The 54,961-nt window shown below is 62.7% G+C and carries 57 protein-coding genes and 1 pseudogene (2 of these 58 only partly in view); 25 read left to right on the top strand and 33 right to left on the bottom strand.

Annotation, left to right across the window (positions count from 1 at the left end):
- The 7 genes in view from ACZ5J0_RS00580 to ACZ5J0_RS00550 are tightly spaced (at most 28 nt apart) and all read right to left on the bottom strand, a layout consistent with a single transcriptional unit that may run on beyond the window.
- On the bottom strand, positions 1-434 hold the 5' portion of the coding sequence (locus ACZ5J0_RS00580) for an SDR family oxidoreductase (RefSeq protein WP_464093930.1). Its footprint begins 262 nt before the window's first position; 434 of the gene's 696 nt are visible here — the first part of the coding sequence; its start codon is at positions 432-434; its stop codon lies beyond the left edge, outside the window.
- Between the two features lie 28 nt (positions 435-462).
- Positions 463-1,890, bottom strand: coding sequence for a PfkB family carbohydrate kinase (locus tag ACZ5J0_RS00575; RefSeq protein WP_464093929.1), 1,428 nt, complete (start codon positions 1,888-1,890; stop codon positions 463-465).
- On the bottom strand, positions 1,887-2,573 hold the full coding sequence (locus tag ACZ5J0_RS00570; RefSeq protein ID WP_464094757.1) for a D-sedoheptulose-7-phosphate isomerase: 687 nt from the start codon (positions 2,571-2,573) through the stop codon (positions 1,887-1,889). The genes ACZ5J0_RS00575 and ACZ5J0_RS00570 overlap by 4 nt, the downstream gene beginning before the upstream one ends.
- 14 nt (positions 2,574-2,587) lie before the next feature.
- Positions 2,588-3,856 carry a glycosyltransferase gene (locus tag ACZ5J0_RS00565; protein ID WP_250820424.1) on the bottom strand — a complete coding sequence of 423 codons (1,269 nt, stop codon included), beginning with the start codon at positions 3,854-3,856 and terminating at the stop codon, positions 2,588-2,590.
- Positions 3,853-4,866: a glycosyltransferase gene (locus ACZ5J0_RS00560; RefSeq protein ID WP_142937205.1), complete on the bottom strand. Its 1,014-nt coding sequence runs from the start codon at positions 4,864-4,866 to the stop codon at positions 3,853-3,855. Before ACZ5J0_RS00560 ends, ACZ5J0_RS00565 begins: the two co-directional genes overlap by 4 nt.
- Positions 4,863-5,951, bottom strand: a complete 1,089-nt coding sequence (locus ACZ5J0_RS00555; RefSeq protein ID WP_464093928.1) for a glycosyltransferase family 9 protein — start codon at positions 5,949-5,951, stop codon at positions 4,863-4,865. The genes ACZ5J0_RS00560 and ACZ5J0_RS00555 overlap by 4 nt, the downstream gene beginning before the upstream one ends.
- Complete coding sequence (locus ACZ5J0_RS00550; protein ID WP_464093927.1) at positions 5,948-6,550, bottom strand: D-glycero-alpha-D-manno-heptose-1,7-bisphosphate 7-phosphatase; 603 nt, start codon at positions 6,548-6,550, stop codon at positions 5,948-5,950. Before ACZ5J0_RS00550 ends, ACZ5J0_RS00555 begins: the two co-directional genes overlap by 4 nt.
- 86 nt (positions 6,551-6,636) lie before the next feature.
- Between ACZ5J0_RS00550 and ACZ5J0_RS00545 the strand changes: the two genes are divergently transcribed.
- Positions 6,637-7,599, top strand: a complete 963-nt coding sequence (locus ACZ5J0_RS00545) for a glycosyltransferase family 9 protein (protein WP_464093926.1) — start codon at positions 6,637-6,639, stop codon at positions 7,597-7,599.
- Between the two features lie 42 nt (positions 7,600-7,641).
- Here the strand turns inward: ACZ5J0_RS00545 and ACZ5J0_RS00540 are convergent, their stop codons facing one another.
- Positions 7,642-8,418 (bottom strand): sigma-70 family RNA polymerase sigma factor, encoded by a 777-nt coding sequence (locus ACZ5J0_RS00540; protein WP_223941395.1) that lies wholly within the window; start codon positions 8,416-8,418, stop codon positions 7,642-7,644.
- A 141-nt stretch (positions 8,419-8,559) separates the two neighbouring features.
- Between ACZ5J0_RS00540 and ACZ5J0_RS00535 the strand changes: the two genes are divergently transcribed.
- Complete coding sequence (locus ACZ5J0_RS00535; protein WP_223941394.1) at positions 8,560-9,300, top strand: GAF and ANTAR domain-containing protein; 741 nt, start codon at positions 8,560-8,562, stop codon at positions 9,298-9,300.
- Between the two features lie 30 nt (positions 9,301-9,330).
- Here ACZ5J0_RS00535 and ACZ5J0_RS00530 read toward each other — a convergent pair whose 3' ends face one another.
- The 3 genes from ACZ5J0_RS00530 to ACZ5J0_RS00520 form a co-directional block, all read right to left on the bottom strand.
- The gene (locus tag ACZ5J0_RS00530) at positions 9,331-9,726 is read right to left on the bottom strand and encodes a DUF1761 domain-containing protein (RefSeq protein ID WP_464093925.1); all 396 of its coding nucleotides are present in this window, start codon (positions 9,724-9,726) and stop codon (positions 9,331-9,333) included.
- Between the two features lie 80 nt (positions 9,727-9,806).
- Positions 9,807-10,688 (bottom strand): DUF6597 domain-containing transcriptional factor, encoded by an 882-nt coding sequence (locus ACZ5J0_RS00525; protein WP_464093924.1) that lies wholly within the window; start codon positions 10,686-10,688, stop codon positions 9,807-9,809.
- Between the two features lie 128 nt (positions 10,689-10,816).
- Positions 10,817-11,662, bottom strand: coding sequence for an HAD family hydrolase (locus ACZ5J0_RS00520; RefSeq protein WP_464093923.1), 846 nt, complete (start codon positions 11,660-11,662; stop codon positions 10,817-10,819).
- 219 nt (positions 11,663-11,881) lie between these two features.
- On the opposite strand from ACZ5J0_RS00520, the gene ACZ5J0_RS00515 reads away from it, so the two are divergent.
- A complete protein-coding gene (locus ACZ5J0_RS00515; protein ID WP_464093922.1) occupies positions 11,882-12,910 on the top strand; it encodes a hypothetical protein in 1,029 nt (342 codons plus the stop codon).
- A gap of 29 nt (positions 12,911-12,939) precedes the next feature.
- Here the strand turns inward: ACZ5J0_RS00515 and serS are convergent, their stop codons facing one another.
- On the bottom strand, positions 12,940-14,220 hold the full coding sequence (gene serS, locus ACZ5J0_RS00510) for a serine--tRNA ligase (RefSeq protein WP_166842675.1): 1,281 nt from the start codon (positions 14,218-14,220) through the stop codon (positions 12,940-12,942).
- A 112-nt stretch (positions 14,221-14,332) separates the two neighbouring features.
- Here serS and ACZ5J0_RS00505 point away from each other — a divergent pair, with 112 nt between their 5' ends.
- On the top strand, positions 14,333-15,394 hold the full coding sequence (locus ACZ5J0_RS00505) for a diacylglycerol/lipid kinase family protein (protein ID WP_464093921.1): 1,062 nt from the start codon (positions 14,333-14,335) through the stop codon (positions 15,392-15,394).
- On the opposite strand, the gene ACZ5J0_RS00500 is transcribed toward ACZ5J0_RS00505, so the two are convergent.
- The 3 genes from ACZ5J0_RS00500 to ACZ5J0_RS00490 form a co-directional block, all read right to left on the bottom strand.
- Positions 15,391-15,621, bottom strand: coding sequence for a hypothetical protein (locus tag ACZ5J0_RS00500; RefSeq protein WP_142937217.1), 231 nt, complete (start codon positions 15,619-15,621; stop codon positions 15,391-15,393). The genes ACZ5J0_RS00505 and ACZ5J0_RS00500 overlap by 4 nt on opposite strands.
- A gap of 105 nt (positions 15,622-15,726) precedes the next feature.
- Positions 15,727-16,659, bottom strand: coding sequence for a prephenate dehydratase (pheA, locus tag ACZ5J0_RS00495; RefSeq protein WP_464093920.1), 933 nt, complete (start codon positions 16,657-16,659; stop codon positions 15,727-15,729).
- A 32-nt stretch (positions 16,660-16,691) separates the two neighbouring features.
- Complete coding sequence (locus ACZ5J0_RS00490) at positions 16,692-17,018, bottom strand: rhodanese-like domain-containing protein (protein ID WP_142937219.1); 327 nt, start codon at positions 17,016-17,018, stop codon at positions 16,692-16,694.
- A 175-nt stretch (positions 17,019-17,193) separates the two neighbouring features.
- Between ACZ5J0_RS00490 and ACZ5J0_RS00485 the strand changes: the two genes are divergently transcribed.
- The 3 genes from ACZ5J0_RS00485 to ACZ5J0_RS00475 are packed head-to-tail and all read left to right on the top strand — an operon-like array spanning position 17,194 to position 20,920.
- The gene (locus ACZ5J0_RS00485) at positions 17,194-17,937 is read left to right on the top strand and encodes a Type 1 glutamine amidotransferase-like domain-containing protein (protein ID WP_142937220.1); all 744 of its coding nucleotides are present in this window, start codon (positions 17,194-17,196) and stop codon (positions 17,935-17,937) included.
- A 7-nt stretch (positions 17,938-17,944) separates the two neighbouring features.
- Positions 17,945-19,366, top strand: coding sequence for an amidase (locus tag ACZ5J0_RS00480; protein WP_374206984.1), 1,422 nt, complete (start codon positions 17,945-17,947; stop codon positions 19,364-19,366).
- Between the two features lie 54 nt (positions 19,367-19,420).
- Positions 19,421-20,920, top strand: coding sequence for a peptide MFS transporter (locus ACZ5J0_RS00475; protein ID WP_166842670.1), 1,500 nt, complete (start codon positions 19,421-19,423; stop codon positions 20,918-20,920).
- A 92-nt stretch (positions 20,921-21,012) separates the two neighbouring features.
- Here the strand turns inward: ACZ5J0_RS00475 and ACZ5J0_RS00470 are convergent, their stop codons facing one another.
- Positions 21,013-21,654, bottom strand: coding sequence for a DUF4190 domain-containing protein (locus ACZ5J0_RS00470; RefSeq protein ID WP_464093919.1), 642 nt, complete (start codon positions 21,652-21,654; stop codon positions 21,013-21,015).
- A 220-nt stretch (positions 21,655-21,874) separates the two neighbouring features.
- On the opposite strand from ACZ5J0_RS00470, the gene ACZ5J0_RS00465 reads away from it, so the two are divergent.
- Together ACZ5J0_RS00465 and pgm are read left to right on the top strand one after the other, a co-directional pair.
- Complete coding sequence (locus ACZ5J0_RS00465) at positions 21,875-22,630, top strand: SDR family NAD(P)-dependent oxidoreductase (protein ID WP_464093918.1); 756 nt, start codon at positions 21,875-21,877, stop codon at positions 22,628-22,630.
- Positions 22,631-22,903: 273 nt separating this feature from the next.
- Positions 22,904-24,565 carry a phosphoglucomutase (alpha-D-glucose-1,6-bisphosphate-dependent) gene (gene pgm / locus ACZ5J0_RS00460; protein WP_464093917.1) on the top strand — a complete coding sequence of 554 codons (1,662 nt, stop codon included), beginning with the start codon at positions 22,904-22,906 and terminating at the stop codon, positions 24,563-24,565.
- Positions 24,566-24,749: 184 nt separating this feature from the next.
- On the opposite strand, the gene ACZ5J0_RS00455 is transcribed toward pgm, so the two are convergent.
- A complete protein-coding gene (locus ACZ5J0_RS00455; protein ID WP_223941387.1) occupies positions 24,750-25,355 on the bottom strand; it encodes a malonic semialdehyde reductase in 606 nt (201 codons plus the stop codon).
- A 203-nt stretch (positions 25,356-25,558) separates the two neighbouring features.
- Between ACZ5J0_RS00455 and opgC the strand changes: the two genes are divergently transcribed.
- Positions 25,559-28,069, top strand: a complete 2,511-nt coding sequence (opgC, locus tag ACZ5J0_RS00450) for an OpgC domain-containing protein (RefSeq protein WP_464093916.1) — start codon at positions 25,559-25,561, stop codon at positions 28,067-28,069.
- 85 nt (positions 28,070-28,154) lie between these two features.
- Positions 28,155-29,510, top strand: coding sequence for a uracil-xanthine permease family protein (locus ACZ5J0_RS00445; RefSeq protein WP_142937227.1), 1,356 nt, complete (start codon positions 28,155-28,157; stop codon positions 29,508-29,510).
- 47 nt (positions 29,511-29,557) lie between these two features.
- On the opposite strand, the gene ACZ5J0_RS00440 is transcribed toward ACZ5J0_RS00445, so the two are convergent.
- Complete coding sequence (locus ACZ5J0_RS00440) at positions 29,558-30,958, bottom strand: lysozyme (protein WP_464097222.1); 1,401 nt, start codon at positions 30,956-30,958, stop codon at positions 29,558-29,560.
- Positions 30,873-31,496: a nucleotidyltransferase domain-containing protein gene (locus tag ACZ5J0_RS00435; protein ID WP_464097211.1), complete on the bottom strand. Its 624-nt coding sequence runs from the start codon at positions 31,494-31,496 to the stop codon at positions 30,873-30,875. Before ACZ5J0_RS00435 ends, ACZ5J0_RS00440 begins: the two co-directional genes overlap by 86 nt.
- A 558-nt stretch (positions 31,497-32,054) precedes the next feature.
- On the opposite strand from ACZ5J0_RS00435, the gene ACZ5J0_RS00430 reads away from it, so the two are divergent.
- The 6 genes and pseudogenes from ACZ5J0_RS00430 to ACZ5J0_RS00405 all read left to right on the top strand — a co-directional run.
- Entirely contained in the window at positions 32,055-33,371 is a 1,317-nt protein-coding gene (locus tag ACZ5J0_RS00430) for an ABC transporter substrate-binding protein (protein ID WP_142937230.1), read from the top strand.
- A 63-nt stretch (positions 33,372-33,434) separates the two neighbouring features.
- Positions 33,435-34,535, top strand: a complete 1,101-nt coding sequence (locus ACZ5J0_RS00425) for a carbohydrate ABC transporter permease (RefSeq protein ID WP_166842664.1) — start codon at positions 33,435-33,437, stop codon at positions 34,533-34,535.
- Complete coding sequence (locus ACZ5J0_RS00420) at positions 34,532-35,431, top strand: carbohydrate ABC transporter permease (protein ID WP_464093914.1); 900 nt, start codon at positions 34,532-34,534, stop codon at positions 35,429-35,431. The genes ACZ5J0_RS00425 and ACZ5J0_RS00420 overlap by 4 nt, the downstream gene beginning before the upstream one ends.
- Entirely contained in the window at positions 35,431-36,888 is a 1,458-nt protein-coding gene (locus ACZ5J0_RS00415) for a GH1 family beta-glucosidase (protein WP_464093913.1), read from the top strand. The genes ACZ5J0_RS00420 and ACZ5J0_RS00415 overlap by 1 nt, the downstream gene beginning before the upstream one ends.
- A 45-nt stretch (positions 36,889-36,933) precedes the next feature.
- Complete coding sequence (locus ACZ5J0_RS00410; protein WP_142937322.1) at positions 36,934-37,953, top strand: LacI family DNA-binding transcriptional regulator; 1,020 nt, start codon at positions 36,934-36,936, stop codon at positions 37,951-37,953.
- Positions 37,954-37,977: 24 nt separating this feature from the next.
- Positions 37,978-38,721 (top strand): annotated as a pseudogene (locus ACZ5J0_RS00405) (Gfo/Idh/MocA family protein); the annotation flags it as partial.
- A gap of 214 nt (positions 38,722-38,935) precedes the next feature.
- On the opposite strand, the gene ACZ5J0_RS00400 reads toward ACZ5J0_RS00405, so the two are convergent.
- Both ACZ5J0_RS00400 and ACZ5J0_RS00395 read right to left on the bottom strand, forming a co-directional pair.
- Positions 38,936-39,223, bottom strand: coding sequence for a helix-turn-helix domain-containing protein (locus tag ACZ5J0_RS00400; RefSeq protein ID WP_308196359.1), 288 nt, complete (start codon positions 39,221-39,223; stop codon positions 38,936-38,938).
- Positions 39,223-39,714, bottom strand: a complete 492-nt coding sequence (locus ACZ5J0_RS00395) for a DUF2975 domain-containing protein (protein WP_166842660.1) — start codon at positions 39,712-39,714, stop codon at positions 39,223-39,225. Before ACZ5J0_RS00395 ends, ACZ5J0_RS00400 begins: the two co-directional genes overlap by 1 nt.
- 189 nt (positions 39,715-39,903) lie before the next feature.
- On the opposite strand from ACZ5J0_RS00395, the gene ACZ5J0_RS00390 reads away from it, so the two are divergent.
- Positions 39,904-40,470 carry a type 1 glutamine amidotransferase domain-containing protein gene (locus ACZ5J0_RS00390; protein ID WP_024818924.1) on the top strand — a complete coding sequence of 189 codons (567 nt, stop codon included), beginning with the start codon at positions 39,904-39,906 and terminating at the stop codon, positions 40,468-40,470.
- A gap of 100 nt (positions 40,471-40,570) precedes the next feature.
- On the opposite strand, the gene ACZ5J0_RS00385 is transcribed toward ACZ5J0_RS00390, so the two are convergent.
- Together ACZ5J0_RS00385 and ACZ5J0_RS00380 are read right to left on the bottom strand one after the other, a co-directional pair.
- On the bottom strand, positions 40,571-40,819 hold the full coding sequence (locus tag ACZ5J0_RS00385; RefSeq protein ID WP_464093912.1) for a hypothetical protein: 249 nt from the start codon (positions 40,817-40,819) through the stop codon (positions 40,571-40,573).
- Between the two features lie 146 nt (positions 40,820-40,965).
- Complete coding sequence (locus ACZ5J0_RS00380) at positions 40,966-41,097, bottom strand: hypothetical protein (protein ID WP_464093911.1); 132 nt, start codon at positions 41,095-41,097, stop codon at positions 40,966-40,968.
- On the opposite strand from ACZ5J0_RS00380, the gene ACZ5J0_RS00375 reads away from it, so the two are divergent.
- Both ACZ5J0_RS00375 and ACZ5J0_RS00370 read left to right on the top strand, forming a co-directional pair.
- Positions 41,091-41,510, top strand: a complete 420-nt coding sequence (locus tag ACZ5J0_RS00375) for a DUF6984 family protein (protein WP_208097087.1) — start codon at positions 41,091-41,093, stop codon at positions 41,508-41,510. The two genes, ACZ5J0_RS00380 and ACZ5J0_RS00375, sit on opposite strands and share 7 nt — an antisense overlap.
- 179 nt (positions 41,511-41,689) lie before the next feature.
- Positions 41,690-42,646 carry a hypothetical protein gene (locus tag ACZ5J0_RS00370; protein ID WP_464093910.1) on the top strand — a complete coding sequence of 319 codons (957 nt, stop codon included), beginning with the start codon at positions 41,690-41,692 and terminating at the stop codon, positions 42,644-42,646.
- 291 nt (positions 42,647-42,937) lie between these two features.
- On the opposite strand, the gene ACZ5J0_RS00365 is transcribed toward ACZ5J0_RS00370, so the two are convergent.
- Positions 42,938-44,047, bottom strand: a complete 1,110-nt coding sequence (locus ACZ5J0_RS00365; protein WP_243753371.1) for an FG-GAP repeat domain-containing protein — start codon at positions 44,045-44,047, stop codon at positions 42,938-42,940.
- Between the two features lie 955 nt (positions 44,048-45,002).
- Here ACZ5J0_RS00365 and ACZ5J0_RS00360 point away from each other — a divergent pair.
- On the top strand, positions 45,003-45,329 hold the full coding sequence (locus ACZ5J0_RS00360; RefSeq protein ID WP_464093909.1) for a hypothetical protein: 327 nt from the start codon (positions 45,003-45,005) through the stop codon (positions 45,327-45,329).
- Between the two features lie 38 nt (positions 45,330-45,367).
- Positions 45,368-45,919: a dihydrofolate reductase family protein gene (locus tag ACZ5J0_RS00355; protein ID WP_464093908.1), complete on the top strand. Its 552-nt coding sequence runs from the start codon at positions 45,368-45,370 to the stop codon at positions 45,917-45,919.
- A 47-nt stretch (positions 45,920-45,966) separates the two neighbouring features.
- On the opposite strand, the gene ACZ5J0_RS00350 is transcribed toward ACZ5J0_RS00355, so the two are convergent.
- Complete coding sequence (locus ACZ5J0_RS00350) at positions 45,967-46,920, bottom strand: ArsR/SmtB family transcription factor (protein WP_464093907.1); 954 nt, start codon at positions 46,918-46,920, stop codon at positions 45,967-45,969.
- A gap of 56 nt (positions 46,921-46,976) precedes the next feature.
- On the opposite strand from ACZ5J0_RS00350, the gene ACZ5J0_RS00345 reads away from it, so the two are divergent.
- On the top strand, positions 46,977-48,236 hold the full coding sequence (locus ACZ5J0_RS00345) for an MFS transporter (RefSeq protein WP_464093906.1): 1,260 nt from the start codon (positions 46,977-46,979) through the stop codon (positions 48,234-48,236).
- A 73-nt stretch (positions 48,237-48,309) separates the two neighbouring features.
- Here the strand turns inward: ACZ5J0_RS00345 and ACZ5J0_RS00340 are convergent, their stop codons facing one another.
- Together ACZ5J0_RS00340 and ACZ5J0_RS00335 are read right to left on the bottom strand one after the other, a co-directional pair.
- A complete protein-coding gene (locus tag ACZ5J0_RS00340) occupies positions 48,310-48,609 on the bottom strand; it encodes a hypothetical protein (protein WP_142937242.1) in 300 nt (99 codons plus the stop codon).
- Positions 48,610-49,347: 738 nt separating this feature from the next.
- Entirely contained in the window at positions 49,348-49,791 is a 444-nt protein-coding gene (locus ACZ5J0_RS00335) for a YdeI/OmpD-associated family protein (RefSeq protein ID WP_142937243.1), read from the bottom strand.
- 90 nt (positions 49,792-49,881) lie between these two features.
- On the opposite strand from ACZ5J0_RS00335, the gene ACZ5J0_RS00330 reads away from it, so the two are divergent.
- A complete protein-coding gene (locus ACZ5J0_RS00330; RefSeq protein WP_105691148.1) occupies positions 49,882-50,124 on the top strand; it encodes a DUF2630 family protein in 243 nt (80 codons plus the stop codon).
- Here the strand turns inward: ACZ5J0_RS00330 and ACZ5J0_RS00325 are convergent, their stop codons facing one another.
- The 4 genes from ACZ5J0_RS00325 to ACZ5J0_RS00310 form a co-directional block, all read right to left on the bottom strand.
- On the bottom strand, positions 50,125-51,267 hold the full coding sequence (locus tag ACZ5J0_RS00325) for a glycerate kinase (protein ID WP_250820402.1): 1,143 nt from the start codon (positions 51,265-51,267) through the stop codon (positions 50,125-50,127).
- Positions 51,268-51,455: 188 nt separating this feature from the next.
- On the bottom strand, positions 51,456-52,418 hold the full coding sequence (locus tag ACZ5J0_RS00320) for a D-2-hydroxyacid dehydrogenase family protein (RefSeq protein WP_165450147.1): 963 nt from the start codon (positions 52,416-52,418) through the stop codon (positions 51,456-51,458).
- A 52-nt stretch (positions 52,419-52,470) separates the two neighbouring features.
- A complete protein-coding gene (locus tag ACZ5J0_RS00315) occupies positions 52,471-53,268 on the bottom strand; it encodes a glycerophosphodiester phosphodiesterase (RefSeq protein WP_464093905.1) in 798 nt (265 codons plus the stop codon).
- Between the two features lie 13 nt (positions 53,269-53,281).
- Positions 53,282-53,551: a hypothetical protein gene (locus tag ACZ5J0_RS00310; RefSeq protein WP_464093904.1), complete on the bottom strand. Its 270-nt coding sequence runs from the start codon at positions 53,549-53,551 to the stop codon at positions 53,282-53,284.
- A 144-nt stretch (positions 53,552-53,695) separates the two neighbouring features.
- On the opposite strand from ACZ5J0_RS00310, the gene ACZ5J0_RS00305 reads away from it, so the two are divergent.
- On the top strand, positions 53,696-54,562 hold the full coding sequence (locus tag ACZ5J0_RS00305; RefSeq protein ID WP_464093903.1) for an SDR family oxidoreductase: 867 nt from the start codon (positions 53,696-53,698) through the stop codon (positions 54,560-54,562).
- 9 nt (positions 54,563-54,571) lie between these two features.
- On the opposite strand, the gene ACZ5J0_RS00300 is transcribed toward ACZ5J0_RS00305, so the two are convergent.
- On the bottom strand, positions 54,572-54,781 hold the full coding sequence (locus ACZ5J0_RS00300; RefSeq protein WP_464093902.1) for a histone-like nucleoid-structuring protein Lsr2: 210 nt from the start codon (positions 54,779-54,781) through the stop codon (positions 54,572-54,574).
- A 93-nt stretch (positions 54,782-54,874) separates the two neighbouring features.
- Positions 54,875-54,961 carry the 3' portion of an HAD family hydrolase gene (locus ACZ5J0_RS00295; protein ID WP_464093901.1) on the bottom strand. 726 nt of this gene lie beyond the right edge of the window, so only the last 87 of its 813 coding nucleotides appear in the window; its start codon lies beyond the right edge, outside the window; the stop codon is at positions 54,875-54,877.

The following is a 54,961-nucleotide window of genomic DNA, read 5'->3' as shown; positions in this document are numbered from 1 at the left end:
GCGCAGTATGCCGTGGCATCAGGCAGCGCCCGGAGCCCGAGTGTGGAGGCGATGGTGATGGCCCGGCCCCGGGATCCCTTGAGGTACGGCAAAGCTGCCCGGATGACGGACACTGTGCCTAGGAGGTTCACTCCGATGACCTTCTCCCACTCATCTGCCGGAACGTCGCCCAACTTGCCGCAGCGATCAATGCCTGCGGCAGTGACCACCCCGTCCAGGCCGCCCAGGGTTTCGGCGGCCTCCTTGACGGCAGCTTCCACTGCTTCGCGGTTGGAGACGTCCACTTCCAAGGCTTTGGCGCCGGAGACGTTGCTGACGTCGCGGTCGAAGACGAAGGGTGTGCCGCCGGCGTCGCGGATGGCTTCCACGATCGCAGCGCCAAGTCCGGAGCCGCCTCCAGTGACGATGACGCGGCCGGGTGTTTGCGTGTTCATGCGGTTCCTCTCGGTGATGGTTGATTGGTCAGCTGACCTTGGCAAGCGCTGCAGCCAAGCCGCTGGTGGAGCGTGCCGGGTGGAAGGGCACTGTCACGCAGCGCCCTCCCCAGTCCGCCACCAGGCGGGCTTCCGGCAATTCTTCGGAGGTGTAATCGCCACCCTTGACCCAGATATCGGGCCGGATGTCGCTGAGGCAGGCTTCGGGGGTGTCCTCGCCGAAGACCACCACGGCGTCAACGCATTCGAGTGCCAGCAGCAACTCCGCCCGATCTTCCACGCTCACGATCGGACGGTGCGCGCCCTTAAGCCGCCGGACCGATTCATCGGAATTCAGGCACACGATGAGGCAATCGCCCATGCTGCGCGCGGCAGCCAGCGTCCGGGCGTGGCCGGCGTGGAGGAGGTCGAAGCAGCCCCCCGTGGCCACCACCGTGCCTCCTCTGCTCCGCACGGCCCGGGCCAGTTGGACGCCATCCGGATGCAGGTCACCCCCGTCCACCACTTCAAGACCCTTAAGTTCGACGACGGGACTCGATTGGTTCCCGGAAGTTGACGCCGCCGCGTCGGTCACCACCGCCAGCGATGCCACACCGCCCGCGGCGAGAAATGTTGATGCGTCCTCCACCGCCCTGGTCACCGCCTGATCGAGGTCGAGCCCCATCCCCAAGTGGACGGCGAGGCTTCCGGCCAGCCGGTCGCCGGCTCCGCAAGGATCACTGACAGTGGTCCTGGGTGCGGGGATGCCCTGCGCCGCGCCATCGGCGGAGAGCAGGAACGCCCCGTCTGCACCCTTGGTCACCAGAACGGCGCCACTTCCCCACTTTTGGAGCAGGTATTGGCCAGCTTCTTCGGCACCGGTACGGGACGGGTCCAAGCCTCCCGCTTTGGCGGAGGTCAACGCTTCGGCAAGGTTGGGCGTCACGACGGCGACCCCCTCCACGGGTTGGGAACCGGCAGGATGCGGGTCCCACACCACAGGGACGCGCTTGGCAGCATCTGTGAGGGCGGAACGAATCTCGGCGTTGGCGGCGATTCCTCGGCCGTAGTCGGCCACCACAATGGCATCCGCCGAGGCAATGGCATGGAGCATTTCTTCCGTACAGGCCGGGACGGGAGCCGGCGCGCATCCTTCGTCGAACCGGACCATCGGATGCGTCCCGATCCTCACGCGCGTCTTGGTGGGCGTCGGGGCGAGCGGGGCTCCGGCGAGCACAGACACGCCGGTCAGTGCTCGCCTGAGGTGGCTGGCGCCGTCGTCGTTCCCCAAGGCGGTGACCAGCGCGACGTCGTGGACGTCGCGCGCGAGCACGGTAGCCACCAGACCCGCGCCACCTGCACGACGCCGGATGTCGGCCACGTCCACCACCGGCACCGGCGCGTCGGGGCTGAGCCGCGTGGCGGTCCCGTTGATGTCGACGTCGAGGAGGACATCCCCAACCACGGTGATCCTCAAGGCTGCCGCCCTCCGAAGGAGTTCAATGCCGAGCCGGCCCGTCGGGCTACCTCGGCATCAAAGGCCCGGCACACGGCATGGATGGCGATGAGGTGTCCTTCCTGGGCATTCGCGGCAATAGCGTCCACGGTGATGGCCTGATCGCTGGCATCGGCGAGCGGGTTGGGGCCGGTGCCCGTGAGTGCCCAGGTGGTGATGCCGCGTTCCCGTGCTGCACGGACGGCTTTGAGCAGGTTGGGGCTGCGGCCACTGGTGGAGAGCAGGATAAGAACATCCCCGGCGCGGCCGTGGGCCCTGACTTGGCGGGCGAAGACTTCCTCAAAGCCGTAGTCGTTGGAGAGTGCAGTGACGGCGGAGGACTCTGCGTGGAGCGAGATCGCGGAAAAGGGCGCGCGCTCCTCGTCGAACCGGCCCACCAGCTCGGCGGTGAGGTGTTGCGCCTCAGCAGCTGAACCGCCGTTGCCAGCCGCCAGCAACCGTTGCCCGGATAGCAGCCTCATGGCGAGTTCGGTGCCCCACTCGGATAAGCGTCCCGACTGCGAGCGCAGGGATTCCAGAGCGGGCAGGACGTTGTCCAGGTGTTTGGTGACCTCGGCGATGTGGTTGGAATTGCTGGCGTCCGGGGACCACCGGGCAGGCACGTTATCCGGGAGTGCCGACGGGAGGGTGGATTCTTGGGCCATAAGGCCTTTGATAGTCACAGTGCCGTTCCTTCCAATGGTTCCAAGCGTTCGCCGGCTTGCCGGGACAGTCCTGCCGCCAGAACGGATCGGTAGGCTTTCTCGGTGTCTGCGGCGATGCGTTCCCAGGAGTAGCGGGAACGGGCCCGCCGAGCACCGGCACGGCCCATGTCGGCGCGAAGATCAGGATCTGCCAGCAGCTTTCCCAGCGCCTCGGCCAAGGCTTCGGGGTCACGGGGCGGGACATGCAGTCCGGTCTTCTGATCCACCACGGTTTCCCGCAGCCCGCCCACAGCTGCTGCCACCACAGGCACGCCGCAAGCCATGGCTTCAAGGGGCACGATGCCGAACGGCTCATACCAAGGAGCGCAGACCACGGCGTCGGCGCTGCGGAAAATTCCGGGCATCGCATCCCGCGGGACCTGGCCACGCATGCTCACTTTGTCCTCGACGCCAAGTTCCTTCGCCAAGGTATGGAGGCGCTGGGCTTCTGGGTCTTCTTCAAGCGTCAGGGCGTCACCGGAACCGCCCACAATCAGCAGTTCCACGTCGTTGAAGCCCGCCTCTGCCAGCAGCGGCAGGGATTGGATGATCAAGTCCACGCCTTTGCGTTGCACCAGGCGTCCCACGCTGAGGATGCGATGCGTGCGGGACTTGGTTTCGGCGTCGGACGTTCCCGGGAACAACGTGAGATCCACACCGCAGGGTGCGACTGAAATTTTGGACCGGCTGATGCCAAGGGCCTTGAGTTCGAAGACCTCATCGGGGCACGTGGCGATGACCCAGTCCGCGGTGCGTCCTACCCACGGTTCCAGCCATTCCCGGGCCGGCGGGCTGGTGTCCGCGGCCCCTTGGTGGCGGCGTTTCACCGATCCGAGGGCATGGAAAGTCTGCACCACTGGTACGGGATCCGCTGCTTGTGCCCGGCGGGATGCTTGGATGGCAGCGAGTCCGGACATCCAGAAGTGAGCATGCAGCACGTCCGGCAGGTGGCCGGCCCAGTCTGCGCAGATCCCGTCCGCCAGCTCTCCCATGTACGGCAGGAGATCGTCTTTGGGAATGCGCCGGGCCGGACCGGCATCCACGTGAACAACGCTGAGTCCCGGCCCAACCTGCACCTTTGCAGGTAGATCGGGGTCATCGCGCCGCGTGTACACCGTGACCTGATGTCCGCGGTCTGCCAGCGCTGAAGACAACGCCGCCACGTGGACGTTTTGCCCTCCGGCGTCAACGCCTCCCAAGGCGGCCAACGGACTGGCGTGTTCGGAGACCATGGAGATTTTCATGGGTGCGTCCTCTCTGTGTGGTGGCGGCGGGCGCCTTGGGGGAGGTCAGCCAGGAGTTGGTCCCAGGCGCCAAGAAACGTGTCCAGCCCATAGCGTTGCAGCGCGGCCTCGCGGGCCACCATGCCCATGGCGTAGGCGTCGTCGGGGTCATCCAGCAGCCGCCGGGCGAACCTCTGGAGATCGCCGACGTCGTTGGAAACCAAGCCTGCACCGCGCGGAATGGCGCGGCTCGCCTCGGTGGTGGCTAGTGCCAGGACGGGCATGCCAAGGTGCATGGCTTCCAGCAGCGCCAACCCGAGCGAGGTCCAGCGCAGGGGATGAAGGTACAGGCGGCAGCGGGCAAGTTCCTGGTGGAGTTTCGGGGCCGGGACGTCACCGGCGATGCGTAGCCTTTCCTCGCTGAGGCCGAATCCCTTGAGGTTCAGTGCTTCGGGCAGGGCCTCTGTCCCCATGCCGAAGACCCGCAGCGGCCCCACACCGGCAAAGCCCGGGAGCAGGTCCGTTCCCGTGACCCGCCCACGCCGGACAGGCTCGTTAACCACCACGCCCATCTCTTCCTGCTCCCCCGTGTACAGGTGTCCGGGGTCCGGGATGCCGTGCTCAATTACCGTGGTGGTTGCCGTTCCCGTGTCCCAAAAGAGTTGATTGAAATGGGTCACGTGGACCACGGGAATGGCGCCCTGGTCCGCCAAGGGGTGCAGGGTGAATGGGACGTCGCCCTTGGGGGTGTTGTGTTCCAGGTACACGGCCGGGAGGTCAACGCCGGGGCTGCGGCCAAGAGTTCGGGCAACTGCTGCGATTTCTTCCGGCCGCTGAAGGACAACAGCGTCCACACTGCCAGGGTCCAGGGTTTCCAAGTCCACTTCCTGCGCGGCGGCAGGCCACTGACGGCCGCCTCGCCCCAAACCCCACGCGCCGCCGTCGGACGTTTTCGGGAGCAGGTACTCATGCCGGCCGCGGACGAATGCCTCCATCCACCCGCCGTGGACGTGCCACACCAGGATCCTCATGGCTTCCACACCTTTCGTCGGGTGGACAGAGATGACACGCCACCCAGGAGCCGTTCAACAGCTTCCACAACCTGTTCCGGGGTCACTGAGCTCAAACAGGGATGCCCGGCGACAGGGCAAACACGGGCACGGGAGTTCTTGCAGGGCGCCTCCTGGTCGCCCAGCAGTTCCAGCGGGACGCCGTACGGTGCCCATCGGATGGCTGGAACCACCGGGGCGAACAGGCACACTACCGGCGTTCCCACCGCTGCCGCCAGATGGGCGGGACCGGTATTGCCGGTGACTACGACGGCGGCTCCCGCCAGTACCGCTGCGAGCGTCCGGAGGTTGGTTCCACCGCCGAGGTTCCGGGCAGCGGGGCCGGCCACCGTTGCCGTGAGCGAAGTTTCGTCCGGGCCTCCTGTCACCACCACCCGGTGCCCGTACGCCTCCAAAAGTTCCACAGCTGCTGCATGGTGAAGTGCGGGCCATGCCCTTGCCGGTGCGGCAGATCCCGGATGGACCACAATGTACCGGCCCTCATCAGCCAGCTCATCAGCCACACCTTCAGGGTCCTCGCAGGTGGTGATGCGAAGCTTCCCATCATCCCCGTTGGGCAGCACATACCCGCCGGCCTCTGCGATGGTGAGCGCCCGGATCGCTTCCGGTTGATCCTCCGGGAAATCCTCGCCAGGTTTGAGCCGGACATCCAGGAGCGAGCCCGCGTAGTCCGTTGATGCACCCGTGATTTTTTTGACGCCGGCCAGGCGAAGGAGCATCGCCAGCGGAAGCGGGGACTGGTGGAAGGAGGTAAGAATGACCGCTTCCTGAATCCGCGAACTGCGGACAAACTCGATCAAGCCCCGGGTCATCTCATCCGTGACAGGCGGCGCGGGATTCACAATCCACGGGCACGCCCACGTGTGCACTTGGGTGACTCCTGGCAGTAGCTCCGCTGCGCTCGATCCTTCGGGACCGCAGAGCAGAACCACGTCATTGGGTCGGCTGCCATCGGGGCGGCTTCCGTTCGCCACGGCCCGCAGGGCAGGTCCGGAAAGGAGGACATCGCCCATACTGTCCAGCCGGGCTACCAGGACGCGGCTCATACAGGGGCATCCTGCTCGTCCAAGGTCCGGGCTATAGTCCGGTCCGGAGTCCCGGTCAGAGTCCGGTCCGGTGCCTCCGTCAGCAGGAGCTCCACCGCATGGCCCAGGTCCTCCGCAACGCGGTGGGCCGCCTCAATCTCTTCGCGTCGCGTGACTTCCGTTGGCACCAACACAGCCTTGACACCGGCAGCAGCAGCCGCCTCCATGTCAGCACCAATGTCGCCAACGAAGGCCGCCTCCTCCGGGCTGATACCCAGGGTGTGGCAGGCTTCCAGGATCATTCCCGGCCGGGGCTTGCGGCAGGCGCAACCGTCCTCTGGTCCGTGCGGACAGAACTCCCACACGTCGAACGGTCCCAGTAACTGATCCACCCGGTGGTTGACGGAGTGCACCTGCTCCACGGTCAACAGCCCACGCGCCACGCCCGACTGGTTGGTTACCACTCCCGTGGCCAGCCCTGCCTGGCGTACTTTTTGCAATGCTTCACGGGCACCATCCATGGGTCGCACCAGCTGCGGATCGCCGTTATATGGCACGTCAACAACCAGTGTTCCGTCGCGGTCAAACAGGACCGCCTTCAACGTTACGGTTCCTCCCATACCCGCAACGTTCCCCGGTTCTCCCGGCGCTAAACAATGCGGCCCCGAGAAGTTTCCTGCAGCTAGACTCCTAGCGGGAGGCCTCCTTGGACACAGTTTTGGACAGTGACGAGAACAACCATCAGCCGCTACTGCTTGCCTTGCGCGCCCTGAAATTGGGGGACCTACTGGTTGCCGTCCCGGCACTGCGGGGCTTGCGCCGGGCGTTCCCCGAGCACCGGATCTTGTACGCCGCGCCTGCATGGATTGCCGAGGCTTTGGAGTTGGTGGGCGGCATTCACCTCCTGCCAACCCCAGGGCTCGATGACCCCCTGACAGTTCCCCGGGGCGCTGTGGACATCGCCGTGAACCTGCACGGAAACGGCGCTGAAAGCCGTTTGCGGATTGACGAACTCCAAGCCAACCGGGTGGTGGCGCATGCTTCACACGGCACTGAAGGGCCTGAATGGATCACCGGCATACCGGAGCGCGAGCGCTGGACGAGGCTGCTCAACTGGCACGGTATCGACGCCGATCCCCTGGACTATCGGCTGAACCGTCCCGCGATTTCGTCGCCGCGTCCCGGCGCCACCGTTGTGCACGTGGGGGCGGCCTATGGCAGCAGGCTGTGGCCGGTGGAACGGTTCGCTGAGGTTGCTGTGGAACTTGCCGCGGGCGGGCACGAGGTAGTTCTCACAGGAGGCACGTCAGAGCGCGGGCGCGCTGAGGAGACCGCAGCGTTGGCCAACCTCAAAGGAGTAAATCTCGACGACGGATTGCTGGCCGGGCGGCAAGGTCTCGCCGAATTTGCGGCCACCATCGCCGAGGCCCGCCTCGTGATCTCAGCAGATACCGGCGCGGCGCATCTCGCGTCCGCGTATGAGCGCCCCTCGGTAGTGCTGTTCGGCCCGGCGCCCGCCGAAGAGTGGGGGCCGCCGCCCGGACCGCACGTGGTGCTGACCGCCGTCGAACTCCGCCGTGGTGATGTGTTTTCAGCGGATCCCGATCCGGCGCTTTTGGCCGTCAGTGTCCGCGACGTTGTGAACGCAGTGGAGGGGCTGCGCTGTTAGAAACCCGCTTCCGGCGGTAACCCGGGTTGTCATTCCAGGCTTTTAGGGCGCCGTCCCGTCCTGCAGTTGGGCTTCTTCGTCCAACAGTTGTGTTTGGAGGGACACCAGGATTTTGGAGAGCTTGCGCGACACCTGCATCTGCGACATTCCCAACCCCTCCGCGATGGTGGACTGCGTTTCCTCCCGGTAATAGCGTCGGTACAGCAAGTGCCGGTCCTCAGCGCTCAGGCCGCGGATGGCGTTGCGCAGAGCCAGCACGTCCTCCAGCCGATCCGTGGGGCAGCCGAACGCTGAAAGCGATCCTTGGAGACCATCACGCCCCTCGGACGCGGGCACGTCGAGGGAATCCGGGCGCTTGCTGGTGCCGGCCATGAGTGCTTCGCGGGCCTGGCACGGCTCCAACTGCAAATCTTCGGCCACCTCCTCCGGAGAGGGGGTGCGTTGGAGTGTTTGGGTCAATTCCTCCGTCCGGGCCAGCACTTGGCGCCGGACATCCTGGATGATCCGTGGTGGGCGGACCACCCAGCAATGGTCGCGGAGGTAGCGTTTTACCTCACCCGCGATGGTAGGTGCGGCGTAGGCGGGAAAACTGACCCCTTTTGCCTCGTCATAGCCGCGCGCCGCCTTGATGAGGCCCATGTACGCCACCTGCCTGACGTCGTCGAGGTCGTGAGTGTGGGCGGAATATCTGGCGGCTATGGACTTTGCCAGATTGAGGTGGTCCAGGACCAGGCTGTCCTGAAAGCTCTGGCGGATTCTGCCTTCCGGCGCTTGGGTGGGGGGACGTGTGGGGACGCCAAAGGGTGGGATCTGTCGCATGGGGCTTCAATCCTCGGACCTGCTGGTTAGGGTGAGCCCACGGCAAGACTCCTTAAAAAGAGAAGCACACTTACTATTAGCTTTCAACGGGTTCTCGGGGTTAGTCTCGAAAGGTAGCCAAATCAGGGATTGGAGTTCCGCATGGAAGAACCTCAGCTCGCCGAGCCGACTACAGTCGTGGCCGATATCCAAGACCTGCTGCTCGATACCCCTGACGTTGAAGCCTTCCTGGAGGAGCTGGCCAGGCACTCGGCCGGCATGTTCAGCACCCCCGGAAACGAGGTCTACTGCGGCATCACGCTCATGCGACACCGCTCCGCCGGGACGGTGGCCAGCAGCGGTGAGCGCGCCCGGATGCTGGATGAACTGCAGTACAACTTCGACGACGGGCCGTGCTTGCGTGCCTGCCGTGAAATCACCCAAGTGCACATACCTGATTTCGCCAAAGACAACACCTGGCCGGAGTACAACAAGATCGTCACTGAACACGGCATCCGGTCCGTCTTGGCAGTGCCATTCCCCCTCAGTGATGACACTGCAAGGGCTGGCCTCAACCTCTACTCCGAACACCCCAATGCCTTCGACCAAGCCGCCGTGCAGCGCGCCAACGACTACGTGCAGCAGGCGTCCAAGGGCCTGCGCCTGGCTGTCCTGATCGCCGAGCACAGCCAGACAGCCAACAACCTCCGGGCAGCCATGGAATCCCGTACCGTGATCGACGTGGCAACAGGGATCATCATCGCGCAGAACCGCTGTACCCAGGAGGAAGCGATTGAACTCATCAAGAAAGCCTCCAGCAACCGGAACGTCAAGCTCCGGGTAGTTGCGCAGGCCATTGTTGAATCGGCGGGCGGCGGGACCGTTCAGACTTACTTCAAGTAACGCTGCTGCTTTGAGGCGCCACCCCAGCTCCTAGCGCTGCATCGCGCCTATGATGGCGCCCATGGCGGTGAACGTGACTACGTTGTAGCTGGCATTGATAGCGAACAGAGTCAGGCTTCGGCGTTCGAACAGGTAGTTCACGCCGAGCGCTGTTGCTACCCATCCCAGTCCAGCGGCCAGGCCGGCGAAGGTTCCGAATGCGAGCCCACCACGGCCAATGAACGCGGCCAGGAAAACAGCCATCACCACGGCAAGAAGGAACGAGCCCACAAAGACGCGAACCGTTCCGGACTTCAGCTGCTCATCGCTGACACCGGCCGCCTTTTGCCATGGCTTGGCGAACAGCAGCGAGTACCAGAGTCCGCCGACCACGAACGTCGCCAGCGCAGCCAACAGCACGGCGAGCCAATTGATCTGAAGGTCCATCGCTGTCCTCTCAAGAGCGGGTAGATCCTGAGATGACTGTAAGTGCTTCAGCCCGCGGGGTCTTGTAAAAAAACCGCAGGCTAGCTGGTGACTTCCTCCAGCGGGACGAACGTGGCGTACTCCGCACCATAGCTCTGCACCACCTGCAGGTACTCCGTTGGCGTGTACCCACTGAAGCGCCTGAAGGACCGGATCAGGTGCGGCTGATCGTAATAGTCGGCCAAATGAAGAAGCTCGCGGCCCGGCACAGAGCCCTTCGGCAGGGCCGCCGCTTGGTTCACCATCCTGTTGAAGCGGCATACATCCGAATACGCTTTTGCCGTGGCTCCGCAGTCCCGCATCATGATCCGCTCCAGCGTGGACGGGCTGACACCCAGATCCTTGGCCAGCACGCCGATCGCTACGTCCTCCTGCGCCAGGATTTCTGTAGCTTTCTCCACCCTGGGATCCGCCCGGTAGCTGGGCCTTAGCCGTTGGTGGAGGAAGGTGCTCAGGGCCCCGAACGCCTGCTCGGGTTCCGCGTCGGTGAGGTGCGTGCGTAGTTCCGAAAAACCCGGGAATACAGTCTCGGCGTCCACCACACGGTTCTGGAACAACGACGGCGGTTGGCTGGTGAACGCTGCCAGGCCGTAGGGGGTCAGGCGGGCACCAACGTTGAAGAGCTGGGCAGGGTTCTCGCTGATCAGGTAGCTGCGTTGAAGGCCCGCGTAGAAACCCGTGGACACTTCAGTTGAGCCGGCTTCCGTCCGGGTGGTGCCTGTGCCGGCTTCCTGGGCGTTGGCGGCAATGCCGGTTTCCGGCGGGCTGATGAGCCTGTAAGGGTCGGAGAGGTTCAGGATCAGGTGCGCAGACGGCCCGGGGAGGATCTTCTCGTACCTTGCCTGCGGCTCAGCGCGGAGAAACCACAGCCCGGTGACGAACGGCTGGAGCCCGGGAGATGGTGGGCACTCTTCATAGAACACAGGCCCAGTCTAGGCAGCTCAACGCCTCGGAGCCCGCCTTTGTTCGCAACCCCCGCCGCTCAGCGGTGAGGGTTGCGAACCGGAGGTGTGTTGGCCACAGCGGTTCGCCCGGCTAAGACGAGCGGCAGTTACAGGAGGCTGCGCAAAACCTGTGCCGCGCCGTCGTCGAGCACTGAAGCGGTGACCTCATCCGCGACGGCAATGACCTCGTCAGGTGCCTGGCCCATGGCAACGCCGCGGCCGGCCCACGTGAGCATCTCGATGTCGTTGCGGCCATCGCCCACGGCAACCGTGTTGGCCTGGTCCGTTCCGAGCTTGTGGCGCAGAACCTCCAAGGCACTGGCCTTTGTGACGCCCTCGGCTGCGATGTCCAGCCAGGCGGTCCATCCCACCGAGTACGTCACGCCGGAAAGTCCGATGTGCCTGATGGCCTCATTGAACTCATCCGAGGTGTTCTCGCTGCTGAAGACCACTACGCGGACTGCCGTGGCATCCAACATGGTCTGGAAGTCGACGCCGATGGACTCCACACCGAAACTGGCATCCTGGAAGCGCTCCGTGGAGAGAAAATTTCCGTCCTCATCCTCCAGGGCGTACTTGGCGTTGGGCAGCCGTTCCCGCAAGGCCTTCAGAGCCGGAGCGGGGTCGAACGTTGCCTTATGGATGATCTCGTAACCCTTCTCCAACGACGGATCAAGGCGGAGGGTCACACCACCGTTACAGCACACGGCGTAGCCTCGCTCGAGGCCGATCTTCTGGATGATGGGAAGCGTCGCATTGAGCGAGCGGCCGGTGGCAATCATGACGTCGTGGCCGCTTGCAACCACAGCCTGGGCGGCGGAGCAAACTCCCTCCGACATGTGGCCGTCGTGGTCCACGAGTGTGCCGTCCACGTCCAATGCCACCATGTACTTGTTGTTGATATTTGGCTGGTCATCGATGCCAGCAACTGGAGTATCAGTCAAAATAGTCATGCTTACAGTAGAGCAGACACCCCGGACACTGAACTAGGACCGGCGCCACAGCTGCGCGTTAACGCACGGTGAATACCTGTTCCGAGTTTCACCCTCTACCGGACAATTCACCCCCGCATCCGCCGGTGAATTGTCCACATAACGGTGAACAACCGAACCCTTTCCACATAGCCCTACTGAGCGGGAGTCACGTGAATCCCTGTGCAGCAACAGTGGTCCATGGACTATCAGAACGAATTCATAGTGGCTGCCCGGCACCGGCTCGAATCAGGATCCGCACGGCAGCTCAGCAGACGGTACAAGAAGGGTGAGCTTGTCCGGGTACGCCAGGGCGTATACGTGGACAAACAGCATTGGCTGGGGCTCAAACCCTGGGATCGATACGCTGCAACCGCACGGGCCGTGGCAGCGGAGAACCCTTCCGCGGAGTTTTGCTTCGAGACAGCCGCGTTACTCTGGGGACTGCAGATGGTCGGCGTTCCATCGCACATCCACCTTGCCAACGCCTCGCGCGGGCATGCCGGCGCTCGAAAGCCGAGCACCAGCGCAGCCACCCTGGATTCCTCGGGAACCAGCGGTCTGGAGCGGATCCGGGGATATGGCATCTACCGGCACTACTATTCAACCGACACCGTGTACCTGCGCGGGTTGCGACTCACAGGACTGGCGCGAACGGCCGTTGATGTCCTGGCCAGGGGTTCGTTCACCAAGGGCGTCACCTTGGCCGATCACGCGATCAGTGCAGCAAGGTTTCCGTCGCTTTTCATGAGCAAAGCGGCACTTAGCGCGGCAGCCGAGGGCCTTGCTTCCGAGGCCAAGAGACAACGCGTAGAGCACATTCTGAGCTTTGCTGACGAGAATTCCGGCTCCGCGGGCGAGTCGCTTAGCCGCGCCCAGATGCACCTTCTCGGCTTCCCTGCTCCGGAGTTGCAGTGCGAGTTCCGCGATGCCATGGGGTTCGTTGCCCGTACGGACTTCTTTTGGCGGGACCAACGAGTAATCGGAGAGTTCGACGGCGATGCAAAGTACTTGAGGGACGAATATCTGGGTGGACAGAGCGCCAGGGAAGCGGTCCTCGCCGAGAAGAAACGTGAGGACCGGCTGCGTGCTCTCGGGTTCAAAGTAGTGCGATGGGACTGGGCAACGGCCAACAATCCCGCCTTGTTCAGGGCAAAACTCCTCGCGGCCGGGCTGACCCCGCAAAGAAACACCCTCCTACGGACAATTCACCCGCGCACTCGAGGGTGAATTGTCCGTAGGAGGGTGACAAGTGGAATCTAGAGAACCGGGAGAACCTCAAGGCCGCCAAGGTACTTCTGCAGCGCCTTGGGAACGTTGACGGAGCCGTCCGGGTTCTGGTGGTGCTCAAGGATGGCAACAATCCAGCGCGTGGTGGCCAGCGTGCCGTTCAGCGTGGCAACGGCTCGGGTTCCCTTGGCAACACCTTCGTCGTTGACCACGCGTTCCCGGATGTTGAGGCGACGCGCCTGGAACGTGGTGCAGTTGGAGGTGGAAGTGAGCTCGCGGTAGGCGTTCTGCGTGGGGACCCAGGCTTCGCAGTCGAACTTGCGTGCCGCGGACATGCCCAGATCACCGGCAGCCGTATCGATCACGCGGTAAGGAAGCTCGCACTTTGCCAGCATTTCCTCTTCCCAAGCCAGCAGGCGCTCGTGCTCGGCAGCGGCTTCCTCCACAGTGGTGTAGATGAACATCTCCACCTTGTTGAACTGGTGCACGCGGATGATGCCGCGGGTGTCCTTGCCGTGGGAGCCGGCCTCGCGGCGGTAGCAGGAGCTCTGGCCTGCGTAGCGGATGGGGCCGGCAGAGAGGTCCAGGATCTCGTCTGCGTGGTAGCCCGCGAGGGCCACCTCCGAGGTTCCCACGAGGTAAAGGTCGTCTTCGGCGAGACGGTAGATCTCGGCGTCGTGCTTTACATCAAAACCGGTGCCCTGCATGGTCTCGGGGCGCACCAAAGTGGGGGTGATCATGGGGACGAAGCCGGCGTCAATCGCCTGCTCCATGGCCATCTGCAGCAGCGCCATTTCCAACCGTGCACCGACGCCGCGGAGGAAGTAGAAACGCGAGCCGGACACCTTGGCGCCACGCTCCATGTCAATGGCACCGATCAGCTCACCGATTTCCAGGTGGTCCTTGGGCTCAAAATCCTTGAACTCGCGGGGAGTGCCTACGGTCTTGACCACAACGTAGTCGTCCTCGCCGCCCTCGGGGACTCCGTCAACAACAAGGTTGGGGATGACCCGCAGCAGCTCTTCCTGCTTGGCCTGCGCTGCGGCAGCCTCGGCGGAAGCGGCCTTGACCGAGTTGGCCAGCTCTTTGACCTCAGCCAGGAGGGCCTGCTTTTCTTCGCCCTTGGCCTGAGCCACCTTCTTGCCGAAAGCATTCTGCTCGGCACGCAGGGTTTCGTGGCGAATCAGCGCGGCACGGCGATCGGAGTCAGCGGAGATGATCGCGTCCACAACGGACTCGTCGGCGCCACGGGCGCGCTGGCTGGCCCGGAACTTGTCCGGATTTTCGCTGAGGTCTTTTACGTCGATCACCAGACAAGAGTATTCGAATCTGCCGCGGTTTTCCGGCCCGCAGCGGGCAAAGTCCCTCCGTCACGGGCGTGAGGCAAGAGGAGACTGCCCGGGAGGATAGTGTGGGAGCACCATGAGCGACTGGATCCTGTACCTGATTCTCGCTGGGGGCGTGGTTTTTGCCGTCTCCAGTTGGTGGGGTGTGCGCCGACTTAAAGCCCGCCACATCAGGAGCGCGGTCCGGGAGGACTCACACAAGCCCGGCCCTGGGGACCAGCGCGTGGCGGTCATCCTCAATCCGGTGAAAAACAACGCCGAAGAGGCCCGCCAAGCCATCATCGACGCCTGCGATCTAGCCGGCTGGGACCCACCCAAGTTCTTTGAAACCACCGTGGACGACCCCGGGTACGGTCAGTCGCGCCGAGCGCTGGCGTACGGGGCCGACGTCGTTCTGGCGTGCGGCGGCGACGGTACAGTGCGCGTTGTGGCAGAGTCGCTGGCGCACAAGAGCGTTGCCATGGGCCTTGTCCCGCTGGGCACCGGTAACCTGCTGGCCCGCAACGTGGATCTTGACGTGACCGACCTCGCTGACTGCATCCAGGTGGCGTTGTTCGGCAACCAGCGCTACATCGATACCGCCACCATGGGCGTGGATAACGACATCACGGGCGAGTCAGCGAAGCACACGTTCCTGGTCATCGCCGGCATGGGCCTGGACGCCGAGGTTGTGGGTGACACCAAGGAAGACCTGAAGAAGAGCGTTGGTTGGCTCGCCTATACGGAGGCAGGCGTCCGCCACCTGCCCGGGCGCCGCAAACGCGTCACCATCACCATGGACGACCAGCCCGAGCAGGCACGCAAGATCCGCAGCGTACTGTTTGCCAACTGTGGCCTGATTCCCGGCGGCATTGATTTCATCCCGCAGGCCATGATTGATGACGGAATGCTGGACATTGTGGTGATGAGTCCCCGCAGTGCTTTCGGCTGGCTCGCCATGTACACGAAGGTTTTGTTCAAGCACAAAGCGAACCTGCCGATGATGAGCTTCTACCGTTCAGGGAAGGTCATCATCCGCAGCCAGGAACCCATGGCCACCCAGCTGGACGGCGACCCCTCAGGCGAGGCGACAACCGTCACCGTGCAAGTGGAGCCGGCGTCCCTGCTGGTGCGGGTGCCGAAAGCCAAAACCGTTTAGAGAGCGCCGACGTCCGGTTTTGCAGCATCCCTCTCGGCTTCCTCAGTGGCCGCCTTGGCAGCAGCGCGAGCCTCAGCCTGCTCCTTGATCATCGCTTGTTCTTCTTCAAAGCGGAGTCGGTCAGCGCGATCAGCTTCATCGCCATTCCAGTCGTCCTGGTTATCGCCAGTGGGCTTCGGATTGACGATCATGCCCTGGCCGTCTTTGTCATCCCGGTGGACAGACATGACCGCTCCTTTCATTTGCCATTCATCCATCGTTTATGGATCAGGCAAGCATACGCACAGAAGCATTCTTGCGAAAGGGCAGACGCTCCGCCTGTGGATAGCGGGCTAGGAGCCCTTCAGGATTGAATCCACCCACGCGTGCGCCGAAGCGAAAGCAGCGTCAGAAGTGTGCGGAGCAACCACGGCCGGCTGCTTGTCGGCACGGGCATAGGAGCCCAGGAACCGGATTGCCGGACTGATCCGGTGCAGGCCTGCAAGCGCGTCAGCCACCCGCGAATCAGTGGCGTGCCCATCAGCGTCGATGCTGAAAAAGTAGTGGCCCAGGTATTGTCCAGTGGGCCGCGATTCGATGCGGCTCAGGTTCACGCCGCGGGACGCGAATTGGTCCAGGATTTCCATGAGCGCGCCTGGGTGGTCCTCCGGCAGCGGCACCACCACGGTGGTTTTGTCCGCGCCCGTTCGGTCCGGAAGAAGGCCGGGCTTGCTCACCAGGATGAACCGGGTGACAGCCTCGGGGTTGTCGCCAATGTCCTCGGCCAAGACGTTGAGGCCGGGTTGTCCGGCAGCAACCAACGGGGCACAAATGGCTGCGTCATAGGGAGCGTCGTCCTCCAGCAGGCCCATGGCGGATGCCGCCGTCGAGGATCCGGGGACGTAATCGGCCTGCGGGAGGTGCTCATCCACCCACAGACGGCATTGCGCCCAGGCATGACCGTGCGTCGAGATCCGCTTGATGTCCGAAAGCTCGACGCCGGGCCTCGCCACGAGCACGAACGTGATGGGAACAAGGGCCTCACGGATGATCCGGAGCTCTTGGCCCGTGGCAATCGCGTCCAGCGTGGCAGTGACCCCGCCCTCCACCGAGTTCTCGATGGGCACCATGGCCGCGTCAGCCTCTCCGGCCCGGACCCGATCCAGCGCCGTATTGACGTTGGTGCACGGGACTCGAGTGGCGTCGGCAGCCCCAGGGACCTGCATGAGGGCAGCTTCGGTGAAGGTGCCCTCGGGGCCGAGGAAGGTGTAGGTGACTGCTGACATCGGAGATATTCCTTGCTGGTTATATACGCGGGTTACAGAACTACCGGCTTGAGCCCGTTATCCGAAACCATGGGTTTCCCCGCCTCAAACCACATGTCCATGCCACCGGCAACGTTCACGGCAGAATAGCCCTGCCCCACGAGCCACTGGACAGCGCGGAATGACCGGCCTCCGGTGCGGCAGATGACAAAGAGATCGTCATCCGGGTCAAGTTCGTCCAGGCGTGCCGGCAGCTGGTCCATGGGGATGTGCACTGCACCTTCCGCGTGCCCGGCCACCCATTCGTAGTCTTCGCGGACGTCCAGAATGCTGGCATCTGCCGGAATGTCGCCCACAGGTACGGTATCGAAGTCGCTCATGGCGTTCCCTTCCCATCGATTTAGTCCAGCATCCAGCCTAGTCCCCGACGCGTGGCACCGTAACTTCACGGGACACCGCAACGCCACGGAATCACCTGCCCTTGCTTCCCGGCGCCAGGACGTTAAGACTGGGACGGAAGCGCCTTCCCACCCCCGGCCCGTTAGGAGTGCCCGAATGACCTCTGGACAAGCAACCATTCTGGCGACCTCCGGCGGCTACAAGCCGGGTGAGCGGACCCGGATCGAGTTCAACCACCTGATGCACTACGCAGTGGAGCTCTCGGGCGTCAGCGGCCGGGCACCCCGGGTGACACATATCGGGACTGCATCCGGTGATCAGCGCTGGTGGGCTGCGGAAATGGACCAGGCAGCACGCATTGCGGGGTTCGATTTCAGCCATCTCAACCTCTTCACTATGCCCAACATCGAGGACCCGGAAGCGCATCTCCTGGAGCAGGACGTTGTGTGGGTGAACGGCGGCTCGGTGGTGAACCTGCTGGCTGTGTGGCGGGCGCACGGACTGGACGGAATCCTGCGGAAGGCTTGGGAGAGCGGAGTGGTATTGGCTGGCGTTTCGGCAGGGTCCATCTGCTGGTATCAGGGTGGTGTGACCGATTCTTTCGGCCCGGAACTCAAGCCTGTCACCAATGCTCTGGGCTTCCTCCCCTACGCCAACGGCGTCCATTACGACTCCGAGTTGCGGCGCGCCCCGGCCATCCACAAGCTGGTGGCCAACGGCACGCTCGGCGAGACCCACTGCACGGACGACGGCGTCGGGCTGGTTTACCGGGGAACGGAACTGGTGGAGGTGGTGTCCGAAGTGAAGAACAAGGCTGCCTTCCGGGTGACAGCCGGCGCCGGCGAAAGCGTGGACGCTGTTGCTGTGGAGGAACGGTTGGAGCCACGATTCCTTGGTTGAGCCTCCCCTGCAAGAAATTTCGCAACTGACAGCCGTTGAGCTCCGCAATGCCCTCGCTGCGGGCGATCTCTCCGCCCGGGAAGCCGCCGAGCATTTCCTGCAGGCCATCGAATCGCGGAACAGGCAACTGGGTGCCTTCGTCACCGTCACGGCCGAACAGGCCCTCAAAGACGCCGCGGCTTCAGACGCGCTGCACGCAAGGCTGGCCCGGGAGGGCCGCCGCGAAGAACTCCCCGCCCTCCACGGCATGCCCACCGCCTTCAAGGACCTCACGGATGTGGCCGGCGTGCCCACCACGCACGGCAGCGCAGCCCTCGAGCACAAACCAGCTCCGGAGGACGGCGCCCTCGCAGCAACGTTGAAAGGGCAGGGCGTCATCTCGCTGGGTAAGACCCAGGTTCCGGAATTTGGACTTACGGCCTACAGCGAAAACCGGGTGGCACCGCCGTCGCGCAATCCGCACGCCTTGGGACGAAGCTCGGGCGGGTCGTCGGGCGGCAGCGCTGCCGCCGTAGCTGCGGGGCTGGTTCCGTTCGCGCCGGGTACCGACGGCGGCGGCTCCATCCGGATTCCAGCAGGCGCCTGCGGACTGGTGGGCCTAAAGCCGGGACGGGGCTTGGTGCCAGGCGGCGCCAGCGCGGGCGATGCCGCTAAATTGGTGGTTGCCGGGCCGCTCGCCCGGACCGCGGCAGACGCAGCACTGCTGATGGACGCGCTGGTCCCGCGGGATCAAGCGCCCGACGGCGGATACCTCGCCAATGTGGGGCAGGCCCCGGAGCCCTTGAGGATCGGGGTGAGCTTGGACAGCCCGTGGGCCGGTATCTACCCGTTCCAGATCGACGAAGAAGCAGCTGATGCCTTGGAGCTCGGGACCAAGCTGCTGGAAAAAGCCGGCCACAGCGTCACCGAGGCCGGCATCCGCTACGACAACCGCTATCCCGAAGCGTTCACAACAGCCTGGACTGCCGGCGTCGGGAGTGCCCGCATAGCACCCCAGCGTGAGGCGCTGCTGACCCCGCTGACCCGGACGTTCCGGCGTCGGGCGCAACAGCGGAGCGCGTCGAAAGTCAATGAAGCGCTGAGTTTCCTGCGGCAGTTCGAGCACGACACCTTGGCGCAGTACGCGGAGTGGGACCTGATCCTCATGCCCACTTTGGCGCAGACACCGCGGCCCATCGGCTGGTTTACCGGCGGCGGCCACAGCGGCGAGCCGTGGCCGAGCGAGTGGGCCGGCGATGCCGATGAGGACTACAAACGGCAGTGCGAGTACGCTCCGTGGTCCTCCATGGTGAACGTCTGTGGGCTCCCGGCCATCAGCATCCCGGTGCACACAACTGCCTCAGGGTTGCCCATGGGAATTCAGATCATCGGCCGGCCGGGATCTGAACTGCAACTTCTCCAGCTTGCAGCCGTCCTGGAGGCCCGGTAACCAGCACGTCTAACATATGGAAAGTGGTTGCCCCGGGCATTGATCGATGTGACAATGCCCGCAGTCAGTGCCAGCATTGAGAAAATGAGCACACCTCAAACCACGGCTGAGTCCGCAAAGCCAGCGGGCGATACGTCATTCTTCGGCCACCCAAAGATGTTGGCCAGCCTCTTCTCCGTGGAAATGTGGGAGCGATTCTCCTTCTACGGCATGCAGGGAATCCTGCTCTACTACATGTACTTCACCGCCGAGCAGGGCGGTCTTTCCATTGACCAGGGACTCGCTGCTGGTTTGGTGGGCGCGTACGGTGGTGGCGTTTACCTGTCGACGATCCTCGGCGCCTGGCTCGCCGACCGTCTCTTCGGCTCCGAAAAAGTTCTGTTCGGCTCGGCCATCATGATCATGGCCGGCCACATCGCACTGGCGCTGCTTCCGGGCGTTCCGGGCCTGATAGCGGGCCTGGTGCTCGTAGGCATCGGCTCCGGCGGCTTGAAAGCCAACGCCACGGCATTGGTGGGCACCCTCTATGGCGAGAAGGACGAGCGCCGCGACGCCGGCTTCTCCATCTTCTACATGGGCATTAACATCGGCGGGCTCATCGGCCCGCTGGTGACCGGCTGGCTGCAGACGAGCTACGGCTTCCACGTGGGCTTCGGCGCCGCAGCCGTGGGCATGGCCATCGGCCTGGTCATCTACGCGTTGGGCCGCAAAAGGCTCCCCGAGGAAGCGCACCGCGTTCCCAACCCGCTCCCGGCGAAGGACCGCACCAAGTATGGTCTGATCTTCCTGGCCATCCTGGTTGTCATCGGCGTTCTGCTTGGAACGGGGCTCGTCAACGCCAACAACCTCGCCAGCAGCATGGCCTACGCCGCAATTGGCGCCGCTGTGATCTACCTGTTCCTGATCTTCCGAAGCCCGCTGGTCACCGGCATTGAGCGCAAGCGCGTGGTGGCCTTCATCCCCTTGTTCATTGCATCGGCCGGGTTCTGGGCACTGTTCCAGCAGCAATTCACCTTCATCGCCGTGTACTCGCAGGAGAAGCTGGACCGCAACCTGTTCGGCTGGGAAATGCCGGCCGCCTGGGTTCAGTCCATCAACCCGGTGTTCATCATCATCTTCGCCGGCGTCATGGCTGCCCTCTGGACGAAGCTGGGTTCCAAGCAGCCGAGTTCGCCGCTGAAGTTCTCCGCCGGCCTGTTCATCATGGGCCTGGCATTCCTGGCCTTCATCCCGCTGGCCGGCGAGGGCAAAACTCCACTGCTGGCGCTTGTGGGCATCCTGTTCATGTTCACCTTGGCCGAACTGTTCCTTTCCCCCATCGGCCTGTCCGTGAGTACCAAGCTCGCCCCGCAGGCGTTCCACACCCAGATGGTGGCCTTGTTCTTCCTGTCCGTCTCACTCGGCACCACGCTGGCCGGCATCCTCGCCGGGCTGTACAACCCCCAGGACGAACTCCCGTACTTCCTGGGGATCGGCGGCGTTGCAGTGGTCCTGGCCGTTGGCTTGGCTGCGGCTACGCCCGCGATCAAGAAGCTGATGGGCGGCGTTCGCTAGGCTTCCCGGCACACGGCACGCAACCTTAACGACGGCGACCCTTGGGTCCGGTGGAAATCCCACCTGACGCAAGGGTCGCCGTCGTACGCGTCTTAGTAGTTGTAGCGGCCGCTGCTTGACGCGCCAATGGCGACGAAGAAGATGATGCCCAAGATGAGCGTCAGCGCCACGCCGAGGTAACCCATCACCAGGCCGGCGATCGCCATGCCCTTGCCTGCAGGCTCACGCTTCAGGGCGAGGTGGCCCAGAATCACAGCTGCAATCTGCGGGAGGATGAAGAACCCGAAGCCAACGTAGACGGCGATGCCACAGCACATGCTGGCAATGCTCAGGCCCTTGGGCTCGGCCTGCATGGCGTAGTAGGCGGGCTGGCCGTAGGGTGACTGCGGCTGACCGTAAGGCTGCTGGCCGTAGGGCTGCTGGTTGAACGCCTGCTGCTGGTACGGGCTGGGCGGCTGGCCGTAGGGCGAGGGGGGCTGCTGGCTGTAATCACCCGGCGTGTACGGGTTCTGGCCTTGCGAGCCCTGTTCGTAGGGCGGGATCGGCTGGGTGGCGTTGGCGCCGTATTCCGGAGCGCCGTGTTCGGGAGCGCCCTGTTCAGGTGTGCTTTCGGCGGACGGGCTCTGGCTGTACGTGCCCGGCTCGGGCGCGCTGAACTGTGCGGGCGGGACGTACTGGGGCGGTTCGTAGCCCGCAGGCTTATCCTCGTTGCCCTTGGATGGCTGGTCTGACATAGGTATCCCCCTGGATGTGGTCTTTGGTCCCAACACTACCGCCGCCAGGGGCGCCACATAAGGTAGCGCGCGACCCGCGCGTGTGCCACCGAATCACGTAGGGGCATATTCATGCATACGCATGGAATATTTTCGAGCCGGACTTGGTTTTCATCGATAGCGACCTAAATCATCGCTCACCAACTAAATCTGCGGGGCCCTGTCCCGCAAAGGAGGAATCATGGGTAACTTTGAAGGCAAAACCGCGCTCGTCACCGGCGGAGGCTCCGGCCTCGGGGAAGCAATCAGCAAGGACCTCGCGAAGAACGGCGTCAACGTTGTTGTTGTGGACGTCAACCTCGACGCCGCCACGCGCGTAGCCGAGCAGATCACGGCCGACGGCGGCACGGCAGTACCGTTCCAAGGCAACACTGCAGTGGCCGAGGACAGCAAGAAAGCCGTCGACTTCGCAGTGGAGACGTACGGAGCCCTCAACTACGCCGTCAACAATGCCGGTATCGGCGGCGCCAGTGCTCCCGTTGGAGAAATCGACATCGAAGACTGGGACCGGGTCATCGCCATTAACTTGAGTGGCGTCCTCTACGGAATGCGCTACCAAGTCCCGGCCATCCTTGCCGCTGGCGCATCCGAGGGCGCCATTGTGAACATGGCATCGATCCACGGCGCCGTAGCCGCTCCCGGCAACGCCGCGTACACCGCAGCCAAGCACGGCGTTGTAGGCATGACCAAGAACGCGGCGGCTGAATACGGAGCCCAGGGGCTTCGCGTCAATGCGATAGGACCCGGCTACATAGATACTCCCTTGCTGGCCGCTGCGCCGAAGGAAGTCATCAACGGCCTCGAAGCAAAGCACCCGCTTGGCCGCTTGGGCACGGCCGAGGAAGTCGCGAACGTCACCACGTTCCTCCTCTCCGACAAGGCCAGCTTCATGACCGGCTCCTACGTGCTCGTCGATGGTGGCTACACCGCCGTCTAGCGTTCCTGGTTTCGTTCCCACTGGGTTGTTCGCTACCCCTACCCCCGATCGCACCCCTAACCTCTGGAGCGAATAGCGCGAAAGGGTGCGCCACCGGTGAACAAGTGGCGCGCCCAGGGGGAACGGGTGCGCCTGCTGTGGTCTGAACGGGGAATGAATCTTTGCTGACTTGGCGGTTTTTGTCCTGACGTAACAACGCCATTCGGCGTCACAGGGGCCGGATCGGCGGACATTTCGTGTCAGCTGACGCCAAGGTCTGGCATGCTGGACCCCATGGCTAGCCGAGCGGGCACAGTTGCCCTTCCCCAGGACCTTGTTGACATCACAGCCCTGCTGGACGCGTACTTCGACGTAACTCCAGATCTGGGCGACCCTGCGCAGCGCGTGGCATTTGGTACGTCCGGGCACCGCGGATCCAGCTTGAAGGCGTCGTTTAACGAGCCGCATATCCTCGCGATCACGCAGGCAATCGTCGAATACCGTGGCCGTCAGGGCATCACCGGGCCGCTGTTCATCGGACGTGACACCCACGCCCTCAGTGAGCCGGCACAGAACTCCGCACTGGAAGTGCTAGCTGCCAATGGCGTCACCGTCCTGGTGGACGCACGCCACGGTTATACCCCGACGCCGGCGCTGAGCCACGCCATTCTCAAGTACAACCGCGAAGCCGCCCCGGGCACTCCCCAAGCTGACGGCATCGTGGTCACCCCCAGCCACAACCCGCCAGGTGATGGCGGCTTCAAATACAACCCTCCGCACGGCGGCCCCGCTGACACGGACGCAACGGGTTGGATAGCTGACCGCGCCAACCAGTTGCTTGAGAACGGCCTCCGCGGGGTCAAGCGCATGCCGTTGAACGATGCCCTGGCCGCCGACACCACCGGCAAGTTCGACTTCCTCAGCAGCTATGTGGACGACCTCCCTTCCGTGCTAAATCTTGACGCCATCCGGAACGCCGGCGTCCGCATCGGGGCTGATCCCATGGGCGGCGCGTCCGTTGACTACTGGGGCGAGATCGGCGAGCGCCATCAGCTGAACCTCACGGTGGTCAACCCCACCGTGGATCCGCAGTGGGCTTTCATGACCCTCGACTGGGACGAGAAGATCCGCATGGATTGCTCGTCGCCGTCGGCCATGGCGTCGCTGATCAAGCGCATGGCCGCCGGTGCCGATGATACCGCCGCCTATGACATCGCCACTGGCAACGACGCCGACGCCGATCGCCACGGCATTGTGACACCGGATGGTGGTTTGATGAACCCCAACCACTACCTGGCCGTAGCCATCGATTACCTGTACCGGAACCGTAGCGGCTGGAACCCCGAGTCTGTTGTGGGCAAGACGCTGGTTTCGTCCTCCATCATCGACCGCGTTGCAAATGGGCTCGGCCGCAAGTTGGTTGAGGTTCCCGTGGGCTTCAAGTGGTTCGTGCCTGGATTGCTTTCCGGTGAAGGCGCGTTCGGTGGCGAGGAATCGGCCGGAGCATCCTTCAATAAGCTCGACGGCAGTGTGTGGACTACGGACAAGGACGGCATCTTGCTGGCCCTGCTGGCGTCGGAGATTACAGCCGTCACCGGCAAGTCTCCTTCACAGCTGTACAAGGGTTTGACTGACCAGTTCGGCGCGCCTGTTTACGCACGCATTGACGCTGCGGCCACCCGCGAGCAGAAGTCCAAGCTGGGCAAGCTCTCCGCCGCGGACGTCACCGCGACTTCCCTTGCAGGCGAAGAGATCACGGCCAAGCTCACCGAGGCTCCCGGCAACGGCGCGTCAATCGGGGGCCTGAAGGTTGTCACGGAGAACGCCTGGTTTGCGGCACGGCCTTCCGGCACCGAGGACGTGTACAAGATCTACGCCGAGTCCTTCAAGGGTGCGGATCACCTGAAGCAGGTCCAGGAAGAGGCCAAGGCGTTGGTGGACGGCGTTATCGCGTAACTTCCTCAAATCTTCTCTCACATTCCAGCCCTAAATCCGGCTCCCTCTCTCACATCCCTCTGGGTTGCGCCCCAAACGCAATGCACAAACCCGAGGGATGTGAGAGAACGTCCAGAGGGTCGCCCCGTTAAGGCAAAACGCCCGCTCACACAAAGTGAGCGGGCGTTTCTGCTGCGCGAAGACTCTAGACGGTGCGCACGACGTCGTCGTAGGCGAACTTCGGCTTGGCTTCGCCCCAGGCGTCCGGGCCGGGCTGGCCGATGTTGACCACCAGGAAGCTCTTCTGGTCGCCGGCCGGGAAGAATTCGGCGTCGATTGCGGAGAAGTCGGCACCGGTCATCGGGCCAGCGGCGAATCCAAGCGAGCGCACGGCGAGGATGAAGTAGCCGGCCTGCAGGTGAGCGTTGTTGTTGCCCGTAGCAGCGGCGAAAGCGGGGTCGGCGTCGTACATGGCCTTCGGCGCGTCGTAGGCGGGGAGGAACTTGTCCCACTGCCCCTGCCAGTCGGTGTCGTAGGACAGGATGGCAACCAGCGGGGCGGACGCGGTCTTGGCCTGGTTGCCACGCGACAGGGTGTCCACCAGCTTGGCGCGGGCCTCGTCCGAGCGGACGTAGGTCACGCGGAGCGGCTGGGAGTTGAATGCGGTGGGGCCGAACTTGGTGAGCTCGTAGATGGCGCGGGCCTGCTCGTCGGTGACCTCGCCGGCGAAGCTGTTGGCGGTGCGGGCTTCGGCAAAGATAGCGTCGACTGCTGCGGCGTCAATGACTGCTTCTTCGTGTGCAATCGTCATGGGTAAACCTTTCGCTGGGCCTGACCCTGAACCGGCCGGGCACTTCTGCTTTCCATGGTTGCAACTTCAACTTCCGTTGTCCTCTTCCCATGACGGCCCGTGACGTTGGGCACAGCGCAAATGTCGGTAGCATCGTGCATACGAGCTGCCACCCGTTGTGGGGGACGTTCAGCCGTGGGAATGACGACACCAGAAGGGGCCTGATGCCTACCTTTCCCTTAGCGGCCCGCCAGCGGGCACTGGCTGCGCTTGTGGTGCTTTTGGTGATGTTCCTGATGCCAACCGGGCAGGCGTTGGCGTCCACGCAGACACTCGGTTCCGAACAGCAGCAGCCCGGCGTCGAGGATCCTGGAACACGCTTTTTCGGGGCTTTGCTGGACTGGGACAAGGACTCAGCTGCGGATTACGCCCAGCGACTCGGCACGCCCGCGGCTTTGTACGGCCAGAACGTGTCCATGCCCGTGGATGACGGCGGCCGCGAATATTTGAAGGGTTACTTCTCCCAGATCGCGGACCAAGGCTCGCACGCGCTGCTCACGGTCCGCCCCGGGATCGCCCTGAAGGACATCAACGACGACGTTGCGTCCGCTTTTGCGCGTCAAATCACGACGGCGGCAGCCGGCTTCCGGGGGAAGGTCCTGGTCCGCTTCGCACCGGAAATGAACGCCCCGTGGGTCAGCTGGGGACAGGAGCCGGAAGCTTATCGAGCTGCTTTCGACAACGTAGCCGCAGCACTCCGGTCCACCCTGCCGGATCCGGAGATGGTGTGGTCTCCCACAGCTGAGAAGGATTACCCGTTCCAGAGTGCAACGTCTACGCCTCCCAAGGGTGTGCCCTTGGGATCGGTGGACACGAGCGGCAATGGCGTGTGGGATCAGGATGACTCCGCTTTTGAGCCGTACTATCCGGGCGACGACGTGGTGGATTGGGTTGGGCTGTCCGTCTATCACGACACGACGGGCGCCGGTAAGGCCAGCAATACGCTGCCCGCGGCGGGTGAGTTCAATGAAGCCCTGCACGTATCCAGCGGGGGAATTTCCAGCGGCGGGCCTGGGACGGACAATTTCTACAACACCTATGCACAGGCCCGCGGCAAGCCTCTCTTGGTTGAGACGGGGGCTTTCTACTCGCCCGGAGCCGGTGGCGCTTCTGAGCTGGACGTCAAGCAAACGTGGTGGCACCAGGTCTTTGCCTCGGTGGCGGAGCCCGGTAATGGGGCGGTCCGGGCTGTGGTGTGGAATGAGACCACCGATGTGCGTGAACCAGGGCGGGTGCCCATTGACTGGAGGAGCACTGCTGAGCCCCAGCTGGCCACCCCGTTCCGAACCTCGTTGGACACCTCAGGCCTCACTCTTGGACCTGTCACGGAGAAGGGCCTGGACAACGTGCCCGGCATTGAGGCCCCTCAAGCGAAGAGTGGGACGGTCATACAAGGCTGGGCGGCGTGGGCTTCGGCCGGGTCTGTGCTGATTGCTGTGGCGGCATTGTGGCTGTTGTCCTCGCGGGCTTTCGCCAGTAAATGGTCCTACACCGGCACGGGTAAGCGTGATGCGCGGATCGACATGCTCCGGGGCCTGGCCATCGTGTTCGTGGTGGTGAACCATGTGGGCATCAACTCCGTTTTCCAGCTGCTTAGCCAGGAGACCTTGGGGGTGGTTTCCGGTGCGGAGCTCTTCGTCATGCTCTCCGGTGTGGTCCTCGGCATGGTTTACGGTCCCCGAATAGCCACCGACCTGGGTGACGTTGTAGACGGGACCACCAAGCGCGCTTGGAAGTTGTACTTCACGGCCCTTGCCGTGGTGTTGATCGTGTACGGGCTGAGCCTGCTTCCTTTCATTAACGCCGCAGCAGTCACCACCTTCACGGATCAAGGAACCGGCGGGGCAGGCCGCGCAGCGGCAGGCACTACGTACGATCTCTACGCCGGGATGGAGGGACTGCTGCAGTTCCCCGTCCCGCAGGGTCTCATCCCGGCTCTGCTGTTGCTGCAGGTTGGGCCGTGGCAGTTCAACATCATGGGGCTCTACGTGATCCTGTTGCTGATTAGCCCCCTGATCCTCGTTGCGCTCTCGCGCGGATTCACGTGGCTGGTCCTCACGCTCAGCGTCGGCCTCTACACGGCGGGATCAATTTTCCGTTTCCGCCTGCTGCCGTCGCAGTTCGAGGATTCTTTCCCGCTTCTCGTGTGGCAGCTCTTGTTTGTTGTGGGGATGACCGCCGGGTTCTATCGGCGTCAGATCATCGAGTGGTTCGGTGACCCGCAGCGCCGCCTGCTTCTGGGAGTTTGCGTCTTCCTGGCCGCTGCCTGTGCCGTGTTCTCCTGGAGCGGCCCTTACCTGACCAATCAACTGGACGTTAGGCTCGCACTGATCCCGGAAAGCACGTTCAGGTTCGTCTACGACACCTTCTTCAGTAGGACCTACCTTGGCCCGGGGCGGGTGCTCAACGTCTTCCTCATCACCATTGCCCTGTACGCATTGTTGAGTGCTTTCTGGAAGCCGTTGTCTCGTGCCGTGGGCTGGTTCTTCATACCTCTGGGCCAGGCCACGCTGTACGTGTTCATCATGCACGTGTTCTTTATTGTGGCCATTGCCAACATCCCTGCCCTGCGGGACGGAAACCTGTGGCTGAACACTGCCGTGTACATCGCGTTGCTTGCCACACTGTGGGTAATGGTCAAAACAAAGTTCCTGTTCGGGCTGGTTCCCCGCTAGAGACCAGCATTCGCCGCCGACCCAAGGTCCGCATTGGCGGTAATGTTGCACCGAATCCCAATACTCTTCTGAGGAAGGCCCCGCCATGAGCATGCTCGGCATCAAATGGAAGCTCCACGGCAATGGCAAGTCCATCCGCCCCGGCCACGTGGTGGCCCCCGACGAGCGGCTCGCCTGGCCCCTGACCATCGGCATCGGCATGCAGCACGTGGTTGCCATGTTCGGCGCGACGTTCCTTGTCCCCATCATCACGGGCATGCCCCCGGCCACCACACTGCTCTTCTCGGGTATCGGCACGCTGCTGTTCCTGGTGATCACCAAAGGCCGGGTGCCCAGCTACCTCGGTTCGAGCTTCGCATTCATCGCCCCCATCATGGCGTCCCAGCAGCAGTACGGCGTGAGCGGCGCCTTGGGCGGTGTGGTGCTTGCCGGCGTCGTACTGGCGCTTATTGGTGCGGTGGTCCAGAAGTTTGGCGCCGAATGGATCAACCGGCTAATGCCGCCCATTGTCACCGGCGCGATTGTGGCGCTGATCGGCCTGAACCTCGCGCCGGCCGCGAAAGCGAACTTCGACGCCGCTCCCGTCACCGCGCTGATCACGCTGGTTACCATCATCCTGGTTTCCGTGCTGTTCCGCGGGATTCTTGGCCGCCTGAGCATCCTGGTGGGTGTTGTGGTGGGGTATCTCGTGGCGATGATGCGCGGCGAGGTCAACTACGAAAAGATGGACGCCGCCGCGTGGGTAGGCCTGCCACTGTTCCAGACGCCCGAATTCCACATCGGCGTGGTGGGCCTGTTTGTGCCGGTGGTGCTGGTGCTCGTGGCGGAGAATGTGGGGCACGTGAAGTCGGTGGCCGCGATGACCGGCCAAAACCTCGACGGCGTCTCCGGCCGCGCGCTGATGGCCGACGGCGCCGCGACGGTACTTGCCGGGTTCGGCGGCGGTTCCGGTACCACAACGTATGCGGAGAACATCGGCGTCATGGCCGCCACCAAGGTCTACTCGACGGCGGCCTACTGGGTGGCCGGTATCTTCGCCATCCTGCTGAGCTTCTCCCCGAAATTCGGCGAATTGATCGCCACCGTTCCGGCGGGCGTCCTGGGCGGCGCCGCGACCATGCTGTATGGCATGATCGGCGTGCTCGGCGTGAAGATCTGGGTTCAGAACAAGGTGAACTTCTCCAACCCGATCAACCTGACCACAGCCGCCGTGGCTTTGATCATCGGCATTGCTGATTACACGTGGACCATTGGCGAGCTGAAGTTCACGGGTATTGCCCTCGGGTCAGCCGCTGCCCTAGTGATTTACCACGGCATGAAGGGGCTGGCCCACTGGCGCGGGACTGTGGCCGAGCCGGAAACCGAGACGGCGGGGCTGCCGCCTGCGGTGAAGTCAGCGATGAATGCTGCGGCCAAGAGGGGCGGGAAGAAGGGGAAGTAGGGCTTCCTGCCGGGACCTGCGGATGAGGTGTGGATCCGGGAGCAGCCTTACTGGTCCCCAAACTTGGTGTCGAAACGGCTCATGAACGCGGCCATGGCATCGCGGGCCACCGGCTCAAAAGGCCTGTAGGTCTTGGTCCCATTGGTTTCGTTCCACCCGGAACTGATGCCACTGCTCGCCAGCCAGGTGATCTGCTTGTAGAACGGGTTGGTGGTGTCAACGTCCGCAAACGGCGACTCCGCTGGGGCATTGAACTCCGGCGAACCGGCCAGCCTGTACATGAAGGCGGCCATGGCATCGCGGGCTACCGGTTCAAGCGGGCGGTACGTCTTGGTCCCGTTCGCCTCAACCCATCCGGTACTAATGCCCTTGCTGGCGAGCCAGGTGATCTGCTTGTAGAACGGGTTGGTGGTGGCTACGTCGGCAAAGGGCGACTTGGCGGGGGCCGTGAACTCCGGGCTACCTTCCAGGCGATACAGGAAAGCAGCCATTGCATCACGGGCAACAGGGGCCAGGGGCCGGTAGGTCCTGGCTCCGTTGGCCTCGGTCCATCCGGTTGAAATTCCACGGGACCCGAGCCAATTGACTTCGGTGGTGAATTGTCCGCCGGTTATGTCGGAAAAGATGGGGCCTGGGTTGCTGGCGAAGGCTGCCAGCTGCTGGACGGTACCGTTGAAAACATTCTGATCACCCGGAAACACGCCTGAATCAGCGTGCTGCCAGAGGGTGTAGGCCTGCCAACCTGCGGGCAGCTCTCCGGGCGTCGCTGACCACCTCGCGATGTGCAGCGGGTGGTTGCCGAATCCGTTGGCCCTACCCGTGCAGGTGTTCCACCAGTCCGTGGTGGTGTAGATGGCGGGAAGGCGCCCGGTTCGCGACAGGATGGTGGTGGAGAAGTCGGAGATCCACGAAACCATTTGACCCGGGGTCATTCCGTAGCAAGAGCTGCCGTAGGGGTTGTACTCGAGGTCCAACAGCGCAGGCAGTGCTTCACCATCAGGAGTCCAGGCTGCACCGCTCTGCAGGAAATAGCTGGCTTGAGCGGCACCGGAAGACGCGTTGGGAAGTGCGAAATGATACGCGCCACGCAGCATCCCAACCGAAGCTGCCCCGGCGTACTGGTCGGCGAAGTACGGGTTGCTGTATTCGGTTCCCTCGCTGGCTTTGACGTACGCGAACCTGGCCCCGTTTTCTGCAGCCTTGGTCCAGTCCACCACCCCTTGGTGGCTACTGACATCCATTCCGGGCACCCCCGGCAATGATGAGGCGGACTCCGTGGCCTGAAGGGTGAACAAGTGGCCTGCGCTTTCATGACCACGAATTGTAGATCCCATGGCGTGGTCGTTCTGGACTGTGGGCGATTCATCGGAAGCGGTGGCCGGCGTCGCACCGGACGCGATGAGAAGCATGGTGACGAGCAAGGCAGCGGCCGTTTTGGCGCCGACAATCCCTTGCGGCCGCCGTTTGGGTGACGTTTCCGGGGTGCTTGGGCAGCTGGGCGTGGAGAGTTTCATTCGACGATTCCTTCGGCATGCGGGAGGAACCGGCGCCCCCACGTGGTTCAGCCCAGCCTACTATCCAAACTAAAGGTCGACGTCGAGGAAAGCCCGCGAATCCTCTAGACGCGCACTCGCATCTGACCTCGCCGTCACTAGGCAGCCGCCGCATCAAGCAGGCGCGCGACAACCAGTGACGGTCACCGTGAACGTGGACGCCTTCCCTCATAATCGAGTCGAATATCGGTGCCGCCCGCACTTCGGCCGCTTCGTAAATCATCGGACGAACGTCGTTGCCGGTAAGGCGGTACACGTCCACGGCCAGGTTTCCAATCTGCTCATATAGGTCGTCGTCAGCACCGTCATGAATGATGAACAGCAAGTCGATATCAGAGTCATTGCGCATGTCTCCGCGTGCCGCTGAACCAAAAAGGGTTACCTGCAGCGGGCGTTCAGGCCATCTCAATACTGCGCGGGAAACAAAACGCATGAATCGATCCCTGCCCCGGGATGCTTCTGCGATGACGCAAGCGAGCATGTGGGATGAATTCAGGGCGTACTCGGTTCGGTTTCCGACTTGGATTCCCATCACAATGCCGCCCTCTTGAAGGCGCTCCAAGCATCGCCGAGTGCCCGACACAGAGGCTTGGATGCCGCGGTCCCGAACCAGATGCCCGGGTGTACTTGGACGACCGTCAGCCAATGCCATGAGGACATCAGCCTCAAGCGTCGGACAAATCGCCCTCAACGGGTTCTGCAGCTGCATTTGGCCTCCTAATCGCTTCTTATTGCACGCGATTTTTCAAACTTTCAGCCGCCCCGGAAGTGATCATCGAGGGACAGATTCTCGGCGACATGAGCCACCCAAAGCCCCGAGAGCTAACCCTTCGAGTGACGAGCACCGAGGTGGTCGCCCGAAGACACAGAGCAATTCTCAGAGAGCGCTCTCTTGACGTAGGTGACTTGCAGCACATACATTGGTCCCACATCCCAGAGAGCGCTCTCTCGCCGTTGGCGTACGGTCGCTCGAACACACAAAGGAGTGATCGTGGAGTTTTCACGACTAAGGAAATTCACTGCCCTGGCGGGCGTAGCCTCACTGGCCCTCGTAGCAGCGGGCTGCAGCGGCGGAGGCGATAAGGCAGCGAGCGCCGACAACCCCGTCACACTGACCGTGACCACCTTCGGCACCTTCGGATACGACGACCTGTATGCCGAATATGAGAAGCAGAACCCCGGCGTCACCATCGAGGCCACCAACATCGACCGTGGTTCCAACGCCCGGACCGATGCGTTCACCAAGCTCGCCGCAGGCTCCGGGCTCAGCGACGTCACGGCTATCGAGGAAGGCTGGCTCGGCTCCATCATGGAGGTCTCGGACCAGTTCGTGGACCTCAAGGAGCACGGCGCAGAGGACATCAAGGGCAACTGGGTGGACTGGAAGTTCAAGCAGGGCACGGACCCCAATGGCCGTGTGATCGGTTACGGCACGGACATAGGACCGCAGGCACTCTGCTTCAACGGCAAGCTCTTCGAGGCGGCGGGCCTGCCGAGTGACCGCGAGAAAGTCGCGGAACTTTTCGGCGGCAAGGACGGAAGCTGGGAAACGTACTTCAAGTTGGGCCGCCAGTACAAAGAGGCCACCGGCAAGGCCTGGTATGACCAGTCCGGCTTCGTCTGGAATTCCATGGTCAACCAGATGGACGAGGGTTACTACACCAAGGACGGCAAGCTGAACGTCGAAGGCAACAAGGAAATGCGGGCTAAGTTCGACATGCTCGCCGCCGGAACCGCTGATGGTCTTTCCGCCAACCAGACCCAGTTCGACTGGGGTAACGGCAAGGCCTTCGTGGACGGATCCTTCGCTACCCACGTTTGCCCGGCGTGGATGCTGGGCACCATCAAGGGCCAGCTCGAGTCCGCCGGCGGCGGACCGGCAAGCGGCTGGGATGTAGCGGATGTCTTCCCGGGCGGTGCCTCCAACTGGGGCGGTGCTTTCCTCTCGGTTCCCAAGACCTCCAAGCACCCCGCTGAAGCAGCCAAGCTGGCAGCATGGCTGACCGCACCTGAGCAGCAGATCAAGCAGTCCGCTGCGGCGAACAACTTCCCCAGCACCCTGGAAGCACAGGCAAAGATCGTGGAAGCGGCAAAGCCGAACGAACTGTTCAACAACGCTCCCTATGGCGCCATCTTTGAGTCCCGCGCTGAAGGTGTGATCGCACAGTTCAAGGGTCCGGATGACTCCGTGATCCAGGAGAACGTCTTCGGTCCGGCCCTCAAGATGCTCGACTCGGGCAAGGGCACCGCAGATGAGGCTTGGAATGAAGCCGTCAAGCTTCTCAACGACCTCGTGGTCAACAACTAGCAGCACCCGGCCGTGGGGCCTCCGGGAAACCGGAGGCCCCCTCACAGAGTCTGAGACCCGACCATGACCACCACCCTGAATCGCCCGGCAGCCGGCAGAGCGGCCGCCACCAAACCGAAACCGACGTTCCGCCAACGCCTGAATGTCTTCGACATGAAGGCATCCCCGTACTTCTATATCGCACCGTTTTTCATCCTGTTCGCCCTGGTGGGGCTCTTTCCCCTGGGCTACACGTTCTTCGTTTCCCTCTTCGACTGGCACCTGCTCAAAGGCCAGGGAGAGTTTGTGGGATTCCAGAACTTCGCAGAGGTTCTTCAGGACAGGTTCTTTTGGAACTCCCTGTTCAACACCGTCAGCATCTTCCTGATTTCCACCATTCCCCAGCTGATCATGGCAACCATTATTGCCGCGGTGCTGGACCAGAATCTCCGCGCCAAGACGTTCTGGCGCATGAGCATCCTGCTCCCCTACGTCGTGACTCCCGTGGCTGTTGCCATGATCTTCACCAACATGTTTGGCGAGCAGTACGGGCTGATCAACAACATTCTGGCCAGCTTCGGCATTGACCCCGTTATGTGGAAGAACGACACCCTTCCCAGCCACATCGCCATTGCCACCATGGTGAACTGGCGCTGGACCGGCTATAACGCCCTGATTCTCCTGGCTGCCATGCAGTCGGTACCGCGGGATATCTATGAGTCCGCAGCGATCGATGGCGCCGGTTCGGTCCGGCGCTTTTTCAGCATCACGCTGCCGAGTATCCGGCCCACCATGGTGTTCGTCATTGTCACTGCGACCATTGGCGGGTTGCAGATCTTCACGGAGCCCCGGCTGTTCGATCCGGTGGCGGCGGGGGGAACGGCACGACAGTTCCAGACCACCGTGCTGTACCTGTGGGAGATGGCCTTCCAGCGGCAGAACTTCGGCAAAGCCTCCACCATCGCCTGGCTCCTGTTCCTGATCATCCTGCTCTTCGGCATCGTGAACTGGCTAATCTCACGCCGCATCGCCACCAACGGCGACGATCGCGGAGCAGCCAGCCGCCGCCGTCGTAAGCGCTCTTCCGCGGCGAAAGCAAAAGCGCACGACGCCGGCCTGGCCGCCCAGGCGGTAGCGGCAGAACCGGTAACGGCACCAGAATCAACCCCGAGGAGCGGGCAATGACCCTCACGCAAAACCGGCCACAAGCACCGGCCCAGCAGACTTCCCGAGCCCTGGCCACACGCAAAGCACTCCTTGGCAACGGCCGCCGGCCCGGGTTCCTCACCTACGGGTTGTTGCTCGCCTTTTTCCTGGCATCGGCCTACCCGCTCTGGTGGTCCGTGATCATCGGCAGCCGCTCCAACGAGGCCCTCGGCGAGACGTGGCCGCCGTTGTTCCCGGGCGGAAATTTCTGGACCAACGTCGGGGAGGTGTTCGACACCGTCCCGTTCTGGCTTGCGCTGGGCAACAGCGTCCTGATCTCAGGCATCATCACCATTTCCGTGGTGGGATTCTCCACCTTGGCCGGATATGCGTTTGCCAAGCTGCGCTTCCGCGGCCGCAACTGGCTGATGGTAGCGGTGATCGCCACTATGGCCATCCCCACGCAGCTCGGCATCATCCCCTTGTTCATGCTGATGCGCACGCTGGGCTGGACCGGTGAGATCGGCGCCGTCGTGATCCCTACGCTGGTCACGGCGTTCGGTGTCTTCTTCATGCGGCAGTATCTGGTGGACGTGATCCCGGACGAGCTGATCGAGTCGGCGCGCATGGATGGAGCGTCCATGATCTCAACGTTCTGGCATGTGGCACTCCCGGCCGCGCGCCCGGCCATGGCCATCCTGGGCCTGTTCACGTTCATGACGGCGTGGACTGATTTCCTGTGGCCTTTGCTGGTGCTCGACGCCGGCAATCCCACCTTGCAGACGGCGCTCAGCCAACTGCAGTCGGCCCGGTATGTGGATTACTCCATAGTCCTGGCCGGCGCCGTCATGGCAACACTTCCGCTGCTGGCCCTCTTCGTCGTGGCGGGACGACAACTCATATCCGGAATTATGCAAGGAGCAGTGAAGGGCTAATGCCATTCGAAGCAACAACCTACCCAGCGATCACTCCCTTTAACAGGGTGTGGCCCAAGGGCTTCCTTTGGGGCTCGGCCACCGCCGCAGCCCAGGTGGAAGGTGCCAGCCACGAGGGCGGCAAGGAAGATTCCGTGTGGGACGCTTTCGCCCGCGTTCCGGGCGCCATTGCCAACGGTGAAAACTTGAAGGACGCGGTGCAGCACTACCACCGGATGCCGCAGGACGTCAGGATCATGAAGGAGCTGGGCCTGGATTCCTACCGGTTCTCCACCAGCTGGTCACGCGTCCGTCCCGGTGGCCGCGCCGCGAACGCAGAAGGCCTGGACTTCTACTCACGTTTGGTGGATGAACTGCTCGACGCCGGCATCCTCCCTTGGTTGACCCTTTACCACTGGGACCTGCCGCAGGCGCTGGAGGAGAAGGGCGGCTGGGCCAACCGCGACACCGCCTACCGCTTCGTGGACTACGCCAACGACGTCTATTCGGCACTGGGAGACAGGGTTCAGCACTGGACCACCTTCAACGAACCCTTCTGCTCCTCACTCCTTGGCTATGCGGCCGGCGTGCATGCTCCAGGCCGTCAGGAGCCGGATGCAGCAGTGGCGGCAATCCATCACCAGCACCTGGCCCACGGCCTGGTGGTCAATGAGCTCCGGAGCCGCGGCGCCCAACAGCTGGGGATCACACTCAACCTGAGCAACTCCATCCCACGGGATCCTTCCGATCCTGTGGACCTTGACGCCGCCCGCCGGTTTGATTCGCTGCAGAACCGGATCTTCCTCGATCCGATTCTCCGTGGTGTTTACCCGGAGGACACGCTCAACGACCTTGAGCAGTTCGGCATCCGGGACGTCATCAAACCTGGCGACCTGAAGATCATCGGTGCTCCCATCGACTTTCTGGGCGTCAACCACTACCACGATGACCTCATCAGTGGTCACCCCACTGATGAACACGGCGACGGCCACTCGGGCGGCGCAACCCGCCCGACGTCGTCGTGCTGGATTGGTTCGGAGGACATCGCATTCCCCAGCCGCGGCCTGCCGCGCACCGCCATGAACTGGGAGGTCAACCCGGACGGGCTGCGGAAGCTCCTGGTGCGTCTTGGCGAGGAATACCCCACGCTGCCACCGCTGTACATCACCGAAAACGGTGCCGCTTACCACGATGTGGTCAGTCCTGACGGGGCGGTCCATGACGCCGAGCGGACCCAGTTCGTGCTGGATCACATCACGGCCGTGGGCGAGGCGCTGGACCAGGGCGCCGATGTGCGCGGCTACTTTGTGTGGTCCCTCCTGGACAACTTTGAGTGGTCCTGGGGCTATGGCAAGCGCTTCGGGGTGGTTCGCGTGGACTACGACACCTTTGAGCGCACGGTCAAGGACAGCGGACTGGCATATTCGAGGGTTATCGCCTCGGCCAAGGCATCGGCCGACGCCACTGTGAACGCCTAAAGTAGCCTTCAAAGGCATACTTTTTCTTACGTTCCGGAGATGACCATGACGCAGGACACCAGCGGCCCCCGGCCGGTACCCACCCTTGAAATGGTGGCTGCCTTGGCCGGGGTCTCGCGGGCCACCGTGTCCCGGGTGGTCAACGACAGCCCCAGTGTGGACCCGGAGTTGGCGCAGTCGGTAAGGAAAGCCATCCTCGCATTGGACTACACGCCAAACCGTGCTGCTCGTTCGCTCGCCAAGCGCCGGGCTAATGCGGTCACACTGATCGTTCCGGAGTCGACGTCCAAGGTCTTCGCAGACCCATTCTTCGCCTCGGTAGTGCAGGGCATCGCCCTATATCTCACCGATACCGAGTACACGCTGAACATGGTGATCTCCTCGGAGTCGAAACCGGAGAAGACCCGCAGCTTCCTGCTTGGGGGCAACGTGGACGGGGTCCTGGTGGTGTCGCACCACAGTGGCGATAACTCCTGGACGCACCTCTCGGGGTCCTTGCCCATGGTGTTTGCGGGGCGGCCCTTGGTAGGTGGCAAGGAGAGCTACTACGTTGACGTGGCCAACGAGCAAGCGGCTTATGAGGTCACGCGTCTACTGACCGAGAGCGGCCGAAAAAACGTTGCAACCATTGCCGGCCCCCAAGACATGCCTCCCGGGCTGGACCGCCTTGCTGGGTGGAGGACGGCCGTACGGGAGGCAGGCCTGGGGGAAGGCTTGGTGGAGGAGGGCGACTTCACTTTGGCCTCGGGCGCCAAAGCCATGCATCGATTGTTGGACCGCGGCGTGCCTGTTGACGCCGTTTTTGCAGCGAACGACCAGATGGCTGCCGGCGCCTACACCGCCATTCAAGGGCGCGGTTTGCGCATCCCGGAGGACATCGCCGTGGTGGGTTTTGACGACGATTCCTTCGCTACCTCCGTAACCCCAGCTCTCACCACCGTGCATCACCCGATTGTTGAACTCGGCAAGAAAATGGCCGAAACCCTGGTGAACCTGATCGAGGGCAAACCGGCAGAACGCGTCAACAGAATGCCTACCTCGATCGTGATCCGCGATTCCGTATAGCTCTATGCCTTGAAAGGCTTTTCCATGCTTCCTGCTCCCGTCAGCACCGTAGCGCCCTCCAGGGCGACAGGCCATCCCATCCGATGGGGAGTAGTGGCCACAGGCTCTATTGCACAACGGGTGGTGGAAGACCTCGCGCTCCTGGAGGACTCTGTCCTTCAGGCTGTCAGTTCGCGCACGGAGGCGTCGGCGCGGAGCTTTGCTGAGAAGTTTGGCTTCGTCTCTGCGTATTCCGACGTCGGGGAGACGCCCGGTTACGAGCGGCTGCTGGCGGATCCCGCCGTCGATGTCGTGTATGTCGCCACGCCGCACGCGCAGCATCACGTTGTCGCATTGGCCGCGCTCAATGCGGGCAAGCATGTCCTGTGCGAAAAGCCCCTCGCCATGGACGCCGTGCAGGCACGTGAGCTGGCTGACCTCGCCCGGGACAAGGGGCTTTTCCTCATGGAGGCAGTGTGGACCCGGTTCCTGCCGAGCTTCTGCCGCGCCATGGAAATCCTGCGTTCGGAAGAAATTGGAGAGCCGCGCTGGCTTCAGGCCGATCTTGGCTTTGTACCTGCCTACGATCCCGCTTCACGGATCTGGGATCCGGCTGCCGGGGGCGGAGCGTTGCTGGACCTTGCCGTCTATCCGTTGACGTGGGCCCTGGGAGTTTTCGGCGAGCCTCGCAGTTTGCTGGCCAACGGAGTTTTGACTCCTGAGGGAGTGGACCTGCAGAGCTCCGTCACATTGGATTACCAGGGCGGGGCACACGCTCAGTTCATCACCTCGATCGGCGCTGAGTGCCCCGGCGTGGTGACGGTGGGAGGAACGGAAGGTTGGCTGCGATCCTCGGCTCCCCTTTTCAAGCCGGCCGAGCTCGTTATCCAGCCTCGTAGTGGCACACTGCGGACGGAGGAATTTGAGGTGCTGGGGCACGGGTTCAGTTACGAGCTGCGCGAGGTGACGCGTTGCCTGCAGGCCGGGCTGACCAAGAGCCCGTTCATGACTCCTGAGGAGTCTGTTGGGACCATGGAACTGTTGGATGAGGCTCGTCGACAGATGGGTCTCCGGTATCCCAGCGATCTTCAGACTCCCACCGCAGCAGGTCCCCTGGCTGGCACTCCAGCACCTCACACAGCGCTTCGAGCGTAGTAAAACGCACCGCCTTCGCACGGCCGTTCTTTAGCACGGCCAAGTTGGCCGGGGTGATGCCTACCTTCTCGGCGAGCACTCCTACGGGCATTTTGCGCTTGGCGAGCATGACGTCAATGTCCACGATGATCGGCATCAGATCACCTCGTCCAGCTCGGACCGGAGATGCTCCGCTTCTGCGTCCCGGGCTACGGCTTGGGCGAGGAGGGTTCGCATCACCAGCACAACCAGGGCCACTCCCCCGATCAACAACGCCGCCCCACAGATCAGCAGCACGACGCCAGGGGCAATCTCACCTGGCGCCAGGATCACTGCGATGCCAAACATCAGTACCGACGCGATTGCGATGGCCCCAAAGATGACGTCCACAAATCGGAAGGCCGTGTGGGAGAACACCGTCCCGCGGCGCACCATGGTCAGCAAACGCCACACGCAGGCCGCCACCACCTGGACGCACAGAATACCCAGGACCACGATGGCGAGCAGCGCAATGCGGGGACCATCCGGGGCACCGGCCTCAACAAGGTCCGTTGAGAGCAGCGGGACCATCCGTACTTGCACGAACAATGAACCCGCCAGCACTAACGCGATAACTACCCGCAACGCGAGGATTGTCAGCTTTCCCATGAGTCTCCTTTATCGACCAACAACCTGATTCTATCGATATTCGATACTTAAGCAACTCTTCGAGAGTATTGTGGATAGTCAGCTTGCTTACTAAAGTTTCATTACTTAGGCTGGAACAGGTCAGACAAACAACTCTCACAGCGGCGGAACACGCCCAAAAAGCACCCCGCTGCGCAACGAGGAGGAACAATGTCAGAACACAACATCGCAGGCAAGAAGGTCGCATTCCTGTTGACGGACGGCGTGGAGCAGGTGGAACTCACCAGCCCATGGCAGGCCGTCAAGGACGCGGGCGGCGAGCCAACGCTCGTGGCCCCATCCAAGGGAAAGCTCCAAGGCTTCAATGGCGTGGAGAAGGGTGACACCTTCGACGTCGATCTTGCCGTGGCCGACGCAAACGCCTCCGATTTCGACGCGCTGGTTCTCCCGGGCGGCGTCGTCAACGCGGATAACCTCCGAGTGGACAAGGACGCCCAGAACTTCACGCGCGCGTTCTTCGAACAGCACAAGCCGGTTGCATCGATCTGCCACGGCCCGTGGATTTTCATCGACGCCGGCGTCATCAAGGGCCGCAACGTCACCTCGTTCCACACGCTCCAGTCGGACCTGAAGAATGCAGGCGCCAACTGGACTGATGAGGAAGTGGTGTGCGACCAAGGCCTAGTCACCAGCCGCAACCCGGACGACCTGCCGGCCTTCAACAGCAAGCTCGTGGAGGAAATCTCCGAGGGCCAGCACGCAGGCCAGACCGCTTAGCGGTCACTGACCCACCTACGGCAAGTGCCGCCGTCGTACTTTTACAAGAAGTACGACGGCGGCACTTGGCGTTTCGTGACTTGAAGGCTTGGTAGCGAGACTAGCCACGCACGGTGACGGAGAACTTCCACACGACTTTCCCGGTGTCGGTCATGGTGAAGCACTGGCTTGCGCGGGTCCAGGAGGAGTTCATGGTGAGGCGCTTCGTGTTGCACGAGGACTGTGAGCTGAAGTCGGTCGGGTACAGGTAGGTGTAGCCCGCAGCCTGCGCCGGCGCCGCAACCGCGAGGCCTCCGGCGGCAAGTGCGATCGCTGCTGCAAACGTGGCAATGGTCTTGTGACGCTTCATAGTCTCTCCCCACATAGGCCTCAACGAACATGGCCAAACTATCGGCGGAGACTAGGGGCCGAAATGGGCAGGAGTGCCCATGAATTCATTGAGGTCCGCAAGGGGAGCAAGTCCTATCCACTCGAGGCCTCGGGGCCGACAGTCGCTTAGTAGACCTTGAAGTGGTCAATCACTTTGTCGGCAAGGGCCTTGATGAACTCGCCGTCTTCACCCCTGCCCCACCGCTTCTCCACGGCATCGAGAGGATACATAGCGAACGTAAGATCTTGAGATGGCATTCAGATCGCTTCTTCCTGGCGAAGTCCTCATCATGAAAACCCTGCTTGATCGTGTGGACGAGCCAAAGTGGAGCGCGCTCGATCTAGACGCCCTGCGGGTTAGCGACATGAACGACGGTGGAATGGGCAGCCTTCTATTTGAGAGCACGAAGCCATCCAGAAGGTATGGACTTACCCTTTCGGAGGGTTGGTTTAACGATGAGGATGGCTTTCCCGTCCTAGTTGCGATCAATCTCGATAAGGACAACGACGTCTTCGAACTCGATAGCTGGAAAGTCGACTTCTCACCGCGCCGCCGGATGCCAAAATCGGCCGCGGAGATAGTTTCCGACCCGGCTGATCTGCAGCAGGAAGAGTATGTCGGGCCGAAACATATAAACGGTCGGCCGGACGCTCCTGACAAGCCGGGGTGACTTTCTCTCGTATATCAAGGAGGGGCTGGCGAAGTTGATTTAAGATGTCCGCGAAAACGGGCTGAGTCGTCCGGCTGGGAATGGAGCACCAGGCAGGACCGCATACCCCAAGGACGGAACTGTTGTCATGCGGGATCTTTTCCATAAGACGGAGGAAGTGTGTTCCGTCCGAAGGATTCATGGGGCTTCTGGTTTATGCAGTAGTTAAGAAACAGCATCGGAGAGCGTCGGTCAGTATGGTGAATACAGTTGCTTTAGATCTCAGTGATGAGGAGCGCTTGCTTCTCTGGCGGGGCTTGTTGGAGTGGGGTGGCCCCGCCCGCCCATCTGATGCGATGGCTGTGGCCATGGGTTTTCTTAGTATCAATGATCTGCTTGGTGAGGGCTCCCGAATTGGTGAGGTGATCAGGGCGGGAGGAGCTCTCAGCAAACCCGATTGGCGCCGTGCCCTGTTGGCCACGGAAATCGTGTTCGCCAGCGGTGTCGTGGGATCGGGGCTGGACTGGTCTATGACCACTGGTTTCCAAGACGACGAAACAATCGTGATCTTGCGGTCTATTCAGCGCAAGATGGCCGGCAGCCGCTATTGGGTTCTCGATAGCGTGACTACCTCGGATGTTCCGCCAGCGCCGCGGGTCACCGCGATGCCGCGTATTTCCCGGGTGTCAGAGGAGACCTTGCCGGAGTCTGCAGAGACTCGTCCGTTGATTGAGCTTGTCAATAGCACCGGTGCCACAGCGCAGCGTCAGCAAGTGAAGCGGGTGGTCGAGGGACTTGCATTGGGGTGCCTCTACTACGGAATTCTGCGACTGCCCAACGATAGGACGGCTGTTGCGTCCGCATTTACCAGTGCGTGGAGTTCTTGGCCCAAAGCACCGGAATTCAACAGCGTTAATGACTTGACTGTCGGAAACGACGTCTGGATTGAAATGGGAAAGTCAGAAAGCCGTAAGGGCCTCACTGCGGCCTGGGAACGCCGCTCCGTGCCGCATTTGATGCCGAGGTACGCGGATGACACGGTAACCGATTGCCTAAAGCTTGTTGCCGACGACAAAGCATCCGCAGAGGATTGGACTGACCTGGCCGAAAGTTACCTGCGGGCCCTTTCGCAGACTCCTTCGAGCAGCGCCACGTAGAGTTCCTGCCACAGTTGCGCGGGTTTTTCTGTCGTTTCTGGTGTGGCCTGGGTCGACCCCGGGTTGAACTAGACGATTGGTACAACGATCCCAAGGTCTCATCAGCGATGATCTATAACGTTGAGGACGCAACAGGTCGGGGTGTCCTTGGCACCTTCCCCAATGGGCTGTAAATCACGCAGGCCAGACAGCCTAGCGGCCAGCGACCCCCTACAGCTAGTGCCGCCGTCGTACTTTCACAAGAAGTAAGACGGCGGCACGTGGCGTTTCCCTGCAAAGTTGCCCGCTGCTTTAGAACAATGCGGTGAAGACGTCCCAGTCGGCGCCAACCAAAGTCCGGGGTTTCCAGCTTCCCGACTTGAAGGGGTAGAGATACATGTACCCCGCGCCGTCGATTCCGTAAATGTCGGTCCAGCCGTCGTAGTCCCGGTCGCCGGCGCTGAACACGCCCTTGAAGGACTGCCAACCCGAGCCGATCACCTTCGAGCCAAGCCAACCACCCTTGCCATTGGAGGAATAGAGGAACAACTGGCCACCCGCATTCGTGGCGAGGATGTCTGCGTGCGAGTCTCCGTCAAAGTCGCCTGTTGAGAAGACCCTGTTGAACATGTTCCAGCCAGCACCGACTTGCCGTGGAGCCAGCCAGCCACCTTTGCCGTTACCCGGGTAGAGGAGCAGCCTGCCGTCCCGGTTTCTGGCCAGGACGTCATCGTGGCCGTCCGAGTCAAAATCGCCGGGAGCAATGAGTTCAGTCATGCCCTGCCAACCAACGCCCACCAACGAAGCCGGTTTCCACCAGTATTGACCGTCAGCGGGGTACATCCACAGTTCTCCGGAGGGCTTCCGGGCCAGCACATCGGCGTGCCCGTCCTCATTGAAGTCCCCGGGAGAGAAAATCTTGTCAAAGACGTTCCAACCCGTTCCAATCTCCTTGGGGAACGCTCCGAAGTTGCGGCCCCACATCCAGAGCCTGCCGTCACTAGTCCGGGCCATCAGAAAGTCGCTGACTTCCCGATTGACATAGTTCCGAGACGGGGCCGGATTAGTCACATATTCAGTGGAATCACTGACGAAACGGCCTACAACTTTGCCTCCAAGCGAAACAACGGCTGTGACGCGCACAGTTCCTCCGCCGTCTGCGTCTTTGACAACATAGTCCACGCCAGGGGGAAGCCCCGTGCCAGCGGAATACGACGTGGACTTAGTAAGCCAAAAAAATTCCACCTTGGGAGTCGTGCCGACCGGGATGCCCTTGATGGACGAGACGTCAAAACTTGCCTTCAATGCGGAGTTGATCCAGGGCTTCCCTGAGACAGCGATCGGGCCGCTCGTGACGAACAGATAGGGCTCCGATTCCGCGGATACCGATGTGAACCCCGGGGTTACCGTTGTGACGCGCAAGGACACTTCCTTCCCCGCATCAGCGGATCGGACGGACCCTTCGAATGGCTCCGTTCCGGATTCGTAGCGAAAGAGCTTCGCAACTCCCCCCGAAACCCACTGCACGTGCACCTTCGTGACGCCTGCGGTCCATGTACCGGGAGATACCGTGCCGTTTACCCCATAGTTCCAGTTGCTCCACACATCTTGCTTCGCTTGGAATTTCGGCAAAACCGAGGCTTGGGGGGTCCGCAAAACTCTCGAAGGGTTACTGACGGCGAAGTCAGCATTTTGAAGCAGCGGATCCCCAGCGTTGTCGCTGAACAGAAAATCGGATGAGCTGTTCCTTCGGGCCGCAGTTTCGGCCGGGTAGGATTGACCGCTTTTTTGGAAGACAATACGAACGTCGGTCAACCGCTGCAGACCTTCGTAAAAGTCGCTGGCGCCAATGGCTGCCGTGGCCTCAGCTGTGAATGGGCCGGGCCCAGGGTCTCCCGTCCAGATCAGGCTACGAGGCTCGGACAAGGACGCATCACGGTACCGGAACTCCACGCGTTGCGCAGGCTGGCTAAGCGTAAATCGCACCTTCGCAGTCTGCCCAGGCGCTAATTGGGCTGCGGAGACCAATTCAACGGCCGTGAGTTGGGGAGCTTCGCTCGCCACTGTGACGGCATTGGCCGGTAGGGCGGGGAGCGCGACCATCATCAATAGCACTGCCACAAGCGCAGCCGTCAGCTTCGACAAAAGGCTAAGTTGACGTGATTTTTCCGGCACGCCAGCGGCGGTACTTGAGCGCACTTATCCCCCAATATTCAGGCTATGGATGGCCTGATAGAGGCCTCTCGGTAGAGAATACAGTTTCCTCGCAGAAATACGTGCTATGTGACCCCGGCGCTGGCGGCAGTCCCGCCGTCGTAATGTTGCGCAGGTCACACTCGGCGCATACGCTGGGGGACGCTGCAGCGTGGCAGCAAGGATGAAAGGCAGTACATTGGCCAGCGACAAGCTCTCCGTAGTTGTTCGCGTCGACGTTGACGGCGAACAGATCCAGATCGCAGCGACCGGTCGCGTGACCATCTCGAGCCTCCAAGGGCTCTACCCGCTGGTCCAACGCACCAAGAGTTTGGGCGGTGGCCTTGGCGTTGAGATGGACCTTTCCCAAGCGACCATTGACCCGGACGCACTGGATCAGCTGCAGGGCTACGCAGCACTCCATGCCGTTCCGCTTCGCTTCGCGGCAGACTTCAGCAACGTGACCGCCCTTCCATCCCGCAGCCTCCAAACAACCAGCCGCGCCGCCTAGAACCAACATCAAGCATCGCCGTCCAACAGGAGATCCACATGCGCAAAGTCACCGCTGGCCTTTTCCACTCAGTGGACGGCGTAGTTCAGGACCCCTTCAAGTTCCAGTTCGACAGCTTCGACGACCAACTCGGTACGGGACTCACCAAGATGATCAACACCGTGGACATCGTGGTGTTGGGCCGTGTCAGCTACCAGGAATGGGCCGGATATTGGCCGAACGCGCAGCAAGACGACGACTTTGCAGCCTTCATCAACCCGATCGAGAAGTTCGTTGCATCCCGAACCCTCACCGAACCCCTTGAATGGGAGAACTCGCACCTGATCGAGGGTGATGTTGAGCAGTTCGTCACAAAGCTGAAGTCGCGGGACGGCGGCGAAATCGCGGTCTGCGGCAGCATTTCCCTGGTCCGCCAGCTGCTATTTGCAGGCATCCTGGACGAACTCACCCTGATGACGCACCCGGTGGTGGCCGGCAGCGGGCGACGACTTTTTGAAGACGGCGATCCCCTGCACCGGCTCGTCCTCGAGAATCAGTACGCCACCAGCAAGGGCAACGTGGTCAGCACGTACAGCTTGCGAAAAGACTGAATGCACGACGGCGCCACCCGCCTGCCGCCGTCGGGCCGCCTCAGCGGTCACCCCAACAGCAACGACGCGCCAAGTTCGCTCCTGAAGTAGAGCACGCTGCGGCCGTAACGGGTTGAGGTCACCAGTCCGGCGTCCCGGAGCACCCTAAGATGCTGATTTACGGCAGACGTTGTGACGCCAAAGCGTAGGCCCAGCTCGGTGGACGAGGCCGGGGCAGCAAGGGCCGTGAGCAGACTGGTCCGAACCTCACCCAACACGGCCACTATCGCGGCCGGATTCGTGACCCGCTCCGCCTCCCAGATGGCACCTTGGCCCCGAGCCGGGTACATCAGCAGCGGTGGATCGCCATGGTTCACGGGAGCAGAAGCCCTGCGGGTGAACATGGTGGGAACCAAGGTCAACCCCAGGCCGTCGGTTTTCTCGGTCCTCGACGCCGGGTTCTTCAACCGCACGGAAATCACGCGACCATCGAATTCCACAGCGTAGGACAAGTCGTTCAGCATAGTAAACAACCCACCCTGCGCGATCTGCCGGCCGCGGTAGACGATGTCCGCTTCCAAAATGGTGCGCATGCGCAGCCAATGGGGTGCGAAGCAGGTGTCCCAGAACTCCCTGAGGATCCGGACCATTCGCCGGATCGCGGGGCCAACAGGGCCGGCAAAGATGGTGGGAACAAAGCCGTGCACCCGGATCAGATCCCCATGAAATTGGGTGGCCGAAATCTGCTCCAATGCCGCAAATTCGTCGTCGATCCGCGTAAGTGGGGACTCGGGCCGCGGGTTCAGGAAGTCCGGTGTCCACAATCGGTCATCCACCAAGGCCAGCAATCCATCCAGGTCCAAGCGTGAGCGGGCCTCTTCTGTCCTGCGCAGCCAGGGCAGCTGAAGTGGATAATGGCTCGGGTCGCGGATAGCCCTCAGGGAAAGTCCCAGCTCGCATAGAGGCGAGATGCCAAAGCGCACGCCGCCCAGATCTGCGTCTGACAACTCGTACTTCAACATGAAGCACTACGCTACATCAATTCCAGCCACTGCCAGGGGGTGGCAGAACTACAGGTGTGACTAATTCCCCCGCAGACACCGCATCGGCTCAACAGCACGGCCTCCGCGTCGCACTCTCAGATCCCACCCTCAAGATCCTTGCTTCTGCCATCCTCGTAGCCACAGTGGGCCGCGGTATCTTCCTCACGTTGACAGTGCTGTACTTCAGCCGCTTCGTGGGATTGAGCGCCGTAGAAATCGCGATGATTCTCACTGCGTCCAGCGGGGTCGGCGTTGCCACGTCGTATATCGGCGGTCGACTCGCCGACCACTTTTCAGCCCGTCGACTCCTGGTGGGCATGGTCGCCATCGAAGGTCTCGCGATCGCAAGCTATACATTCGCCGGGAACTTCAGCACCGCCGTCGTGATTGCCTGCATCGCAGTGGGAGTAAACCGGGGCGCGAATGCCACGCGTTCCGCGATCATCGCCCGGGCGTTCGACGGCCCAAACCGCGTGAATGCGCGCGCAGTCCTCCGCACCATCACCAACCTCGGCATTGCTGTTGGAGGCATGATTGCCGGACTCGCACTGTTGGCCGGAACCGCCGACGCATTTCGGGGAATGATGGTGTGCGCCGGCGTGGTCTACATCCTGAGCGCGCTGTACTTGCGCCGCCTCCCCCAGCGCGTAGATGCACCGCGCCGCGATCCCGCCACCCCTGCACCGAAGCGCGGAATCTCCCCCTTTAGGGACCGTCGCTACGTACTGCTGACCGTGCTGTCCGGTATTTTCGGCATGCAATTCGGTCTCGCTGAGATGGGCGTTCCTTTGTGGATTTCACAGGACACCAGCGCCCCAGAGGTCCTGATATCGGTCATCCTTGTCATCAACACCCTGTGTGTCGTCCTGCTGCAAGTGCCGCTCTCCCGGGGCACCGACCACCCTCGCCGTGCAGGAAAGATCGTGCTGACTGGTGGGGTGCTCATGGCTCTGGCCTGCGTGCTCTACGCCTCGGCGGGCGGGGCGCCGGCCATCGCCGCCATCGCCCTGCTGTGCGGCGCTGCCCTCCTGCATGCGTTCGCGGAAATCCTCTCACAAGCGGGAGCCTGGGGACTTAGCTTCGAGCTCGCCAATCCACTCCAAGCCGGCGCTTACCAAGGGATGTTCGGTATGGGATCGGCGCTGGGCGCCATGCTCGCACCGCTCGTGGTGACCGCCACCGTCGTCGAACATGGTGCGCTGGGCTGGGCCATCCTGGGTGCGGTCTTCCTCGCCTCGGCGGCGGGAACCTGGCTGATAGCCCGGAAGGCATCAACGACGGCGGAAGTCGCCTAAGCAGCCAGGCGCAGATGGCTGTCTCCCGCAGGGAATGATCCCTGAAGAAACAGCCATTTGCCTGATCCAAACGTCAGTGGCTACCCGTCACCTCCTGCCAGGGAAGCCTGTGGCCGTTGCAGAGGAGACTGGGAGATTCTCCACGGGCGGCCAGCTCAGCTTTAAGCCCCTGCCTGACCGCTTGACCGTAGGACTGCACCCTTCCACCCTCAGGGTAGGCAGCATCGGGATCATCGTTCAGGCCGGAATATGAGCAGATTGAATTGGAGTTCTCAGGGCCCTTTTCCACTTGGCCGGCGGCGAATGCCGGAGTGGCGGACAACGCGGTCAGGGCACCGACACAGAGTGCGGCGGAAAGAATTTTGATGCGCATTGCTATACCTCGCTTCGTTTGACGTAGCGTGCGCTCCCCAGCCAGCCCGACGCAGGTTGGATTAAGATAGCGCAGCTCCGAACCGAAGTTAAGACCCGCACTGTAGTTATCTCAGGCAGGAAGATCCGGAGCTATTCAAGGAGAAACCGCTGCAGAAAGCTCCGCAGCCGCGACGCTCTAGGCTGCCTACTCCATGGGTCCGGAACGGAGGCTCCGTCCACGGCCGAGCAATCCGGGCAAGGCCCATCAGGGAACTCACCCATTTGTTTCCAGATCCGCCCTTCCAGGCAGTGGTGGTTCCGGCATTCCTCGTGCTCCATGGATCATCCCCCAACGCAACAACTCTGGCGCTTAGTCTGTGGCGACCTGGGATGATTTATGGCGCGGAAGTGGGGCAGGAAGCACAGCGCATATCAGCGGGAGCTCTTGTAACGCATCTGATGGATCGCCGGACGGGGGCCGCTCGCGTAGGGGCGTGTGGCCGGCCCGGGGGGTCTAAGTCAGAACCGGCCACACTGTCCGCTTGAGCGAGCGGACGTACACACGGCCGGCCAGCCAACAGATGGGGCCCTGCTCGTGCGCCGTGACCGGCCGACAAAAGGGTCTCGTCTTCTCGTCAGCCGTGGCTGCGGTTCCGCATTCCAGATGCGCCCTGCAGCCTGTCACTACTTAGTAGTGAAGCCACTAGGCGGAACATGACATGGTTCAGGGCGCTTTTTGTTTGCCGAGCCAAAAGGGCTACTTCTTCCCGGCCTTAAGATCCGCGATCATCTTGGCAATCCGTCGCGCGCGGGTCTCCGCAGTCTTGGCATCCCCAATCGGTTCCACGTAACGCCGCTGCGCGCTGTAGTTGAGCGTTCCGTAGAAGGCCTTCGCCTCCGGCTCGGCGTCCAGAGCAGCTGTAAGATCATCCGGCACCTCCACAACGCGCGGCTGGGTGTCCACCTCCAGGCCCACCTCGACGGTGTCCCCTGCCGCGGCGCCGATCAGCTCCCGGTTGGCCGAGCTAACGCCCACCATGTACTTCCCGCCCATCACCGCGATGCTGCTGCGGTAGCTCTGACCGTTGATGGTCACCACCACCGGCGGCCGTTTGCCTGCGCCGAGCCCCTCAACGATCTGTTCGGGAACTTCAATGCCCGCCTTGTTGCCTTCGCCCACAATGGTGGTTGTGAATTTCATGTCCCAAGTATGCCGCCGGTCAGTGGTGGACGCACCCCATCAGCAGGACTAGGTTCAACGTACGCCCCACGTTAAGCAAGGAGAGAGAACATGGACGAGCAGGACCTTTTGGAACGAATTCAGTCTCTTGTGGAGGAAGAGCACCGCCTCCGCGACGCTGCCGGGTCAGACGACGACGGCGGCGACAGCACGGCGCGCCTGGCTCACCTGGAAGCCCAGCTCGATCAGTGCTGGGATTTGCTCCGCCAGCGCAGGGCGAAGCGGGATGCCGGGGAGAACCCGGACAGCGCTGAACCGCGCCCCATCAGCGAAGTTGAGGGCTACCGGCAGTAACTACGCTCCTTCAAGCACCTGACTGGTAGCCCACGCGAGGTATTTGGCGGCGTTAGCAACGGCGTCGGCGACGTCCGGGACGCCATCCTTGCGCTGCGCAACGTCCAGCAACTGGGCCGCGGCAACAATGCCGTGTTTTGCCAGGTCTTCCGGCGTGACTGTGATGCGTCCAGCCACCGCGATCACCGGGATGCCATGCACGCTCGCGGCGTCAGCCAGCGCGATGGGTGCCTTGCCGGTGAGCGACTGCTCGTCCATGGAACCTTCACCGGTGATCACCAGATCGGCCTCGCCCAAGTGCTTCGCCAGGCCGGTCAGCCCGGCCACCAGCGCAAACCCGCCTTCCAGCGCGGAGTCACTGAAAGCCAGGAACGACGCCGGGAACCCGCCCGCTGCCCCAGCTCCCGGAACGTTGACATCGCGGCCCGTGGCCTCCCGAAGGAGCGACGCCCAATTGCGGAGACCGGCGTCGAGTCTTTCAACGGCGTCCTCATCCGCACCCTTCTGGGGGCCGAAAACGTGCGCGGCACCTTCCGGCCCGTACAGCGGGTTTTGAACGTCGACGGCGATCCTGAACTTCACGGCGGACAGCCGGGGATCCAGCTCGGAGACATCCAAGGCAACGACGTCGGCGAGGGAACCTCCGCCGAGGGGCACTACATTGCCGGCCGCATCAAGGGGTTTGAGTCCCAAGGCACGCAAGGCGCCGCTACCGGCGTCGGACATCGCTGAGCCGCCCAAGCCGAGCACGATCTCGGTAGCGCCGGCGTCGAGGGCCGCCGCTACGAGTTGGCCGCAGCCGTAGCTATGGGCGCGCAGCGAATTCTCAGGTGTCGGCTCCATGTGGGCCAGACCGGACGCCATGGCTGTCTCAATGACTGCGCTTGCCCCACCGAAAGCATCCTTGCGGATGGCCCACGAGGCTCCGACAGGCTTGAGGATAGGGCCCACAACCGCGTTGTTCCGTTCCTCGTAGCCCGCAGCGATCGCGGCGTCGAGGGTACCTTCGCCGCCGTCGGCAACGGGAAACTGAGTGGTCACGGCATCCGGGTAAACGCGCAGGGCACCTTCGGCCATGGCTGACGCGGCTTCGGCGGCGGTCAGTGATCCCTTGAACTTGTCCGGGGCGATGAGGATACGCATGGGTCCTATCTTGCCAGCTTGCCCCGGAAAGCGCTTGCCCGCAGCGTAACGTTGGCTCTCAAAGGCTGAACGTAGGGGTGGATCCGGCCGGGGCTTCGGGCGTCGCACCCGTTGCCGCCAAATGCCCCCGTAACCTCTGGTGCGATCCGCGCGAAAGGGTGCGGAGCCTACGCCGCAGCCCCACAGAACTATCCGTTGATCACCCGCACGGGAGCCCCATCAAGCCACCCCTTAACATCTTCGAAAGCCCCGCCATAGAACTGCCGGTAGCTCTCGTGCGTCACGTAGCCGACATGCGGCGAAAGCGCTGTCCTCGAGGAATGCAGCAGCGCGTGCCCGGAGGGAAGAGGTTCCTCGTCGAACACATCCAGCGCAGCGCCGCGGATCCACCCCTCTTCAAGGGCCTGGATGAGCGCCGCTTCGTCCACCAGGGGGCCACGTGCGGTGTTGACCAGCACGCCCTCGGGGCCCAGTAGACGCAACTCCTTCGAACCCACAATCCCCTCCGTCCGCTCAGACAAGCGAAGGTGCAGCGTCACGACGTCGGACTCACGGAACAACTCCTCCTTGCTGACCTTCCGGGCGCCCGCATCAGCGGCGACCTCGGCTGTAAGGTTTTGGCTCCAGGCGAGGACGTCCATACCGAATGCTTTCGCATAGCCGGCCATGCGTTTGCCGATCTTGCCCAGGCCAACAATTCCCAGCGTCTTGCCTTCGAGTTCGAACCCCACGCCGGTCTGCCAGGTACCGGCCCGCAGCGAGTTCTCCTCCACCGTCAGATTCCGGGCAAACGCCATCAACAAGGCCCATGTCAGTTCCGGCGCCGCAGCCGGAGAGCCCGCCGTTCCGCACACCACGATCCCGCGTTCGGCCGCGGCCTCAAGATCGATCGCTGCATTCGCCATGCCGGTGGTCACCAGCAGCTTCAGGTTCGGCAGCGCCTCAAGGACGTCCGGTGGGAAACGGGTGCGTTCGCGCATCGCCACAATGATGTCGAATGGTGCCAAAGCGGCCACTGCTTGCTCTTGCGATACGAAAGGCGCGCTGAAGACGCTCACTTTCACGCCGTCGTCGAGCAGTGAATCCCACGGGGCGTAATCGCCGGAGACCTGCTGGTAATCATCCAGGATGGCTAAACGGAATCGGGTCACGCTCCTTATCCTTGCGCGGCGGCCGATGGTACTCAACCCCCTGCGCCGAGTTTTAGACCCATTGGCCCCGGCGCACCAGGGCTTCCTTCAGGAGATCCAGCCGGTCGGACACAATACCGTCCACACCCAGGTCCAGCAGACGCTCCATCTCCGCCGGATCGTTGACAGTCCACACATGCACCTGCCTGCCCAACCGGTGTGCGCGGCGGATAAATCCGGGCGTCACCACGGGCAACCGGCCGTAGCGGACAGGAACCTGGAAGACGTCGACGCCGGAGAGCAGCTTGCGTGTCAAAGGAACCGGAAGCACCGGCCCAAGAAGTACGAAGATCGCGGTGAGGGAGCTGCCCGCAGAAGAGGCAACTCGCCGTGAAAGCCTGGCAAGAACTGCGCGGCGCCGCCTGTCCGAGAAGCTGGTGACCAAAACCCGGTCATGGACGCCATGCTTCTCGATCGCAGCGGCCAAAGGACCCACGGAGTTCCAGTCCTTGACGTCCAGGTTCAGCCGGGCATGGGGCAATGACGTGACCAGCTCATCAAAAGTTGGCACCGGCTCCACCCCGCCAATACGCGCCGCAGCCACCGCAGCAGCGGTCAACTCCGAAACCTTGCCCCCGGAATCGGTCACGCGGTCCAAAGAGGAGTCATGGAACACCAGCAGTACGCCGTCGGATGTCGTGTGGACATCCGTTTCCAGATGAACAGTTCCGAATTTCATTGCAGCGTGGAAAGCGGCCATGGAATTCTCCAGGCCATCCAAGGAGAAACCCCGGTGGGCGAAGGCCAAAGGGCCCACCGAACCGTCCTTGCGGAGGAAATAGGGCAGCGTCACTCCCGTAGCGTAGCCCATCGCTAAGGGGCGCTTAGCTCTCCTGCGGGAGGGTCGCCGTCGTTTGCGGAACGATCGCCACGCCGTCGCTGACGTGCACCAGCGTCCGGCCGCGACCGTCGTCGAGCTCCACCCACACCGCGGTGGCATCGCCGGTGACGGCGTCCACAACGCCTGCGGACTCGAAACCAGGAGTCAGCGTGATATTGACGCGGTCGCCCTGACGAAGCGAACGCCAATGATGATCCGGTTCGATGCGCCGCAAAGGCGCGGTGTTGACATTGTTGATCCGACGCTTAGCCATGGTTCCCCCTTCAAATACCCTGAAAATAGGACTGGTAGACACGATGCGAACGGGTCTTGGCTGGAAGCCTACGGAGGCAAGTTGAACGCAGGTTGTATGGAAGCTGGGAACAAGGTGACACTGCAGGACTGACAAACTAGGGGCATGACTGTGTTGATTGCCGGCTGCGGCGACCTGGGAACTGAAGTTGGCCTGCGTATGGCGGCTGCAGGCCATGAAGTAGTGGGCTTGCGCCGTTCCCCCCAAAAGCTGCCCGGAGAGATCCGCGGTGTCTTTGCGGACCTCTCGGTTGCCGTGCCGGAACTGCCCGAAGACGTGGACATTGTGGTGGTGGCCATCGCCGCCGACACTTCCACCGAAGAGGCCTACCGGGCGGCGTACCTGAACGGCGTGAAGAACGTGCTGGACGCGCTGGAACGGCAATCCATCCAGCCACAGCGGATCCTGTTCGTCTCCTCCACGGCTGTGTACAAGGATTCCGGCGGCGCTGTGGTGGACGAGTCCACTCCCACGGAGCCCACGCGGTTCAGCGGGAAAGTTCTGGTGGAGGCTGAGGATCTGTTGTTTTCCCGGACGCGCGGCACGGCCACCCAGCCCATCTCCCTACGCCTGGGTGGAATTTACGGCCCTGGACGCACCCGGCTGATCGACCAGGTCCGCAACGGCAAAGCTGTCATCCCCGCCCAACCCCGGCACACCAACCGCGTCCACCGGGACGACGCCGCGGCCATGATCGTCCACCTCACCACCATGGAAGCCTCTCCGGACTCCGTCTACGTAGGGGTGGATGACCACGCGGCGGAAATGGGAGACGTCATGCGCTTCCTTGCCGCAGAGATGGGATGCCCGGAACCCCCGACGGCGGCACCCGGCGACGCGTCCGACGCCGGCCCCGGCGACAAGCGCTGTTCCAATGCCCGCCTGCGGGCGACGGGCTTCGACTTCACCTTCCCCACCTACAAAGAGGGCTACCGCGCTTTGCTCGCCGGTGAGGGTGTGCGGCACCCGTAATTTGTGAGGTTAGCTGGTCAAGCGACGCCGCGCCCGTCTGGTCGGCTTTATTGTCCGGGCAGCGTGAACAAAAGGCCGCAGAACCTCCCTGAGTTCCTTGGCGTGGGGACCGTTGAGGTCAATTTCATAGGCAGTGCCGTCAACGGAAAAGGACACTGTCTCCTCCGCGTACGTGCCGTCCAGGTCATCATGCAGAGTAACGATTCTTCGCGTAGCCACGCTGGAACCCTACGTCTTAGTGGCGTGCGGCATGCCGTCGCTGGTTCGCATGTCCCATGCCTCGCTCAGCCCTAAGGCTCACCGGTGCAGCAGCTAACTGACCCGCTGCTCCGTGAGCTTTGCCTCGAGAACCTGGGCTACGCCGTCGTCGTCGAAGTGCGGCGCCTGCTGCCCGGCGGC

It is taken from the genome of Arthrobacter sp. DualSoilB13 (assembly GCF_055389195.1).
This window is presented reverse-complemented; position numbering and strand designations above follow the sequence as displayed.

Bases quoted from the DNA above. Each gene is read 5' to 3' on its own strand.
- ACZ5J0_RS00380 (WP_464093911.1), bottom strand. From the start codon at position 41,097: ATGCCATCTCAAGATCTTACGTTCGCTATGTATCCTCTCGATGCCGTG.
- ACZ5J0_RS00485 (WP_142937220.1), top strand. From the start codon at position 17,194: ATGACCTCTGGACAAGCAACCATTCTGGCGACCTCCGGCGGCTACAAG.
- ACZ5J0_RS00325 (WP_250820402.1), bottom strand. From the start codon at position 51,267: ATGCGTATCCTCATCGCCCCGGACAAGTTCAAGGGATCACTGACCGCC.
- ACZ5J0_RS00400 (WP_308196359.1), bottom strand. From the start codon at position 39,223: ATGCCGATCATCGTGGACATTGACGTCATGCTCGCCAAGCGCAAAATG.
- ACZ5J0_RS00535 (WP_223941394.1), top strand. From the start codon at position 8,560: ATGGAAGAACCTCAGCTCGCCGAGCCGACTACAGTCGTGGCCGATATC.
- ACZ5J0_RS00505 (WP_464093921.1), top strand. From the start codon at position 14,333: ATGAGCGACTGGATCCTGTACCTGATTCTCGCTGGGGGCGTGGTTTTT.
- ACZ5J0_RS00305 (WP_464093903.1), top strand. From the start codon at position 53,696: ATGACTGTGTTGATTGCCGGCTGCGGCGACCTGGGAACTGAAGTTGGC.
- ACZ5J0_RS00540 (WP_223941395.1), bottom strand. From the start codon at position 8,418: ATGCGACAGATCCCACCCTTTGGCGTCCCCACACGTCCCCCCACCCAA.
- ACZ5J0_RS00550 (WP_464093927.1), bottom strand. From the start codon at position 6,550: ATGGGAGGAACCGTAACGTTGAAGGCGGTCCTGTTTGACCGCGACGGA.
- ACZ5J0_RS00390 (WP_024818924.1), top strand. From the start codon at position 39,904: ATGTCAGAACACAACATCGCAGGCAAGAAGGTCGCATTCCTGTTGACG.
- ACZ5J0_RS00435 (WP_464097211.1), bottom strand. From the start codon at position 31,496: ATGCGTTTTGTTTCCCGCGCAGTATTGAGATGGCCTGAACGCCCGCTG.
- ACZ5J0_RS00570 (WP_464094757.1), bottom strand. From the start codon at position 2,573: ATGGCCCAAGAATCCACCCTCCCGTCGGCACTCCCGGATAACGTGCCT.
- ACZ5J0_RS00310 (WP_464093904.1), bottom strand. From the start codon at position 53,551: ATGGCTAAGCGTCGGATCAACAATGTCAACACCGCGCCTTTGCGGCGC.
- ACZ5J0_RS00490 (WP_142937219.1), bottom strand. From the start codon at position 17,018: ATGAGCGACTTCGATACCGTACCTGTGGGCGACATTCCGGCAGATGCC.
- ACZ5J0_RS00375 (WP_208097087.1), top strand. From the start codon at position 41,091: ATGGCATTCAGATCGCTTCTTCCTGGCGAAGTCCTCATCATGAAAACC.
- pgm (WP_464093917.1), top strand. From the start codon at position 22,904: ATGGCTAGCCGAGCGGGCACAGTTGCCCTTCCCCAGGACCTTGTTGAC.
- ACZ5J0_RS00330 (WP_105691148.1), top strand. From the start codon at position 49,882: ATGGACGAGCAGGACCTTTTGGAACGAATTCAGTCTCTTGTGGAGGAA.
- ACZ5J0_RS00475 (WP_166842670.1), top strand. From the start codon at position 19,421: ATGCCCGCAGTCAGTGCCAGCATTGAGAAAATGAGCACACCTCAAACC.
- ACZ5J0_RS00530 (WP_464093925.1), bottom strand. From the start codon at position 9,726: ATGGACCTTCAGATCAATTGGCTCGCCGTGCTGTTGGCTGCGCTGGCG.
- ACZ5J0_RS00395 (WP_166842660.1), bottom strand. From the start codon at position 39,714: ATGGGAAAGCTGACAATCCTCGCGTTGCGGGTAGTTATCGCGTTAGTG.
- ACZ5J0_RS00520 (WP_464093923.1), bottom strand. From the start codon at position 11,662: ATGACTATTTTGACTGATACTCCAGTTGCTGGCATCGATGACCAGCCA.
- ACZ5J0_RS00500 (WP_142937217.1), bottom strand. From the start codon at position 15,621: ATGTCTGTCCACCGGGATGACAAAGACGGCCAGGGCATGATCGTCAAT.
- opgC (WP_464093916.1), top strand. From the start codon at position 25,559: ATGCCTACCTTTCCCTTAGCGGCCCGCCAGCGGGCACTGGCTGCGCTT.
- ACZ5J0_RS00350 (WP_464093907.1), bottom strand. From the start codon at position 46,920: ATGTTGAAGTACGAGTTGTCAGACGCAGATCTGGGCGGCGTGCGCTTT.
- ACZ5J0_RS00410 (WP_142937322.1), top strand. From the start codon at position 36,934: ATGACGCAGGACACCAGCGGCCCCCGGCCGGTACCCACCCTTGAAATG.
- ACZ5J0_RS00420 (WP_464093914.1), top strand. From the start codon at position 34,532: ATGACCCTCACGCAAAACCGGCCACAAGCACCGGCCCAGCAGACTTCC.
- ACZ5J0_RS00455 (WP_223941387.1), bottom strand. From the start codon at position 25,355: ATGACGATTGCACACGAAGAAGCAGTCATTGACGCCGCAGCAGTCGAC.
- ACZ5J0_RS00560 (WP_142937205.1), bottom strand. From the start codon at position 4,866: ATGAGGATCCTGGTGTGGCACGTCCACGGCGGGTGGATGGAGGCATTC.
- ACZ5J0_RS00445 (WP_142937227.1), top strand. From the start codon at position 28,155: ATGAGCATGCTCGGCATCAAATGGAAGCTCCACGGCAATGGCAAGTCC.
- ACZ5J0_RS00385 (WP_464093912.1), bottom strand. From the start codon at position 40,819: ATGAAGCGTCACAAGACCATTGCCACGTTTGCAGCAGCGATCGCACTT.
- ACZ5J0_RS00465 (WP_464093918.1), top strand. From the start codon at position 21,875: ATGGGTAACTTTGAAGGCAAAACCGCGCTCGTCACCGGCGGAGGCTCC.
- ACZ5J0_RS00555 (WP_464093928.1), bottom strand. From the start codon at position 5,951: ATGAGCCGCGTCCTGGTAGCCCGGCTGGACAGTATGGGCGATGTCCTC.
- ACZ5J0_RS00360 (WP_464093909.1), top strand. From the start codon at position 45,003: ATGAAAGGCAGTACATTGGCCAGCGACAAGCTCTCCGTAGTTGTTCGC.
- ACZ5J0_RS00470 (WP_464093919.1), bottom strand. From the start codon at position 21,654: ATGTCAGACCAGCCATCCAAGGGCAACGAGGATAAGCCTGCGGGCTAC.
- ACZ5J0_RS00315 (WP_464093905.1), bottom strand. From the start codon at position 53,268: ATGGGCTACGCTACGGGAGTGACGCTGCCCTATTTCCTCCGCAAGGAC.
- ACZ5J0_RS00565 (WP_250820424.1), bottom strand. From the start codon at position 3,856: ATGAAAATCTCCATGGTCTCCGAACACGCCAGTCCGTTGGCCGCCTTG.
- ACZ5J0_RS00340 (WP_142937242.1), bottom strand. From the start codon at position 48,609: ATGCGCATCAAAATTCTTTCCGCCGCACTCTGTGTCGGTGCCCTGACC.
- pheA (WP_464093920.1), bottom strand. From the start codon at position 16,659: ATGTCAGCAGTCACCTACACCTTCCTCGGCCCCGAGGGCACCTTCACC.
- ACZ5J0_RS00335 (WP_142937243.1), bottom strand. From the start codon at position 49,791: ATGAAATTCACAACCACCATTGTGGGCGAAGGCAACAAGGCGGGCATT.
- ACZ5J0_RS00370 (WP_464093910.1), top strand. From the start codon at position 41,690: ATGGGGCTTCTGGTTTATGCAGTAGTTAAGAAACAGCATCGGAGAGCG.
- ACZ5J0_RS00425 (WP_166842664.1), top strand. From the start codon at position 33,435: ATGACCACCACCCTGAATCGCCCGGCAGCCGGCAGAGCGGCCGCCACC.
- ACZ5J0_RS00515 (WP_464093922.1), top strand. From the start codon at position 11,882: ATGGACTATCAGAACGAATTCATAGTGGCTGCCCGGCACCGGCTCGAA.
- ACZ5J0_RS00415 (WP_464093913.1), top strand. From the start codon at position 35,431: ATGCCATTCGAAGCAACAACCTACCCAGCGATCACTCCCTTTAACAGG.
- ACZ5J0_RS00355 (WP_464093908.1), top strand. From the start codon at position 45,368: ATGCGCAAAGTCACCGCTGGCCTTTTCCACTCAGTGGACGGCGTAGTT.